The organism is Candidatus Pelagibacter sp. PS_23 (assembly GCF_059417905.1).
This window is the reverse complement of the sequence record NZ_CM182071.1, coordinates 972,808-1,029,791: the sequence shown is the minus strand read 5'-3', so window position 1 is coordinate 1,029,791 and position 56,984 is coordinate 972,808. Positions and strand designations below refer to the sequence as shown.

At 29.7% G+C, this 56,984-nt stretch carries 61 protein-coding genes, 1 tRNA gene and 1 pseudogene (2 of these 63 only partly in view); 23 read left to right on the top strand and 40 right to left on the bottom strand.

Annotated elements, in window-relative coordinates:
• From AC5SLY_RS05475 to AC5SLY_RS05410, 14 genes and pseudogenes are all read right to left on the bottom strand, one after another.
• Window positions 1-462 (bottom strand): annotated as a pseudogene (locus AC5SLY_RS05475) (homoserine kinase); it reaches 506 nt to the left of the window's first position.
• Complete coding sequence (ispH, locus tag AC5SLY_RS05470) at window positions 463-1,407, bottom strand: 4-hydroxy-3-methylbut-2-enyl diphosphate reductase (RefSeq protein ID WP_494598687.1); 945 nt, start codon at window positions 1,405-1,407, stop codon at window positions 463-465.
• The gene (locus AC5SLY_RS05465) at window positions 1,397-2,335 is read right to left on the bottom strand and encodes a Brp/Blh family beta-carotene 15,15'-dioxygenase (protein ID WP_494598686.1); all 939 of its coding nucleotides are present in this window, start codon (window positions 2,333-2,335) and stop codon (window positions 1,397-1,399) included. Before AC5SLY_RS05465 ends, ispH begins: the two co-directional genes overlap by 11 nt.
• Window positions 2,325-3,401: a lycopene cyclase family protein gene (locus AC5SLY_RS05460; RefSeq protein WP_494598685.1), complete on the bottom strand. Its 1,077-nt coding sequence runs from the start codon at window positions 3,399-3,401 to the stop codon at window positions 2,325-2,327. Before AC5SLY_RS05460 ends, AC5SLY_RS05465 begins: the two co-directional genes overlap by 11 nt.
• A complete protein-coding gene (locus AC5SLY_RS05455) occupies window positions 3,388-4,239 on the bottom strand; it encodes a phytoene/squalene synthase family protein (RefSeq protein WP_494598684.1) in 852 nt (283 codons plus the stop codon). The genes AC5SLY_RS05460 and AC5SLY_RS05455 overlap by 14 nt, the downstream gene beginning before the upstream one ends.
• On the bottom strand, window positions 4,239-5,696 hold the full coding sequence (gene crtI / locus AC5SLY_RS05450) for a phytoene desaturase family protein (protein ID WP_494598683.1): 1,458 nt from the start codon (window positions 5,694-5,696) through the stop codon (window positions 4,239-4,241). The genes AC5SLY_RS05455 and crtI overlap by 1 nt, the downstream gene beginning before the upstream one ends.
• A 39-nt stretch (window positions 5,697-5,735) precedes the next feature.
• Window positions 5,736-6,242 (bottom strand): F0F1 ATP synthase subunit B family protein, encoded by a 507-nt coding sequence (locus tag AC5SLY_RS05445; protein ID WP_006997789.1) that lies wholly within the window; start codon window positions 6,240-6,242, stop codon window positions 5,736-5,738.
• Window positions 6,223-6,762 (bottom strand): F0F1 ATP synthase subunit B family protein, encoded by a 540-nt coding sequence (locus tag AC5SLY_RS05440; protein ID WP_494598682.1) that lies wholly within the window; start codon window positions 6,760-6,762, stop codon window positions 6,223-6,225. The genes AC5SLY_RS05445 and AC5SLY_RS05440 overlap by 20 nt, the downstream gene beginning before the upstream one ends.
• A gap of 56 nt (window positions 6,763-6,818) precedes the next feature.
• Complete coding sequence (locus tag AC5SLY_RS05435) at window positions 6,819-7,046, bottom strand: F0F1 ATP synthase subunit C (RefSeq protein ID WP_006997791.1); 228 nt, start codon at window positions 7,044-7,046, stop codon at window positions 6,819-6,821.
• Between the two features lie 19 nt (window positions 7,047-7,065).
• Window positions 7,066-7,800 (bottom strand): F0F1 ATP synthase subunit A, encoded by a 735-nt coding sequence (locus AC5SLY_RS05430; protein ID WP_006997792.1) that lies wholly within the window; start codon window positions 7,798-7,800, stop codon window positions 7,066-7,068.
• Between the two features lie 12 nt (window positions 7,801-7,812).
• Complete coding sequence (locus AC5SLY_RS05425; RefSeq protein ID WP_006997793.1) at window positions 7,813-8,088, bottom strand: AtpZ/AtpI family protein; 276 nt, start codon at window positions 8,086-8,088, stop codon at window positions 7,813-7,815.
• Window positions 8,089-8,096: 8 nt separating this feature from the next.
• On the bottom strand, window positions 8,097-10,670 hold the full coding sequence (locus tag AC5SLY_RS05420; RefSeq protein ID WP_494598681.1) for a chromosome segregation SMC family protein: 2,574 nt from the start codon (window positions 10,668-10,670) through the stop codon (window positions 8,097-8,099).
• Between the two features lie 8 nt (window positions 10,671-10,678).
• A complete protein-coding gene (locus tag AC5SLY_RS05415) occupies window positions 10,679-11,269 on the bottom strand; it encodes a DsbA family protein (protein ID WP_494598680.1) in 591 nt (196 codons plus the stop codon).
• Complete coding sequence (locus tag AC5SLY_RS05410) at window positions 11,266-11,754, bottom strand: DciA family protein (RefSeq protein ID WP_018413539.1); 489 nt, start codon at window positions 11,752-11,754, stop codon at window positions 11,266-11,268. The genes AC5SLY_RS05415 and AC5SLY_RS05410 overlap by 4 nt, the downstream gene beginning before the upstream one ends.
• Between AC5SLY_RS05410 and AC5SLY_RS05405 the strand changes: the two genes are divergently transcribed.
• Together AC5SLY_RS05405 and AC5SLY_RS05400 are read left to right on the top strand one after the other, a co-directional pair.
• The gene (locus AC5SLY_RS05405) at window positions 11,755-12,735 is read left to right on the top strand and encodes an A/G-specific adenine glycosylase (RefSeq protein WP_494598679.1); all 981 of its coding nucleotides are present in this window, start codon (window positions 11,755-11,757) and stop codon (window positions 12,733-12,735) included.
• A complete protein-coding gene (locus AC5SLY_RS05400; protein WP_494598678.1) occupies window positions 12,735-13,886 on the top strand; it encodes an FAD-dependent monooxygenase in 1,152 nt (383 codons plus the stop codon). Before AC5SLY_RS05405 ends, AC5SLY_RS05400 begins: the two co-directional genes overlap by 1 nt.
• Here AC5SLY_RS05400 and AC5SLY_RS05395 read toward each other — a convergent pair.
• The 3 genes from AC5SLY_RS05395 to AC5SLY_RS05385 all read right to left on the bottom strand — a co-directional run bounded on the left by AC5SLY_RS05395 (window position 13,883) and on the right by AC5SLY_RS05385 (window position 16,366).
• Window positions 13,883-14,953, bottom strand: coding sequence for a site-specific DNA-methyltransferase (locus AC5SLY_RS05395; protein ID WP_006997799.1), 1,071 nt, complete (start codon window positions 14,951-14,953; stop codon window positions 13,883-13,885). The genes AC5SLY_RS05400 and AC5SLY_RS05395 overlap by 4 nt on opposite strands.
• Before the next feature lie 121 nt (window positions 14,954-15,074).
• Window positions 15,075-15,635, bottom strand: coding sequence for a ribonuclease HII (rnhB, locus tag AC5SLY_RS05390; protein WP_020169716.1), 561 nt, complete (start codon window positions 15,633-15,635; stop codon window positions 15,075-15,077).
• Window positions 15,635-16,366, bottom strand: coding sequence for a uracil-DNA glycosylase (locus tag AC5SLY_RS05385; protein WP_494598677.1), 732 nt, complete (start codon window positions 16,364-16,366; stop codon window positions 15,635-15,637). The genes rnhB and AC5SLY_RS05385 overlap by 1 nt, the downstream gene beginning before the upstream one ends.
• Before the next feature lie 11 nt (window positions 16,367-16,377).
• Here AC5SLY_RS05385 and AC5SLY_RS05380 point away from each other — a divergent pair, with 11 nt between their 5' ends.
• The 4 genes from AC5SLY_RS05380 (at window position 16,378) to AC5SLY_RS05365 (ending at window position 20,296) form a co-directional block, all read left to right on the top strand.
• The gene (locus AC5SLY_RS05380) at window positions 16,378-18,063 is read left to right on the top strand and encodes a tetratricopeptide repeat protein (RefSeq protein ID WP_494598676.1); all 1,686 of its coding nucleotides are present in this window, start codon (window positions 16,378-16,380) and stop codon (window positions 18,061-18,063) included.
• 3 nt (window positions 18,064-18,066) lie between these two features.
• Window positions 18,067-18,912, top strand: coding sequence for a 4-(cytidine 5'-diphospho)-2-C-methyl-D-erythritol kinase (locus AC5SLY_RS05375; RefSeq protein ID WP_494598675.1), 846 nt, complete (start codon window positions 18,067-18,069; stop codon window positions 18,910-18,912).
• A 32-nt stretch (window positions 18,913-18,944) separates the two neighbouring features.
• A tRNA-Gln gene (locus AC5SLY_RS05370) sits at window positions 18,945-19,018 on the top strand.
• A 3-nt stretch (window positions 19,019-19,021) separates the two neighbouring features.
• Window positions 19,022-20,296, top strand: coding sequence for a CCA tRNA nucleotidyltransferase (locus AC5SLY_RS05365; protein WP_494598674.1), 1,275 nt, complete (start codon window positions 19,022-19,024; stop codon window positions 20,294-20,296).
• On the opposite strand, the gene greA is transcribed toward AC5SLY_RS05365, so the two are convergent.
• Genes greA through AC5SLY_RS05350 form a run of 3 tightly spaced genes read right to left on the bottom strand, consistent with a single transcriptional unit; the run spans window position 20,293 to window position 22,059 of the window.
• The gene (gene greA / locus AC5SLY_RS05360; RefSeq protein WP_006997805.1) at window positions 20,293-20,769 is read right to left on the bottom strand and encodes a transcription elongation factor GreA; all 477 of its coding nucleotides are present in this window, start codon (window positions 20,767-20,769) and stop codon (window positions 20,293-20,295) included. The two genes, AC5SLY_RS05365 and greA, sit on opposite strands and share 4 nt — an antisense overlap.
• Window position 20,770: 1 nt before the next feature.
• Entirely contained in the window at window positions 20,771-21,598 is an 828-nt protein-coding gene (gene hemF / locus AC5SLY_RS05355; RefSeq protein ID WP_006997806.1) for an oxygen-dependent coproporphyrinogen oxidase, read from the bottom strand.
• Window positions 21,598-22,059 (bottom strand): tRNA (cytidine(34)-2'-O)-methyltransferase, encoded by a 462-nt coding sequence (locus tag AC5SLY_RS05350; protein WP_006997807.1) that lies wholly within the window; start codon window positions 22,057-22,059, stop codon window positions 21,598-21,600. The genes hemF and AC5SLY_RS05350 overlap by 1 nt, the downstream gene beginning before the upstream one ends.
• Before the next feature lie 86 nt (window positions 22,060-22,145).
• Between AC5SLY_RS05350 and petA the strand changes: the two genes are divergently transcribed.
• The 3 genes from petA to AC5SLY_RS05335 are packed head-to-tail and all read left to right on the top strand — an operon-like array spanning window position 22,146 to window position 24,708.
• Entirely contained in the window at window positions 22,146-22,655 is a 510-nt protein-coding gene (gene petA / locus AC5SLY_RS05345; protein ID WP_011281471.1) for a ubiquinol-cytochrome c reductase iron-sulfur subunit, read from the top strand.
• A gap of 9 nt (window positions 22,656-22,664) precedes the next feature.
• The gene (locus tag AC5SLY_RS05340; protein ID WP_006997809.1) at window positions 22,665-23,924 is read left to right on the top strand and encodes a cytochrome b; all 1,260 of its coding nucleotides are present in this window, start codon (window positions 22,665-22,667) and stop codon (window positions 23,922-23,924) included.
• A 4-nt stretch (window positions 23,925-23,928) separates the two neighbouring features.
• Window positions 23,929-24,708 carry a cytochrome c1 gene (locus AC5SLY_RS05335; protein ID WP_006997810.1) on the top strand — a complete coding sequence of 260 codons (780 nt, stop codon included), beginning with the start codon at window positions 23,929-23,931 and terminating at the stop codon, window positions 24,706-24,708.
• Here the strand turns inward: AC5SLY_RS05335 and ychF are convergent.
• The 7 genes from ychF to lgt are packed head-to-tail and all read right to left on the bottom strand — an operon-like array spanning window position 24,685 to window position 30,603.
• Complete coding sequence (gene ychF / locus AC5SLY_RS05330) at window positions 24,685-25,758, bottom strand: redox-regulated ATPase YchF (protein WP_006997811.1); 1,074 nt, start codon at window positions 25,756-25,758, stop codon at window positions 24,685-24,687. The genes AC5SLY_RS05335 and ychF overlap by 24 nt on opposite strands.
• Window positions 25,758-26,318 carry an aminoacyl-tRNA hydrolase gene (pth, locus tag AC5SLY_RS05325; protein WP_271486918.1) on the bottom strand — a complete coding sequence of 187 codons (561 nt, stop codon included), beginning with the start codon at window positions 26,316-26,318 and terminating at the stop codon, window positions 25,758-25,760. Before pth ends, ychF begins: the two co-directional genes overlap by 1 nt.
• A gap of 45 nt (window positions 26,319-26,363) precedes the next feature.
• Window positions 26,364-27,050, bottom strand: a complete 687-nt coding sequence (locus tag AC5SLY_RS05320) for a 50S ribosomal protein L25/general stress protein Ctc (protein WP_011281467.1) — start codon at window positions 27,048-27,050, stop codon at window positions 26,364-26,366.
• A gap of 44 nt (window positions 27,051-27,094) precedes the next feature.
• Window positions 27,095-28,027, bottom strand: coding sequence for a ribose-phosphate pyrophosphokinase (locus tag AC5SLY_RS05315; RefSeq protein ID WP_006997814.1), 933 nt, complete (start codon window positions 28,025-28,027; stop codon window positions 27,095-27,097).
• A gap of 6 nt (window positions 28,028-28,033) precedes the next feature.
• Window positions 28,034-28,795, bottom strand: coding sequence for a peptidoglycan editing factor PgeF (gene pgeF / locus AC5SLY_RS05310; RefSeq protein WP_267878655.1), 762 nt, complete (start codon window positions 28,793-28,795; stop codon window positions 28,034-28,036).
• A gap of 4 nt (window positions 28,796-28,799) precedes the next feature.
• The gene (locus tag AC5SLY_RS05305) at window positions 28,800-29,843 is read right to left on the bottom strand and encodes an SAM-dependent methyltransferase (protein WP_494573935.1); all 1,044 of its coding nucleotides are present in this window, start codon (window positions 29,841-29,843) and stop codon (window positions 28,800-28,802) included.
• Entirely contained in the window at window positions 29,833-30,603 is a 771-nt protein-coding gene (lgt, locus tag AC5SLY_RS05300) for a prolipoprotein diacylglyceryl transferase (protein WP_006997817.1), read from the bottom strand. Before lgt ends, AC5SLY_RS05305 begins: the two co-directional genes overlap by 11 nt.
• Before the next feature lie 46 nt (window positions 30,604-30,649).
• On the opposite strand from lgt, the gene AC5SLY_RS05295 reads away from it, so the two are divergent.
• Window positions 30,650-30,904 (top strand): hypothetical protein, encoded by a 255-nt coding sequence (locus AC5SLY_RS05295; protein WP_006997818.1) that lies wholly within the window; start codon window positions 30,650-30,652, stop codon window positions 30,902-30,904.
• Here AC5SLY_RS05295 and AC5SLY_RS05290 read toward each other — a convergent pair.
• The 3 genes from AC5SLY_RS05290 to AC5SLY_RS05280 are packed head-to-tail and all read right to left on the bottom strand — an operon-like array spanning window position 30,882 to window position 33,289.
• On the bottom strand, window positions 30,882-32,201 hold the full coding sequence (locus tag AC5SLY_RS05290; RefSeq protein ID WP_494574837.1) for an ATP-binding protein: 1,320 nt from the start codon (window positions 32,199-32,201) through the stop codon (window positions 30,882-30,884). The two genes, AC5SLY_RS05295 and AC5SLY_RS05290, sit on opposite strands and share 23 nt — an antisense overlap.
• The gene (locus AC5SLY_RS05285) at window positions 32,182-32,859 is read right to left on the bottom strand and encodes a response regulator (RefSeq protein ID WP_006997820.1); all 678 of its coding nucleotides are present in this window, start codon (window positions 32,857-32,859) and stop codon (window positions 32,182-32,184) included. The genes AC5SLY_RS05290 and AC5SLY_RS05285 overlap by 20 nt, the downstream gene beginning before the upstream one ends.
• Complete coding sequence (locus AC5SLY_RS05280; RefSeq protein ID WP_494598673.1) at window positions 32,852-33,289, bottom strand: MarR family winged helix-turn-helix transcriptional regulator; 438 nt, start codon at window positions 33,287-33,289, stop codon at window positions 32,852-32,854. Before AC5SLY_RS05280 ends, AC5SLY_RS05285 begins: the two co-directional genes overlap by 8 nt.
• Window positions 33,290-33,359: 70 nt before the next feature.
• Here AC5SLY_RS05280 and AC5SLY_RS05275 point away from each other — a divergent pair, with 70 nt between their 5' ends.
• The gene (locus AC5SLY_RS05275) at window positions 33,360-34,241 is read left to right on the top strand and encodes a branched-chain amino acid aminotransferase (RefSeq protein WP_006997822.1); all 882 of its coding nucleotides are present in this window, start codon (window positions 33,360-33,362) and stop codon (window positions 34,239-34,241) included.
• On the opposite strand, the gene pgsA is transcribed toward AC5SLY_RS05275, so the two are convergent.
• Genes pgsA through uvrB form a run of 5 tightly spaced genes read right to left on the bottom strand, consistent with a single transcriptional unit; the run spans window position 34,238 to window position 39,974 of the window.
• Window positions 34,238-34,822 carry a CDP-diacylglycerol--glycerol-3-phosphate 3-phosphatidyltransferase gene (pgsA, locus tag AC5SLY_RS05270; RefSeq protein ID WP_006997823.1) on the bottom strand — a complete coding sequence of 195 codons (585 nt, stop codon included), beginning with the start codon at window positions 34,820-34,822 and terminating at the stop codon, window positions 34,238-34,240. The genes AC5SLY_RS05275 and pgsA overlap by 4 nt on opposite strands.
• Before the next feature lie 2 nt (window positions 34,823-34,824).
• Window positions 34,825-36,660, bottom strand: a complete 1,836-nt coding sequence (gene uvrC, locus AC5SLY_RS05265; protein WP_006997824.1) for an excinuclease ABC subunit UvrC — start codon at window positions 36,658-36,660, stop codon at window positions 34,825-34,827.
• Window positions 36,647-37,072, bottom strand: a complete 426-nt coding sequence (locus AC5SLY_RS05260) for a dihydroneopterin aldolase (RefSeq protein WP_011281463.1) — start codon at window positions 37,070-37,072, stop codon at window positions 36,647-36,649. The genes uvrC and AC5SLY_RS05260 overlap by 14 nt, the downstream gene beginning before the upstream one ends.
• Window positions 37,069-37,821 (bottom strand): SDR family oxidoreductase, encoded by a 753-nt coding sequence (locus AC5SLY_RS05255; protein WP_011281462.1) that lies wholly within the window; start codon window positions 37,819-37,821, stop codon window positions 37,069-37,071. The genes AC5SLY_RS05260 and AC5SLY_RS05255 overlap by 4 nt, the downstream gene beginning before the upstream one ends.
• Complete coding sequence (uvrB, locus tag AC5SLY_RS05250) at window positions 37,803-39,974, bottom strand: excinuclease ABC subunit UvrB (RefSeq protein ID WP_006997827.1); 2,172 nt, start codon at window positions 39,972-39,974, stop codon at window positions 37,803-37,805. The genes AC5SLY_RS05255 and uvrB overlap by 19 nt, the downstream gene beginning before the upstream one ends.
• A 35-nt stretch (window positions 39,975-40,009) precedes the next feature.
• Between uvrB and AC5SLY_RS05245 the strand changes: the two genes are divergently transcribed.
• Together AC5SLY_RS05245 and AC5SLY_RS05240 are read left to right on the top strand one after the other, a co-directional pair.
• Window positions 40,010-41,209: a pyridoxal phosphate-dependent aminotransferase gene (locus AC5SLY_RS05245; protein WP_494598672.1), complete on the top strand. Its 1,200-nt coding sequence runs from the start codon at window positions 40,010-40,012 to the stop codon at window positions 41,207-41,209.
• Window positions 41,209-41,658 (top strand): YtoQ family protein, encoded by a 450-nt coding sequence (locus tag AC5SLY_RS05240; RefSeq protein ID WP_494573932.1) that lies wholly within the window; start codon window positions 41,209-41,211, stop codon window positions 41,656-41,658. The genes AC5SLY_RS05245 and AC5SLY_RS05240 overlap by 1 nt, the downstream gene beginning before the upstream one ends.
• Here the strand turns inward: AC5SLY_RS05240 and AC5SLY_RS05235 are convergent.
• Together AC5SLY_RS05235 and trxB are read right to left on the bottom strand one after the other, a co-directional pair.
• Window positions 41,650-42,669, bottom strand: a complete 1,020-nt coding sequence (locus tag AC5SLY_RS05235) for an NAD-dependent epimerase/dehydratase family protein (RefSeq protein ID WP_011281458.1) — start codon at window positions 42,667-42,669, stop codon at window positions 41,650-41,652. The two genes, AC5SLY_RS05240 and AC5SLY_RS05235, sit on opposite strands and share 9 nt — an antisense overlap.
• Window positions 42,670-42,710: 41 nt before the next feature.
• Window positions 42,711-43,655, bottom strand: coding sequence for a thioredoxin-disulfide reductase (trxB, locus tag AC5SLY_RS05230; protein ID WP_494573931.1), 945 nt, complete (start codon window positions 43,653-43,655; stop codon window positions 42,711-42,713).
• 21 nt (window positions 43,656-43,676) lie between these two features.
• On the opposite strand from trxB, the gene AC5SLY_RS05225 reads away from it, so the two are divergent.
• From AC5SLY_RS05225 to AC5SLY_RS05185, 9 genes are all read left to right on the top strand, one after another.
• Complete coding sequence (locus tag AC5SLY_RS05225) at window positions 43,677-44,621, top strand: mitochondrial fission ELM1 family protein (RefSeq protein ID WP_494598671.1); 945 nt, start codon at window positions 43,677-43,679, stop codon at window positions 44,619-44,621.
• Complete coding sequence (locus AC5SLY_RS05220; protein WP_006997832.1) at window positions 44,621-45,283, top strand: hypothetical protein; 663 nt, start codon at window positions 44,621-44,623, stop codon at window positions 45,281-45,283. The genes AC5SLY_RS05225 and AC5SLY_RS05220 overlap by 1 nt, the downstream gene beginning before the upstream one ends.
• Before the next feature lie 151 nt (window positions 45,284-45,434).
• On the top strand, window positions 45,435-46,448 hold the full coding sequence (locus AC5SLY_RS05215) for a type IV pilus twitching motility protein PilT (protein WP_006997834.1): 1,014 nt from the start codon (window positions 45,435-45,437) through the stop codon (window positions 46,446-46,448).
• Entirely contained in the window at window positions 46,423-47,148 is a 726-nt protein-coding gene (locus AC5SLY_RS05210; protein ID WP_018413520.1) for a prepilin-type N-terminal cleavage/methylation domain-containing protein, read from the top strand. The genes AC5SLY_RS05215 and AC5SLY_RS05210 overlap by 26 nt, the downstream gene beginning before the upstream one ends.
• A gap of 4 nt (window positions 47,149-47,152) precedes the next feature.
• Window positions 47,153-47,803 carry a prepilin-type N-terminal cleavage/methylation domain-containing protein gene (locus AC5SLY_RS05205; RefSeq protein ID WP_006997836.1) on the top strand — a complete coding sequence of 217 codons (651 nt, stop codon included), beginning with the start codon at window positions 47,153-47,155 and terminating at the stop codon, window positions 47,801-47,803.
• Window positions 47,800-48,732, top strand: a complete 933-nt coding sequence (locus AC5SLY_RS05200; protein WP_006997837.1) for a PilW family protein — start codon at window positions 47,800-47,802, stop codon at window positions 48,730-48,732. The genes AC5SLY_RS05205 and AC5SLY_RS05200 overlap by 4 nt, the downstream gene beginning before the upstream one ends.
• Window positions 48,732-49,505, top strand: coding sequence for a pilus assembly protein (locus tag AC5SLY_RS05195; RefSeq protein WP_018413518.1), 774 nt, complete (start codon window positions 48,732-48,734; stop codon window positions 49,503-49,505). The genes AC5SLY_RS05200 and AC5SLY_RS05195 overlap by 1 nt, the downstream gene beginning before the upstream one ends.
• A gap of 69 nt (window positions 49,506-49,574) precedes the next feature.
• Window positions 49,575-50,093 carry a pilus assembly protein gene (locus tag AC5SLY_RS05190; protein ID WP_494593096.1) on the top strand — a complete coding sequence of 173 codons (519 nt, stop codon included), beginning with the start codon at window positions 49,575-49,577 and terminating at the stop codon, window positions 50,091-50,093.
• 3 nt (window positions 50,094-50,096) lie between these two features.
• Window positions 50,097-54,770 (top strand): PilC/PilY family type IV pilus protein, encoded by a 4,674-nt coding sequence (locus AC5SLY_RS05185; protein ID WP_494598670.1) that lies wholly within the window; start codon window positions 50,097-50,099, stop codon window positions 54,768-54,770.
• A gap of 31 nt (window positions 54,771-54,801) precedes the next feature.
• Here AC5SLY_RS05185 and AC5SLY_RS05180 read toward each other — a convergent pair whose 3' ends face one another.
• From AC5SLY_RS05180 to AC5SLY_RS05170, 3 genes are all read right to left on the bottom strand, one after another.
• The gene (locus AC5SLY_RS05180) at window positions 54,802-55,011 is read right to left on the bottom strand and encodes a hypothetical protein (protein ID WP_018413515.1); all 210 of its coding nucleotides are present in this window, start codon (window positions 55,009-55,011) and stop codon (window positions 54,802-54,804) included.
• Window positions 55,012-55,725 (bottom strand): hypothetical protein, encoded by a 714-nt coding sequence (locus tag AC5SLY_RS05175; RefSeq protein WP_018413514.1) that lies wholly within the window; start codon window positions 55,723-55,725, stop codon window positions 55,012-55,014.
• Between the two features lie 66 nt (window positions 55,726-55,791).
• On the bottom strand, window positions 55,792-56,556 hold the full coding sequence (locus tag AC5SLY_RS05170) for an A24 family peptidase (protein ID WP_018413513.1): 765 nt from the start codon (window positions 56,554-56,556) through the stop codon (window positions 55,792-55,794).
• Between the two features lie 99 nt (window positions 56,557-56,655).
• Between AC5SLY_RS05170 and AC5SLY_RS05165 the strand changes: the two genes are divergently transcribed.
• Window positions 56,656-56,984, top strand: the start of a protein-coding gene (locus AC5SLY_RS05165) for a GAF domain-containing SpoIIE family protein phosphatase (protein WP_018413512.1). The gene runs 1,018 nt beyond the window's last position; only the first 329 of its 1,347 coding nucleotides appear in the window; the start codon lies at window positions 56,656-56,658; its stop codon lies beyond the right edge, outside the window.

Here is a 56,984-nt window from a genome sequence, read left to right as displayed (position 1 = left end):
AGTTTTCAACAAACCATTAAGTCTATGTATTGACATAGAATTTTGCCTATATAATTTTAATTTTGCAGTAACTTTATGAAATTTTGCAATATTTTTTCCCACATCAAAACAATTTTTATTGTTAAGGATTGTTTTATCTTTGCCTTCTAAAAAAGTTACAATACAGGCTGATTTTGTTTTAATATTGGTTATATGTGTTCCTTTTTTAGTTCTTAAAGGTTTAGGACAAATAATTTTTTTATGATTTAACTTCTCCATTAAATTCATAAAAAAAGGTAGATCCTTTTTTTTAACCCGTTTTTCAAAAATTGTTAGAATAAATTTATTCTGTTTTGTTATTAACAAATAATTTGTATTTTCAATTCCTTTTTTTATACCTTTGAATTTTTCTATTTTATTAATTTGATAATTGTTAATTAATGATGAAATATCTTTTTTAATTAACTTCGTGTATACAGCCATTTAATTTAATTTTCCTGGAACTTTAAATACAATGTTTTCTTTTATGATCTCAACTATTTCGATTTTTACTTTAAATTTACTTTTAATTTCGTTTATAAAGTTTTCAACTAAAATCTCTGGTGCAGAAGCTCCAGAGGAAATACCAATAACTTTACAATTTTCTAATTTTTCAAATGGAATTTCACTATCGGAGTGTATCAGTTCAGAATGAGGACACCCTGATTGTTCAGCTACCTCAACTAGGCGAACAGAATTTGAAGAATTTCTACTTCCTAAAACAAAAAACATGTCACATTTTTTTGCTATATTTTTTACAGCAGATTGACGATTAGTAGTTGCATAACAAATATCCTCTTTAAATGGTTCTTTAATTTTAGGAAACTTTTTTTTTAAGGTTTTAATTATATTTTTTGTGTCATCAACTGAGAGCGTTGTCTGGGTAACATAAGCAATTTTTTTATTGTCATCTAGTTCATAAGTCTCAACATCATGTTCATCCTGAATTAAATCAATTGAGCCTTCAGGCAATTGCCCCATAGTTCCTATAACTTCGGGATGATTAATATGCCCTATAAGGACTATATGGTATCCAGCTTTATAAAGATTTTCTGCTTCTCTATGTACTTTGGATACAAGTGGACAGGTAGCATCTATATATTCCATTTTATAGCCATTTGCTTGTTGTGGTACTGACTTTGGAACACCATGAGCGGAAAATATTACAGGCCTACTTTTATCTTTAATCTCATCAAGTTCTTCTACAAATATTGCACCAATTGCCTTAAGACTATCCACAACATGTTTGTTATGGACTATTTCATGACGCACATAAACTGGAGCTCCATATTTTGTAATACTTTTTTTGACAATTTCTATAGCTCGCTCAACACCAGCGCAAAAGCCACGTGGTGCTGATAATAATATTTTAATTTCTTTATTTTTCATTTTTTTCTAGAAAGTATTCAAGCAATATATGTGGAAAGGTTAAGGACGCCAAACCAATAAATATAACTTTATATATTGCCTCGTTTACTAGGTAGTGATTTGAAAGATAATATAAGCTTAACAAATAGAAAATAGCAGTCAAAATCGTCAAGGGCGCAGCTTTTTTGATAAAAATTAATAGCCCATTTTTAAAATTATATTTATCTAATTCAGTAATTAATGAGAGAGAGTGCCTAAAAGAATGCAAAAAGCAAAAATATAATGTGAAGGCGACCAAAGGTGTAAAGAAGTAATTTAAAATTAAAATTGAAGTGAAGTCAAAAAATATTAATAAGTTAACTAGTTTAAAATCTTTTAAAAAAAAATAAATATTTGTGAGTAAGGAGATTAAAAAAATAAAAGAAATTATATAATTATTTTCTATAAAATTTAAAAATAAATAAAAACTTTCATTTTGTATTAATAATAATTTAAAAATATTGATTGTTTCAACAAAATGAAACATTAAGGGTGCAATAATAATTAATATTCCTTTCAGAAAATAAAGAATTATATCTATGTTAGATTTTTTAGTTATTAGAAATTCTGTATCTTCTTTACCAAAATGATAGGCAGCAACAACTAAAAAAATAATCAGTGATAAAGTTGGCGCAAGCAGCCAAATAATAATTATAGTAGCAGCAATTATTAAATAAATTAAGTAAAAATAATAAATATTATTAATATTATATAATTTTATCAGCCTTTTACCTTTTTGATTATCCAATGCACCATGTGAGATTCCAATTGATAGGATTAGTAATAGACAAATAATTGGAGATATAGACAGACTTTTAAATTGATCAAAAATAAGAGTAAGTGAAGTAGAAAAAAATAAAAAAATAATAGAATGAAAGAAATTAATTTTTTTAATTTGATTATTTATCATTTTTAAAAAATATTTTGATAAAAAGCCATTTAGGCATTTTAAGTATTATAAATAAATCTTGTAATAAAGTACTTTTATTAGACAAAAATTTAATAATTGTCTCAGGCGAATTGTTAAACATATCAAAAAATATATTTGCCATTTTTTCAGGATGGTAATTAAGAACTTTTAAAAATATTTTGTCCAAAAATTTATATTTTTTATTAATTTCATATCTTTTACTCTCTTTGATAGTGTGAATATTTTTTCTTATGTATTTGCTGTGCTCTTGTATATTTAAAAAGGTATAACCAGTACTCAATCTAGTCATTCCCCCAGCAGTACCAATGTTCATTTTATTTCTTTCATTAGAAATTGTGGGATGAAATAATGGGATTGCACCTACTTCGCTATAGGTAACCTTATAATCTTTAATATTAAGATGATTTCTTATATAATTTTTTAATTGTTCATCATAATCTTTTAAAGAATCATTTTTTATCTTAGATAACCATGTAGTTTCAATTAAAGCTTTATTTTTTGTATAAGGCAATGTGTAAAAAAAATGAACACTATCACGTTGATCACAATCAAAATCCATCAAATTAAAAATTTCATCATCAAATACGTTTTTTTTAGTTTCGATCTCAATACCTTTAAAATGTTGCCAGAGCTTATCCTCTTTAGAATCCAGTTGAGGAACGCTATTAAAAATAAAAGCACTATTTAGGTCTATTTCATTAGTATTTTTGTAAAAGCTAATATTTTTATTTTTTTTTAATCGTTCATTTATTTTTTCATAAAATAAACCACTATCTATAGCTTCATAAGGTAATCCGTTGCACTCTAAAAATTTGGTTTTTCCAGGTATATTTATTGAAAAATTATTCCAACTTTTCTGAACACAATCTTGAAAGTTATGATCTATGGTCTTCCAATAAGACCATGTCTTATCTCTTTTGTATTCTAATCGTGGCTCTACAATTGCTAAAGTTGCATCTTTTAGTTTGTTATGAAGGTCTAGCTCATACGCAAGTGACAATCCTGCACATCCACCTCCAATTATGATATAATCAAATTCTTTCATTTAAATCTATTTCTTCATTGATTAAAAGATGCTCTTTATTTCTAAGGTGGTTTTTTTCATTTATAAATATGAGTTTTATCAAGTCTAATATAGATAGAAATGTTTGGTACAACTTGCCTAAATTAGATACATAGATTTTTCCACTTCTATTATAATTATATATATTTTCTTTATGTAAAATTTTAGCACCAATTTTTCTATAAATTCTTCTAGCAACAAGTATTGCAAACCTAAACCTAAAAGGAATTTCTTTTATAGAGGCAAAGGAGCTTTCGTAAAACAAATCAGCCACACTTAATGTATTCTTTATAGTCTCGAAGTCATGATTAATATAAAATCTATTATTATTCATATCCTCAATTACATCTCTTGAAATATTTGTTAATTGCATTGCAATACCAAGATCTATTGCTGATTTCATGGAGTTTTTATTTTGTACACCTAAAATTTTTGCCATCATTAAGCCTACAGTACCAGCAACCCTATAAGAGTATATTAACAATTCTTTTTTTTTGTTAAATTTAACTACTTCATTTAAATCAGATTCAATACCATCAAACAAATCTTCAACAATCTTGATTGAAATTTTATTTTCCTCCATAAGGATCCACATATTTTTTATTATCAAATTATCAAAATTTTTATTTATAAAATCATTCTTAAAAATTAGTAAATTTTTCTTTTTAATATTTAGTTCATTCTTATCATCAGCAATATTATCTATTGTTCGACAAAAATCATAAAGAGATGAGCATTTTTCATAAATATTTTTTGGTAAAAAAAAACCTGCCCAGTTAAAAGACTTGGCATAAATAGATAAATAATTGTTTTTTGACATTATAATATTTTATCTAAAACCTTTGCTGAAGAGAGTACACCTGGAACCCCTGCACCGGGGTGCGTTCCTGCTCCAACAAAGTATAATCCATCATAAATTTCTGATTTATTATGAAATCTAAAATATGCAGATTGAGTAAATTTTGGCTGAATCGAAAAACCTGATCCAAATTTGGTATTCAATTCATTTTCAAAATAATCTGGCGTTAAGTAGAAATCTTCAATAATGTTTTTTCTAAGATTCGGTAGTAATGCTTTTTCCATTTTATCTATTACTAAATTCTTCATTTTTTCACCTTCAATTTTCCAATCAATTTTGGATTGATTGTTTGGGACGGGTACAAGAACATAAAAGCAATCATTTCCTTCAGGCGCCATTGATTTGTCTGTAGCTGATGGTCTATGAAGGTAATAGCTTATGTCATCATTTAATTTTTTATTATCAAAAATATCACACAGGTGTTCTTTATATTTATCACCAAATTTGATTGTGTGATGCTCAACATCTGGGTATGTTTTTTTTGTTCCAAAATAGTAAACAAATAGACCCATAGAATACTGCATTCGATTTTGTTTCCATTTAAATAGAGGGCTTGTTTTATTTAGACTTAGAAGTTTTTCATATACAGCAGGAGGATCAGCATTACATATTACATTATTTGAAAGTATTTCTTTTTGATTGTCTAATTTTACTCCACTAATTTTCCCATTATCAGAAATTATCTCAGTAACCTCATGTCCCTTGATTAATTCAATTTCTTGTTCAATCATTAATTTTTCTAAGCCACTGATTATGTTCCCAGTTCCACCCATTGAGTAATGTATGCCCCATTTTTTTTCGAGATATAGAATTAATCCGTATATTGATGTTGTAGTAAAGGGGTTTCCGCCAACTAATAGAGGATGCATACTTAGCATACGTCTTAATTTTTCATTTTTTATATATGAAGAAACTAATGAATAAACTGATTTATAGCTTTTAAGTTTTAGTAAAGAAGGCAATTGTTTCATCATCACAAGAGGTTTATCAAATGGAACATCAGCTAGTTCTGTGAAGCCTTTATCAAATATTTTTTTTGTAAATTTTACAAGTTGTTCATATCCTTTGACATCATCTTTGTTTATTTCTTCAATTTGTTTTTTCATTTGATCTTCATCACCAGAGTAATCAAATACACCTCCATCTTCATAAATAAATCTATACCAAATTTTTAAGGGAGTGAGTTTTATGTAATCTTGAGACTTCTTATTAAATAAAGTGAAAAGCTCTTCAATTAGATATGGCGCAGTAATTACTGTTGGACCAGCGTCAAAAGTAAAACCATTTTTTTTAAACACTCTAGCTCTTCCACCCAAGTCAGGGTGTTTTTCTATTAAAGTTACTTTATGATTTTTGGCTCTTAATCTTAATGCTGCAGCTATACCACCAAATCCAGAACCAATGACAATAGATTTCATTGGGTTAATTTATAGTTTTTTTAAAAAATTGTAAGGTAATTATGAGCTTATTTTTTTTAAAGCTATTTTTGTTTCTTCAAGGTTTTTTTCAAAAAGACCATCAAGTTTTGATTTATCAACAGATGTGTTAATAATTTTTTTAACAGAATCAACAGCAATTTTAATTGAAACATCTTTTATTTCTTTAAGTGCAGCTTCTTTCATTTGTGAAATTTTATTTTCTGCTAAGCTTTTTTTAATTTCTGAAGATTTATGAAATTTATCATTCATTTCGATTATAAGATGATCGCTATCTTTTTTGGCTTGTTGTAAAATATCATTGCTCACAGTTTGTGCGGTATCAAGTTTATTTTGAGCATTATCTAATAAAACCTTTGCCTCTTGTCTTAGTTTTTCACTTTCATCTATTTCATTTTTAATATCAAGGATAAGCTTATTTAAAAGTTCATTAATCTTTTGAGGTATTTTTAAATAAACTAAAGCTCCAATAAATATTAAAAAGGATATAGCTACCCAAAAAGTTGCATCAATTACCATAATATTCATCCATTTTTTTTCTTGAAAGATCTTCTACTATTGCAGAAATACTACTACTGTTAACTTCAGCTCCTATTAGTTCCTGCAGTAAGTCCGAAGAGGTCTCTACAGCAATTTTTTTGATTTTTTCTGGTGCATTATCTCTAAAAGTTTTTATCTCAATCTCAGCTTTATTAACTTCTTCATCAAGCTCTTTTTCCAGTATTTCCTTCTTTACACCAATATCTTTCAGTACTTTTTCTCTAGCTTGTTTAAAATAGTTTTTTGCTTCATTCTTGCTAGATTGTACTATCTTTTCGTATTCTTCAATTTTTTGTTCACTTTTTTCTCTTTGTTTTTCCGCAGCCTCAATATTTTCTAAAATTTGAGATTTTCTAGTTTCTAGATTGGCACTTATTTTTGGAAGTATAAGTTTAGATAAAACAACATATAAAATTCCAAAAGTAATAATTAACCAAAAAATTTGAGAAACCCAAAACTCTGGATTTAATTGAGGCATTCCACCGCTTTCAGCTGCAAAAGCTTCCATAAAAAACAGGAAGCTTAAAAATATCGACTGAAAAAATATTTTTTTAATCATTAAATTTAAAATGCAAATAAAATAATTAACGCTACAACTAATCCAAATAGGCCAGTTGCTTCAGCTAAAGCAAAACCTAATAAAAGATTAGGAAATTGTTTTTGAGCTGCAGATGGGTTCCTCATCGCGCCAGAAAGGTAATTACCAAAGATAATTCCGATCCCAACACCGGCACCCGCTAGAGCTATTGCTGCTAGTCCTGCTCCGATCATTTTTGCTGCTTCTAATTCCATTATATCCTCCTTATGTTAGTTAATGGTGTAAATTTAATGCATCATTCAAGTAGATGCAGGTTAAGATTGCGAAAACATATGCTTGAAGAAAAGCAACTAGTATTTCCAAGCCAGTTAATGCAACCGAAAAACTCAGTGGAAGCCATCCACCAACTATTCCAAGGCTTATTACAAAGCCTCCGAAAACTTTCATCATTGTATGACCAGCCATCATGTTTGCAAATAAACGAACTGAAAGACTAACTGGTCTACTTAAGTAAGAAATTATTTCTATAACAACTATTAGTGGTAATAGTACAGCAGGTACTCCGCTAGGTACAAATAGTTTTAAATATCCTAATCCATGTTTCATAAATCCAATAATTGTTACACCCACAAAAATAAATGAAGCCAAGATAAAAGTAACAATGATATGGCTAGTTACTGTAAAGGCATAAGGGATCATCCCAAACATGTTACAGAATAGCACAAACATAAATATTGAGAAGATAAACGCAAAGTAAGGTTTTGCTTTTGATCCTGCGGTATCACTAATCATTTTGGAAACAAAAGTGTAACTTAATTCAGAAAGAAGTTGCATCTTGCTTGGTAGTAAAGAATTTTTTTTTGACCCTAAATTAAAAATTAGTAAGATTGCAAGAGAACTAATCACCATAAACAAGCTTGCATTTGTGAAAGAAATATCTATTGCGCCTAATTTAATTTCTGGTCCAATTCTATAAACTTCGAATTGGTTCATTGGGTTTGTAGCCATAATTTTTTAAGTCTATTTTTGCATATTTTTTGCAGATCTGAATACGTTTATAATTCCAGCAACAACACCTACAAAAAAAAATATTAATATTAACCAGGGCTTAGTACCAAAGGTCTTGTCTAAAATAAACCCTATAATTGTCCCAACTGCTACTGCGGACACTAATTCTGTACTTAATTTAAAGGCAGTTCCAATAGAAGAGGGTGCCTCTTCATTTTTATACAGATTTTTCTTAGAAAGCTTATTTTTTGCAATCTCCAAGCGAGTTTTAAGGCTATCTTTTGGCATTCAAATTATTAAGCAACCATGCTCTCTGCTTTTTGTAAATCAACAGCAACAAGTTGGCTAATACCTTTTTCAGGCATTGTAACTCCATAAAGTCTATTCATTTTTGACATAGTTAGAGCATGGTGAGTTACGATAATAAATTTAGTTTCAGTTATTTTAGTTAAATCATCAAGAAGTCCACAAAATCTTGTTACGTTAGCATCATCTAGTGGAGCATCAACCTCATCTAAAACACAGATTGGAGATGGGTTAGTAAGGAACACTGCAAAAATAAGAGACAAGGCTGTTAAAGCTTGTTCACCACCAGATAATAAAGTTATAGACTGAAGTCTTTTACCAGGAGGACTTACCAGCATTTCTAAACCAGCTTCAAGTGGGTCATCAGAATCTACTAACTCTAGTTTTGCATTTCCACCGTTAAATAGTTTTGTATAAACTTCATTAAATTTTCTATTAACTTTTTCAAAAGCTTCTAATAGTCTTTCTCTTCCTTTTTGATTTAATTCATTAATACTTTCTTTTAATTTTATAATAGCAGATACAAGATCTTCTCTATCTTGTTCCATCTTTTTAATTTCTATTTCATATTTACTGGTTTCTTCATCGGCTCTAAGGTTAACAGATCCTAATTTTTCTCTTTCTCTTTTTTTCTCATCAAGAGCATCTTCTTGTGCAACAGAGTCAGGTAGCTCTTCAACACCATTTAAATTAGAATTTTCTAGAATATCATTTTCTTCAAGATTAAGTTCAGAACTAACTCTTTCTAATAGATCTTCTTTTCTTTTTTTTAAACCTTCGATAGTTGCTCCTGAGCTTGCTTTTCTTTCTCTTATTTGAATAGATCTTTCTTGAACGTCATTTAACTCAAGTCTTAAAGAGTTTATCTTTTTATCTGTTTCTTCAATTATTTTTTCATTTTCAATTTTTTCATTTTGTGAAATTCTTAGACCCTCAGTAATTTGTCCTTTTCTTTCTGCTTGGGCTTTGGGTTGTTGATCACGCTCATTTAACTGTGATAGTAATTTATTTTTTCTTTCAGTTAGCTCAGAAACCATTTTTTCAGAATTAGAGAGTAAGTTTTTCCAACTTTCAACTTCTGATTCTATAGCTTTAATTCTTTCATTTCTTTTTACAGACTCTTTTTTTATTGATTGATTTTTACTAAAACTATCAGCATATTTTTCTTGCAATAATTTTATATTTTCATTTTTTTCATTAATATTAGAAAGCTTTTTCTTACTCTCTTCATCTTCAAGATTATCTAAAAAACCATCTATTTCAATTTGACATCTATCAAGTAAAGTAAGCGCTTGATTAATTTCATTGTTATTAATCAATTCTTTAGCTCTGGTGATTGTATTTTTAACATTTTTAATTGGCCCAATAGCAATATTTATATTTCCTTCAGCAAAAATATTAATAATTTCATCAACAGATTTTTGTTCATCTTTTAATAGGTTTTTTGCCTTCTCAAGATCTTCGTTTGATAATTTTTCTGTTTCAAAATATTTAGAATCTATTTCTATTAATTCAGCTTTCTCTTCTTTTAGGCGTCTTTCATTTGAGTTAGCATCAATTACAATCCCCTTTTCTCTGTCTATATCTTCCTCGATAGTTTTTAGGGATTTTTTAATATTTTCAATTTCATCTTGAGTTCTAACATTTTCTTCATCTAAATTTTGTAGCTCTAAATTTAATCTTTGAATTTTGGATAGATTTTCTATATTTTTTTCTCTTAAGGGAGAAACTTTATCTGTTTCAGTTTTAATTAAATTTTCAAATTGAGCAATCTGTTGATTGAAGTTACTTACCTCTCCTTCAGCTTCATTGTTAATTTCATTTTCTATTCTAATCTCATTATCAATGTCTAATAATTTTAAATAATATAGCCCTGCTTCAATTTTTTTTATTTCTTCAGATATAAGTTTATATTTCGTTGCCTCTTCAGCTTGTTTCTGAAGGTTTGCTAATTGTTTTTCTTGTTGTCTTCTTAATTCATCAGCTCTTTTTAAGTTTGTCTCTGCAGCATTTAATCTAAGTTCAGCCTCATGCCTTCTCACATGTAACCCTGAAATATTAGCTGCTTCCTCCAAGATTGCACGCCTGTCAGTAGGCTTAGCAGTTACTAAAGCTCCAATTCGTCCCTGACTAATCATTGATGGTGAATGAGCACCCGTAGATAAATCTGCAAAAAACATTTGAGCGTCTCTAGCTCTAACTTCTTTGTCATTTATATAAAATTTTGAACCCTTATCTTTTTCAATCTTTCTTCTAACTTCAATATGATCTAAATCTTTATATTGCATTGGACCATCATGACTTGCATTATCTACACTAATAGAAACCTCTGCTATATTTTTAGAAGATTTATTAGATGTGCCATTAAAGATAACATCTTCCATACCTGAACCACGCATACTCTTAGCTGAGGTTTCACCCATAACCCATCTTAAGGATTCCACAATATTAGATTTCCCACAACCGTTTGGACCAACGATGCCGGTTAAGCCATGCTCTATAAGAAAATTTGTTTTTTCAGCAAATGATTTAAATCCGTTTAATTGGATTTTTTTAAACTCCATGGACTAACTTATATCAGTTTTTCCAGATATTTTTTTAAATTCTTATAATTTAGGGCTTTATCAAACTTTTTATCATTAATTATTATCGTAGGAGTAGCATTAACTTCAAATTTTTTTACTCCCTCGATTCGATCATTTAAAATGTAATCTTCTATAGCTTTATTACTTAAGCATTTATCAAAATCTACGTTCACATTCTCACCTTCTAAGAATTTTTTCAAATAACCTGTTGCTTCCTCTGGTGTTTTTCCTCTGGCCCATTTTTTTTGGCCAGAGTACAAAGTATTCATAATGCTTGAACTGCCATCGTTATTACATTGTGCAATTTTTGAGGCATTAAATGCAGCCAAATCTAATGGAAAATGTCTAAATTCTATTTTTACCAATCCTTGATCAATGAAGTCTTTCTTAAGTTCTGGATACACATCTTTATGAAAATTTGCGCAGTAACCACAAGTCAATGACTCGTAAGCAATTATTGTTATTTTAGCGCTTTCTTCTCCTTCAGTAATTCTTTTGACTATTTCATTTTCTGCAGCAAGCGCTTTAGTGGAGAAGATTAAAAATATTATAAATAATGTTGAGGTGAATTTTTTCATCGTTGTTTAAATAGTTTTGTTAATTCAAGTAATGATTTTTTAATTTTATCATTCTTAATACTATTTATCCTATCTGCATATTTAATATTTGTCACATGATTTTCATTAGTGTCTAATTTTTTGAACTTTGTTTGGGCGTCATCAAAGCTTATGAATTTCAATTTCTCAACAACGGCATAGCCAAAAAAACTATTCATTTTATCCATTATTACTTTTTTAGAATATTCTAAATCAATCTCATGTCCTCTCTTTACCATTATTTGAAGAGTGCTTACTCCAAATTTATTCGAATTTTTAAAGGATTTGGGATAGCATATTTGAAAAAGATCATCTCCAACTATGTACTTCCAGTTATTAAGTGTTTCAGAAAATATATGACCCTTTTTTTTGATTATTTTTTTAATGTTTTTTGGCAAAGTGTCTTTAAAAGACCTTAAGCCTTGAATAGTTTTAAACCTCTGCTTAGTATTATTTTTAAATTGCATATGACCAAATCCATACTAACAAATAAAATTCTTTATTGGTACGATAATAATAAAAGATCACTCCCATGGAGAAAAAAGCTATCACAAGTTAAGCGAGAATATTACACATTAGTAAGTGAATTTATGTTGCAGCAAACACAGGTTGCAACTGTAATTCCGTATTTCAATAATTTTATAAAAGATATTCCTGATATTAAATCTCTATCAAAAATTAAGGAACATAAACTTTTAAAGTATTGGGAAGGCCTTGGTTATTATTCAAGAGTACGAAACTTAAAAAAGACTGCACAAATATTAGAAAAAAATTTTAATAGAAGGTTGCCAAGCACGATTGAAGAATTAAAATTATTACCTGGAATAGGTGACTACACTTCTAACGCAATAATGGCAATTGCCTTTAACAAGCCATTTATTCCCTTAGATGGAAATATTGAAAGAGTAATTAAAAGATTATTAAATTTAAAATTACCCAAAGAAATTACAAAAGATAATCTTGTTAAGAGTAAAAAAATATTAGGTAATTCAACTAGAGCAAGTGATTATGCGCAAGCGCTAATGGAGTTAGGTGCATTGATTTGTCGACCTAAAAATCCCCTATGTTACCAATGCCCTTTGATTAAAAATTGTAAGTCTTTTAAAAAAAAAGATTTTGAAACAATAAAAGAAAGAAAAAAAAAGATTGATAAATTTTATTTGTTAGAAGTTTATAGAAAGAATAATAAATTTTTACTAATAAAAAATACTAAATTTAATTTTTTAAAGAATTTACAAATATTTCCCATGAAGCAAATATCCAAACCTGATAATTTAGCAAAAGCTTTAAATTTCAAGATATCAAATATGAATATGAATGTAATAATCAAGTTTTCCAAGTTAAAGGGTGAAATTTCTAACTCTTCTTGGATTGATAGCTCTAAGCTTGAAGATTATACTTTGCCAACATTTACTAAAAAAATTTTTAATTATCTAAAAAATATTTAATGAAAAATATAGCAATAATAGGAGCCGGTATTTCAGGTCTGTATATTGCAAATCTTTTAAGTCAAAACTCTAATTATCAAGTGACAATTTATGAGAAAAATGCTTCTGTTAATTTGGAAAAAGGATATGGAATTCAACTTTCAGTTAATAGCATCAAACTGTTAAATCAAATAAATTTTCAAAAAATCAGGATAGAAGATAAATTTCACCCCAATAAACTAGATTTTTATTCTTTAAAAAATAATAAAAAAATATGTGATTTAGATATATCCATGTTTAACAGGACTGATACAAAATATACTACCTTACAGCGCTCTACTTTAATTAAATTCTTAAAAGATGGACTTCATGAAAATATTATTCATTATAATAAAAAAGTTATAAAAATTAATGAAGAAGCAGAAAGTAAAGAAGTTTCTTTTGAGGATGGTTTATCTGTTAAATGTGATTACTTAATTATCTCCGATGGAACTTTTTCAAAAACAAAATCATTAATTGCCAATAAAGAAACTAAGCCAAAGTATTTTAACTCTATTGCCTTAAGAGCAACAATTGACCAGGATGCCCTTAAGGGCATTAACCCAGAGAATATATCTTTGTTTTTAGGGTCTAATTTACACTCAGTTCTTTATCCAGTTAATAGCAAAGGACAGTTTAATTTTATTACCATTTTTAGAAAAAAACTTAGCACTAAAGAGTTATCTGATTATTCTTTATTTGAGAACAAAGATTTTGTTGCATCTATTATATCTGAAATATCAAAGCAAGTACCCACCGAAACAATGAACAATCTAAAAAGTATTAAATGTTTTCCAATATTTGTGAGTTCTGATGTCAATGAACCAAAAAATAAAGATACTTTTATCATTGGAGATGCCTTTTTTGCTTTACCCCCAACCTTTGCTCAAGGCGCCTCTCAATCAATAGAGGTTGCCAATGAACTTTATAAAAATTTAGAAAATGAAAACACTCAATTTAACTCTGAAAGAGTTAAAAGAGTAAGGATGATTGATATGAAATCAAAACTTAATTATTTTGCTTTTCATTTATCTAATCCATTAATAATTTGGATTAGAAACTTAGTAATAAAAAAATTAGTTAAAAATGAAAAATTTATTAACAGTTATCTTGGTAAAATTTATAAAGACTAATTTTTAGAAATTAATCTTTGTCTTAAATTATCAATTGGCACAGAAACGCCATTCACTGTACAATGCCAGTAAGTCCATCCATTACAGCTTTCAGAACCAAGTATTGTTGCTGCAACTTTATGAATTGATCCTTCAGCTTGATTATGCTTGATACTTCCATCTGCCATAATCTTAGCAACTATTTTTTTCTTTTGATCAAAAATACTTGTTCCAGGCTTTATTATTCCAAGCTCTACTAGTGATCCAAAAGGTATTCTAGGCTTAGATCGATTATTTTTTAAAGTGTCTAAGAAATTATCCTCTAAAGGTTTTGTATTTTTTAACCTTTCTTCTGCTGCTTTAAAATAAGTCTTCTCTTTCTCTATACCATAATATTTTCTACCTAATTTTTTTGCAACCGTTGCAGTTGTTCCAGATCCTAAGAATGGGTCTAGAATTAAATCGTCCTTGTTTGATGATGCCAATAAAACTCTATGTAATAAAGATTCTGGTTTTTGAGTAGAGTGAACTTTTTTACCATTTTTTTTAAGTCTTTCTGCACCATTACAAATAGGTAAATTCCAATTAGATCTCATTTGAAGATCGTCATTTAAACATTTCAAAGATTGATAGTTAAAAGTATATTTTGACTTCTCACTTTTAGAAGCCCAAATTAAAGTTTCATGAGCGTTTGTAAACCTTGTTCCTCTGAAATTAGGCATTGGGTTATTCTTATTCCAGATAACATCATTTAAAATCCAAAAACCTAAATTTTGTATTGCAGTGCCTACTCTAAAAATATTATGATAACTTCCTATGACCCAGATGGCCCCATCTTTTTTTAATATTCTTCTACATTCAGAAAGCCAAGCAACCGTAAAGTCATCATATTTTTTAAAGCTTTCAAACTGATCCCATTTGTCATTAACAGCACTGACTTTACTTCTGTCTGGTCTAGTAAGTGAATTTTTTAATTGTAAATTGTATGGCGGATCAGCGAAAACAAGATCAAAAGTTTCACTTGGAATTTTTTTTAATTCCTCAAGACTGTCACCATTAATAATCTTATTTTTAAAATTGTTTTCCATTTTGTATAAAACAATTAGACTCCAAACAGATTCTACGGTCAACCTGTGATTGAATTAAATAGATTCAATTTGTGTTTATTATTTCTTAAACAACCAGATCTTGTGTTGTTATCACTAGGATTTATAGAAGATCACTAATAGGTGAAAATGTTTTACGGTGATATTTGGTAATACCAAATTGCTTAATTGCGTTTAAATGTTCTTTGGTTCCATAACCAGAGTTTGTATCCCATCCATAATTATTAAACTCTTTTGAAAGTTTTGTAATAAATTTATCTCTACTAACCTTTGCAATAATTGATGCAGCAGAAATGCTTGGAATTTTTTGATCTCCTTTAATTACATATTTTAATTTATAGTTTTTAAGATCAGGCAGTTTGTTGCCATCAATTAAAACAAGTGAAGGTTTTGTTTTTAATTTAAGAATAGCTCTTTTCATTGCAAGTAAACTTGCCTGCAATATATTAATTTTTTCAATTTCTTTAGTCGATGCCTGGCCTATAGCCCATATAGAATTTTTTTTAATATATTTTTCAAGCTCTTCTCTTTTGTCCTTTGTTAGAGTTTTTGAATCTTTCAATAATTTTTTATCAATAGAATTATTTAATATGATAGCTGCTGCATAAACAGGCCCGATTAAACTTCCTCTGCCAACTTCATCAACACCTGCTAAAATTTTCATTAAATGGATAGTTTTAGATCTAAGATTTTTTGTTTAATCTTTTTTAAGTCATCCCATGAATGTTTTTTATTTTCAGGAGCTCTTAAAAGATAAGAGGGATTAAAAGTTATGATAACGTTGTAACTTGTATTTTTGATAATTACTTCCTTCCATTTTCCTCGCTCAATAGAAATTTTACTATTTAAACCTGTTAAAGATTCCATAGCAGTACTACCCATAAGAATTATTATTTTAGGATTTATTATTGAAATATGTTTTTGTAAAAATTGGGAATATCTTTTAATTTCTGTAGAATTTGGTTTTCGATCCTCAGGAGGTCTAAAGTTTACAGCATAAGTTGCGTAAATATTTTGTTTTTTAATGTTTATTGCAATCAGCATTTTTTTTAAAAGATCTCCTACTTCACCCATAAAAGTTAATCCGCCGTTATCTTCTTCAATGCCTGGGGCTTCACCAATTATCATTATTGAGCTATTAATATTCCCATCTCCTAAAATTATTTTTTTTGAATTATTCTTTAAGTTACAATCACTAATTGAGTTTATTTGTTCTTTAAGATTCTCAAGCTCTTTAACTTTATCTATTTTTTGAATACTCAGATCTTTTTTTAAATCATTACTAGTATTTTTTAGTCTATTGATTGGTTTTTCATCAAAAATAAAGTCAGATCCAGTAGAGTTTAAGAACTCAGAGTCAAAATTCGTTTTTTGATTTATTACTTTTTTAGACATAGAATGGCCAAATGTTGGTAAAGTTTTTTAAATTCTTTTTAATATTAATACTTTATCAGAGTCCATTATACTCAAAAAATACCAGTTTAAATGATTTTAATGCAAGGTATTTGTCTAATTATTTTTCAGGAATTGTAGCTTATGAAAATCTAGATAATACAGAAGCTTTAAAATTTTTTAATTCATCAAAAATATTAATAAAACAGCATGATGCCTATCTTGAGAGGTATGTATTTTCCTTAGTACTTGATGGCAAAGTTAAGAAAGCAATTAATCAAGTTAAACAGAACTCAACAAAAAACAACTCTGACTTTTTTCAGGCTAATCTGTTGCTGGCAGTTGATAGTTTAAAGAAAAAAAACTTTAAAAAAAGTAAAGTTTATATTGATAGATCATATGAATTTATTAACAATGATAGACTTTCATTAATCATTGCAGAAACCTTCAAGCAATATTTATCAGTTTTTGAAGAAAAAAAATTAGTGAAACAAACTAATACGTTTGGAAATTTTTCATTTATTAACGAAGTTTTTCAAAGATGTTATTTAAATGATAAAGATACAGAGAGATATTTTAATACATTAATTAATTCACAAAACGATGCTGATTATTCAAGGTATGTATTTTTTTTGATCAGTTATTTAATCAAGAAAGATAATTACGATAAGGCAAAAAAAGTTACTAATAATTTTGATTATTTAAATTCATCAGTATTAATTTCTCAAGGTAAAAAATGGATAGAAGATAAAAACTTAGATAATTTTCAAGAAATTTTTTCATGTACAAATTCGAATGACATTGTTAGTGAACTATTTTTTCTAATAGCAAATCTCTATTCCTCTCAGAATGATTATGAGAAATCAAATTTTTATTTAAATATAGCTAACTATTTAAATCCTAAATTTATTTTCAATTTGTCTTTATTAGCTGAAAATTATTATTTGAGTGATGATTATTCCAATACATTAAAAACTCTTGAAGCATTTGATAAAAAGCATGAATTTTATTATTGGTTTAAGTTAAAAAAAGAGTCTCAAATTATTTTAAAAAAAAATAATAAAGAAGCATCTCTAAAATTTATCAATGAAAAATTTAAAGAAATTAAAAACCCAAATAAAAAAATTATATTTGATATTGCAAATATGCATAAAAATGCAAAAAAATATATTGAAGCAATAAATTTTTATGATCAAATACTTTTAAAAATGAACGCTAATTCTGACTTATACGCTGAAATATTATATCGGCGTGGAGGAAGTTACGAGAGATCTGGAGATTATGTAAAAGCAGATAAAGATTTATTAAAGTCTCTAGAAGCCAACCCAGATGATGCTTATGTTTTAAATTATTTAGCTTACTCATGGTTGGAAAGAGAGCATAAAATTGATACTGCTCTTAAAATGCTTGAAAAAGCTTATGAAGCCAGAAGTAACGATCCATACATTATTGATTCAATCGGTTGGGCATATTACTTAGTTGACGAATATGAAAAGGCAGAAAATTTTCTTAAAAGAGCAGTTGAATTAATGCCTCAGGATCCAGTAGTTAATGATCATTACGGTGATATTCTTTGGCAGCTTGATAGAAAAATTCAAGCAAGATATTTTTGGCAAGCTGTTTTAAATTTAGATGAGACTGAAGATGCCATGAAAAAAATTATTAAAAATAAATTATTAGAGGGATTAAAAAATTCCTAAATTATGAATAGTTTTAAGATAAAGTCTTATGCAAAGATAAATTTAGCTCTAAACGTTACAGGAAAGAAATCAAAGCTTCATAATATCGAAAGTTTAATTTCTTTTATCGATTTACATGATTCAATTACAATAACAGAAAGCAATACAAAACAGCATAAAATCAATTTTATTGGAAGATTTTCTAAAAACATCACTAAAATTAATACTATTTCAAAATTGTTAAAAATTTTAGATAACAAAAAACTTTTGAATAATAAAAAATTTGAAATTAAAGTTATAAAAAATATACCTCAAAAGGCTGGAATGGGAGGTGGGTCTATGAATGCTGCCAGTCTATTAAATTTTTTTATTGAAAAAAAATTAATTAAAATAAAAAAAAATGACTCAAAAAAAATAAGTAATGAAATAGGATCAGATGTGATTTTAGGTATAAAGCGATCACTTGCTATTCTTTTATCTAATGGAGATATTAAAAAATTCAAAAATAAAATTAAATTTCATATATTAGTTACGAAACCTAACTTTGGATGTTCTACAAAATATATTTATTCTAAAGTTAATTCATTCTCTAAACCTCAATTTAACCCTCCTAAACAGAAACTATTTGAAGCAAAATATTTAAAAAATTTAGACAATGATCTTGAAAAGGTTGCCTTAAATAAATATCCAGAACTTAAAAGAATTAAATCCTACCTCAATGGTTTACCTAACACCCTATTTGTTAGAATGTCCGGATCAGGATCCTCAATAGTGGCTTATTTTCATTCCAAAAAGGCCTGCAAAAAAGCATGCAGCCAATATAAACGAAAATTTAATAACCACTGGTGTATTGAATCAAAAACTATATAATTTTTTTTTTTTGTGATATATGCAACTAATATTGGCCCATGGTGAAGTGGTATCACATCTGTTTTTGGTACAGAGATCCGAGGTTCGAATCCTTGTGGGCCAGCCATATATGAATAATTTATTAGATAAAATTTTTTTTAGATCTCAAAACCTTAATCACATAAATTTAGGCTTCAAAAATATTAAAAAGGAAACAGAAGTTTCAAAAATATTTGAAGCAATTCATTCATACTCTAGCAATAGTGAAATCCGGTATGTAGGTGGATGTGTAAGAAAGATTATTAATAAAGAAGCATATGACGACATAGATTTAGCAGTTAATTTAAATCCAAAAGAGGTGTGTGAGGCTCTTACTAAAAAGGACATAAAATATTACGAGAGTGGAATAGAACATGGAACAATTACAGCGTTAATTAATGATATAAAGTTTGAGATTACATCATTGAGAAAAGACATTGATACAGATGGACGACATGCAAAAGTAGAGTTCTCTGATAGCTGGAAAGAAGATGCTTCTAGAAGAGATTTTACTATCAATTCTATTTACGCGGATATTGAAGGAAGTTTATTTGACCCATTTGATGGAAAAAAAGATTTAGAAAGTGGAAAAATTAATTTTATTGGAAATGTAGAAACCAGAATTAAAGAAGATTATTTGAGGGTATTAAGATATGTCAGATTTTTTCTTAGTTATTCTAAGCATAGTCATGACCCACAAGTCATTAAAGCAATTAAAAAAAACATAAGCGGTGTTTCAAGTATTTCCTCAGAAAGATTAATAGATGAATTTCAAAAATTATTAAAATCAAATGGTTTTCTAAAGTTAACTAAGGATAAGGATTGTTTAGAGATTATAAATCTTATTTTTCCACAAATAAAAAATATTTCTCTATTCAATAAAATGAATAGTTTTGCAAAAAAAAACTTTCTTGAAATGGACTTTATTTTCTTATTATCTTTAATGATTATTGATGGAACTGATAATGTAGATTACTTTATTTATAAATTTAATTTATCCAAAAAAGATCAAAAAAGACTTATATTTTTAAATAAGTTTAATTTAGAAAAAAATACGAACCAAACCTTTTCAGAAAAAAATCTAAATAAAATTTTTTATTTTAATGGCAGGGAGGCATTATTAGATGTTCTTTATTTTAAAATTTTTAAATCCAAAAAAGTAGACAATAAGTTAATTAAAATGATTGAAATTTTTAAAAAAAAAGAAATGCCTGTTATGCCATTTAAAGCTAGTACTTTGATGGAAAAATATAAAATTCCTGAGGGAAAGGAGCTGGGACAGAAGTTAAAAGCAATAGAAGAAGTCTGGACTAGTAATGATTTTAAAATTTCAGATAAAGAACTTCAAAAAATAGTAAGTAATTAAACGTACTTTACATCTTTAATTTCAAAGTTTTTTACACCTGCGGGAGTTTTAATTTCAACTAAATCATTTTTGTTTTTTCCAATTAAACCTCTACCTATAGGTGATTGAAAAAATATCAGTTTTTTTTGAAGGTCAGCCTCGTCTTTTCCAACTATTTTATAGGTAATTTTTTCTCCAGTATCCAAATTTTCTAAATCTACAGTTGAGCCAAAGATGACTTTGCCATCATTACTCATTTTGGTTACATCAATAACATTTGCTCTTGCAATAATATCATTTATTTCTGTAATCCTTCCTTCGTTATGAGATTGTTCTTCTTTTGCAGCATGATATTCAGCATTCTCTTTCAGATCTCCATGAGATCTTGCTTCAGATATCGCAGCAACTATTTGAGGTCTTTTTTTTTCTTTTAAAAAAATTAACTCTTCCTTTAAACTTTCAAGACCATCTGCTGTTATTGGTTCTTTATCCATTTTAATTCCATTTTGCTATTGGAGGTAAAGACATTAATATTGCCTCAACATTACCACCTGTTTGTAGGCCAAATTTTGTTCCTCTATCATATAGTAAGTTAAACTCAGCATATCTACCTCTTTTAATATATTGTATCTCCTTTTGTTTTACAGTCCATTTCTTTTTGTGTTTCAATTGTATTATCGAGTTAAATAACATTTGAAAGGTAACTCCAAGATCTGTTACAAATTTAAAGTCTTTCTCCCAATCTTTTTTTTTGTAATCAAAAAAAATACCACCAATTCCCCTTGTTTCTTTTCTATGGGGTAAATAAAAATATTCATCACACCACTTTTTATATTTTTTATAAAATTTTTTATCATGTCGATCACACATTTTTTTTAATTCAGTATGAAGGAAGCTTTTTTCTTTAAGATCTTGGATGCAAGGGGTTACGTCCATACCACCACCAAACCATCCATGTGTTGTGTAGATAAATCTAGTGTTAAAATGAATTGCTGGAACATGAGGATTTTTCATATGCATTACAATAGAAATTCCTGATGCCCAAAAATTTGGATTTTTAGAGGCACCTGGGATTTTTTTACTCATTTTTTTTGAAAACTTTCCATGCACTTCTGAAAAATTTACACCAACTTTTTCAAAAATCTTACCATTTTTTAAAATTCTAAACTCTCCACCACCTTCATCCTTAATTTCACTTCTATTCCAAGTTTTAGATTTAAACTTAGATTTCTTACCTTCTAGTTTTTCAATGTCATTACAAATTGTGTTTTGCAGCAACTTAAACCAATTAGAAGCAAGTTTTTTTTTAATTTCTTTGTCCATTATTTATTAAAGTTAGTTTGCCTTAAATTTTCTGAAAGAATTATAGCAACTGAAGAGGCTATATTTAAAGATCTTTTATTGTCCATCATGGGTATTTTTAACCTATACTTAATTAAATTATGAACATGGTCTGGTACGCCAGCACTTTCTCTTCCAAATAAAAGTGTATCATTACTCTCAAATTTGAAGTCAGTATAAGAATCTGCTGATTTAGTTGTTAATAATATTACTCTCTCATTCTTTTTTGATTTAAAAAATTCATCTGAACTTTGATAAAATCTTATCATTTTTTCATCCATATAATCCATCACAACTCTTTTAAATCTTTTATCGCTGAATAAAAAACCACATGGTTCAATTATTTCTAAATCAGCCCCTAGACATGCACATGTTCTGATAATAGCAGCTGTATTTTGAGGAATATCAGGTTCATATAAGGCTATTTTAGGTCTCAAATTCATGTTTTATGTGTCATTGTTTCAGTGGAAAAAAAACTTTTTTCTTATATGAAATCATATATTAGATAACAATATACAAAAAATTAAAGATGTCTGAAAAAAAACCTGAAAGAAGAGAATTTTTATTTACAGCCTCATATGCGGTAGGTGCTGTTGGGGTAGGAGCTGTTGTTTGGCCACTTGTTGATCAAATGAACCCAGATGCATCTGTTAAAGCATTAGCTAGCACAGAAGTTGATGTAAGTTCAGTTCAACCTGGAAAAACAATCACTGTACTCTGGAGAGGAAAACCAGTTTTTATTAAAAGAAGAACACCCGAGGAAGTAGCTGAAGCAAGAGCTGTTAAAATGGAAGATTTAAAAGACCCTCAAAAAGATGAGGACAGAGCAAAAGATCCAGAATGGTTAGTTATGTTAGGTGTCTGTACGCATTTAGGATGCGTCCCTTTAAATGATAAAGGAGACTACAATGGTTGGTTTTGTCCTTGTCATGGTTCACATTATGATATCTCTGGAAGAATTAGAAAAGGTCCTGCCCCAACAAACATGGAAGTTCCAAAATATGAATTTGTTAACAGCAACACTATTAAAATTGGATAATAAATAATTATGAGTGATCACGAGTACGTTCCTAGTTCAAAATTTGGAAAATGGTTTAATGATAGGCTTCCACTTTTATCACTCGCTAGTCATTTAACTGATTATCCAACACCTAAGAATTTAAATTATTGGTGGACATTTGGTGGAATTTTAACTTTTTGTTTAATTACACAAATCGTTACCGGTTTAACTTTGGCTATGCACTACATTGCTCATGCTGACATGGCTTTTGAAAGTGTTGAACATATCATGCGGGACGTTAACTATGGTTGGTTAATAAGATATATTCATGCAAACGGTGCTTCAATGTTTTTCTTAGCAGTTTATATTCACATATTTAGATCTTTGTTTTATGGATCATATAAATCTCCAAGAGAAATTATTTGGATTATTGGAATAATAATTTACCTTTTAATGATGGCAGCAGCATTTATGGGATATGTTTTACCATGGGGTCAGATGAGTTTTTGGGGAGCAACAGTTATTACAAATCTTTTTAGCGCCATACCTTTAGTGGGTGAGGGAATAGTTAATTGGTTGTGGGGAGGTTATTCTGTAGATAACCCAACTTTAACAAGGTTTTTCACATTACATTACTTAATACCATTTTTAATCTTGGGCTTAGTCGTTCTTCATATTTGGGCGCTTCATGTTCCTGGAAACAATAACCCAGTGGGGATTGATGTTAAAAAACCTTCTAAGGATACAGTACCATTCCATCCATATATTGTGATCAAGGATGGCTTTGCATTATTAATGTTTATGATTGTATTTGCATTTTTTGTTTTTTATTCACCAAATATTTTAGGGCATGCAGATAATTATATAGAAGCAAACCCAATGGTAACACCAGCCCATATCGTTCCTGAGTGGTATCTATTACCATTTTATGCAATCCTAAGATCAGTTCCTGATAAATTAATGGGAGTAGTTGCAATGTTATCAGCAATTTTAATTTTAGCTGCACTGCCTTGGTTAGATACTTCAAAAATTAGATCAGCAGTATTTAGACCTCTTTACAAACAATTTTATTGGATACTAGTAGTGGATGTATTAGTTCTAGGTTACGTAGGTGCGATGCCAGCTGAGGGGCTTTACTTATTGATTGCCAGGGTTGCCACAGCTTACTACTTTATTCACTTTTTAATAATCTTACCGGTATTAGGATTTAAAGAAAAAACCATACCTTTACCCTTAAGTATTACAGAGCCAGTACTTGGAGGGATGCCAATGGCATCAGCTGTTAAAAAAAAAGAAAGTTTAGATTAATTAAGTGAAAAATATTTTAAAAATTAGTTATTCAATTATTTTTTTATTAGTAGGAACTCTTACAGTTAATGCTGCAGAAAAAGTAGATCTTTTAAAAACAGATTGGAGTTTTAAGGGATTATTTGGAAAATTTGACAGAGGTTCACTTCAAAGAGGATATCAAGTTTATACTGAGGTTTGTGCGTCGTGCCATTCAATGAAATATGTAAGTTATAGAAACTTATTTGAGCCAGGTGGACCAGAGTTTACTGAAGAGCAGGCTAAAGCAATAGCTGCAAGTTTTGAAATTACAGATGGACCCAATAATGATGGAGAAATGTTTGTAAGACCTGCTAAGTTATCTGATAAATTTGTCATGCCTTATGAAAATGTTAAAGCAGCTCAAGCAGCAAATGGAGGAGCTTATCCTCCTGATATGTCTGTGCTAGCAAAAGCTAGAACTGGTGGGGTTGATTATATTTACTCATTGCTACTTGGTTACGAAGATCCACCGAGTGGTGTAACGCTTGATGATGGTGTTTACTATAACAAGTTTATGTATGGAAATAATATTAAGATGGCAGAACCATTATCAGATGGTTTGGTAGAATATAGTGATGGAACTACAGCATCTAAAGAGCAAATGGCAAAAGATGTTACAACATTTTTAATGTGGGCAGCTGAACCTCATTTAGAAAGCAGACACAAGATGGGCTTTAAGGCTATCTTGTATTTAATTATTTTAACTATTCTAGTTTACTTTAGTATGAAGAAAATTTGGTCACGTATTGAATCTGAAGTTTAATATATCACCATCTTTGACAATATAATCTTTTCCTTCAAGTCTCATTTTTCCATTTGTCTTTGAATTGACCCAACCATCATTAGCTATGAAGTCTTCATAAGCAATTGTTTCAGCTCTTATAAAACCTTTTTCAAAATCAGTGTGTATTTCACCAGCTGCTTTTGGTGCAGTACAATTTTTTTGGATAGTCCAAGCTCTAGTTTCTTCAGGCCCAGATGTAAAATAAGTGTCTAGCTCTAAAATATTGTAACCTTTTTGAATTAACATATTTAAACCAGTTCTTTTTAATCCAATCATCTCCATATAATTCTCTTTTTCTTCATTTTCTAATTGATTTATTTGGTTCTCAATATCAGCTGAAACTATTAAGGTATTTTTTTCACCATATTTATCAATAAATGCTTGAGTGTATTTATTTCCATTTTGAACACTTGCCTCATCAACATTACATACAAAAATTTTAGGCTTTAAAGATAATAAACCACTTTGGCTTATTAATTTTTTATCAAATTGTTCATAAAGTATTTGAATATCTTTGGAATTATTTATGCAGTCAGAAGCAATTTCTAATATTTTTAATTGCTCCTCATCTACATTTTTCTTATTATTTTTTTCTAATCTTTTTTGTATTGACTCAAGGTCAGCCAACATCATTTCTGTTTCAATAATTTCCAAATCTCTAATTGGATCAACAGTTGGGTTCACATTTTGAATATCATCAGAGTCAAAACATCTGATCATATGAATGACTGCATCGACTTCTCTTATATGAGATAAGAATTTATTTCCTAAGCCTTCACCTTTAGAGGCGCCCGCTACTAGTCCGGCTATATCCACAAACTCAATAGTAGTATTAATTTTTTTTTTTGATTTTGATATTTCTACCAATTTGTCTAGTCTTTCATCTGGCACAGGAACCACACCAACATTTGGCTCTATCGTACAAAAAGGGAAGTTTGCTGCTTGTGCCTTACTAGAATTTGTAAGTGCATTAAATAGTGTAGATTTACCAACATTAGGTAAGCCAACAATTCCACACTTAAAACTCATTATTTATTATTTACAGTGCTTGAGAATAAATCTAATTTTTTATCAATTAATATAGCCATTGAATCAATAATATTTTTAGTAATTTTTTCTAGTTGTATCATTTCATCTTCATCAAAATCTTTTAATACATGATCTGCAACATCAGCCTTAGTTTTGGGTCTTCCAATTCCTATTCTAACTCTTGAATAATCTTTACCAATAAATTTATCTATAGATTCAATTCCATTATGTCCTGCACTTGATCCTGCAAATTTTGCTTTCACTTTTCCAAATTCAAGGTCAAGGTCATCATGGAAGACAATCACATCTTCAGCATCAATTTTGAAGTATTCAATTAATTCCCTTATACAAATTCCAGAATTATTCATAAAGGTTAATGGTTTTATTGCATAAACCTTTTTATCTTCAATATTACCTGTAGTTAATAATCCTTTAAATTTTGGTTTTTGTTTAGACAAACCAAACTTTTGATTAAGAGCATCAATTAATTTGAAACCAATATTGTGTCTGTTGTTTTCGCTATCGGGTGTTGGATTTCCTAAGCCTACAAATAAAAGCATATTTTTTTTAAATCGTATCTAGGAGTCTTCACTATGATAAGTTGATTATTTTTTTTCTTCAGTGGCTTTTTTTTCGCCGTCATCTTTTTTATCACCCTCAGCTGCTGGTGCTGCTTCTTTACCATCTTCTGCTGCTTCTGCTTCAGCTTCAGCTGGTTTTTCTGGCTCTTTCATCACTGTAGGTGCTGCTAAAGTTGCAATTACAAAATCTCTTCCAATAATAGTTGGTGTAACACCTTCTTCTAATTTTACTGAAGATATTTTGAAACTTTCCCCAATATCCACTCCATCTAAGTCAATAGTTATTGCAGATGGAATTTTCTCACTTGGACATTTTAATTCTATTTTTCTTCTCACAATGTTTAGTACTCCACCTCTTTTTAGGCCTGGTGAAGTTTCATGGTTAATAAATACTACAGGCACTTCTATTCTAATTTTTACACCTGGTACAACTCTTAGAAAATCAATATGAGTTGGCTCATCGGATATTACGTTATAAGTAATTTCCCTTGGTAAAACATTTTGAGGTTTGCCATCTAAATTAAGAGTTATTATGTTTGATAAGAAACTTCCTTTATCTATTAAAGATTTTAATGTTTTTTTTAATACAGTAACTTTTTGATTTTGATCTGGTCCCCCATAGATTATGCCAGGGATATTTCCAGCCGATCTAAGAGAACGGACATCTCCTTTTGACTTAGTATTTCTAGTATTTGCATCAAGTGAATTCATAAAAAGATGGCTTTTAGCCCAAGTTTCTTAATAACTCAAGATAATTATTTAAATAAATCGGATACAGATGTTGAGTTAGAGATCCTTTTAATTGCCTCACCCATAAGTGCTGAAATAGGCAAAACTTCTATATTTTTAACATTTTTAATTTTATCGTGATTATCAATTGTATCCGTTATTACTAATTTTCTAATAACTGATTTTTTAATTTTATCTACTGCTTCTCCACTTAAAACTCCGTGAGTAATATAAACATAAACCTCTTTAGCACCTCTATCCTTTAAAGCTTTCGCAGCGTTTACTATAGTTCCACCTGAATCAATTATATCATCAACTATAATACAGGTTTTCCCTTTAACATTTCCTATAACATTCATAACTTTGGATTGTCCTGGTTTAGGTCTTCTTTTATCCACAATAGCAAGTTCCACATTTAAAATTTTACCAAGTGCTCTCGCTCTTTCAGTTCCACCAACGTCTGGTGCAACACAAATAATATTTTTACTTTTAATATTTTTTTTAGCATGTCTTGCAAAAATTGGTGTAGCAAATAAATTATCTACAGGAATGTCAAAAAAGCCCTGAATTTGTCCTGCATGAAGGTCTACAGTAACAACTCTGTCAGCACCTGCTTTAGTAATTAAATTAGAAACCAGTTTTGCAGAAATAGAAGTTCTAGGCACTACTTTTCTGTCTTGTCGTGCATATCCAAAATAAGGAATGACGGCAGTAATATTTTTTGCTGAAGATCTTTTTAAAGCATCAATGCAAAGTAGTAATTCCATTAGGTTGTCGTTTGCAGGTGATGAAATAGACTGAATTATAAAGATACTATTACCTCTAATATTTTCATTAATTTCTATATAAATTTCTCCATCAGAAAACTTTTTTATACTTGAGTTTACAAGCTTAGTTTTTAAATATTTTGCAATATTTTTACTAAGAGGTTTATTGCTGTTTCCAGTTAATAATTTCATGAGATATTATGAATTAATCATAATTACAGAAATATTTCTACCATAATCATTCTCATTGCGGCTAATAGATCTTCGTGCACTAAAAAAATTATTTTTAGGATTAAATGTATTCTTATTAATTATATCAATTTTCTTTATATTTAAGGCTTTTAATTGAGAAAGGACGTATTTCTTTAAATCAAAGAAATCTTTATTTTGAATTTTTTTAAAAAATTTTTTATTTTTTCCATCCTTTTTAATGAGTTTTTTAATAAAATCTTTTTTTACCTCATAATTTTTTACTGAAATACATGGACCAATAACTGCAGTAACATTTTTAGGATCACATCCTTTTTTGATCATAAAATTTAAGGTTCTTTTAATTATCCCTTTGAAAGCACCCTTCCAGCCAGCATGGATTGCAGCAATCATCTTTTCTTTCTCATCATAAACAAGTATTGGAGCACAATCTGCAGTTAATATAGCTATAGGAAATTCCTTTTTATTTGTGACTAGCGCATCTCCTTCAAAATTATAATTTTTAAGTTTTAGATTTTTATCTATAAAATGAAATTTATTGCTGTGAATTTGCTTTAGTAAAATAATTTTTTTAAGCTTAGTTTTAATTTTCCTTTGAACGATTTGAAGATTTTTTAAAACATTTTTTTTATTGTCTGAGGACCCAGGGCCACAATTTAAGCTCTTAAAAATACCTAGAGATTTTCCACCCTTTCTATTAAAGAAAGCATGCTGTAAGTTTTTAAATTTACTGAGTTTCTTTGACTTAATCAGTTTAAAACCCCAATTTAAATTTATTTTTATTTGTTGTTATTAGCATTACTTTAAACAATTCACCCATTTGATTTTTATCTATAAGTCTTTTTATTCTAAAATAAATATCAGCTTTTTCACTAAATAACATTTTCTTGGACAATATTTCTGCTCTTTCAAGAATACCAAGTTTTGTTAAAAATTCACCTTGAGTAGTATTCATTGAGGTAAGTGAGCTTAATTCTTTAACTATTCTATTTAATAAACTAAAACTTAAATTGTAGGTAATATCAGAATTACCAAACCCTTTTAGTACATCACAATATTTATGTTTGGATACAGCTTGCAGGGTATTTTTCATTTTTTTATCAGTATACGCATAGTCTATTATTAAAATTCCACCATTATTACGTTTAATCTTATTGAAGATAATTTTTAGGTATTCGGTTGATTGTGGTGAATACTCGATAAAGTTCTGCTGATTTGTAATTTTAAATTTAATTTTATTTTCAAATTTTTCTATATCAAAAGGAACATCAAAATACTCAAATTTATTGTTAAAAAATCTGACATGTCTTTCAAACCATTTTCTTTCTTTCTTTATGAATTGCTTAATAGGTAAAGCGTCAAAAAATTCGTTTGCCAAAAAAATACATGGCGAATTATCTAATTCGCTTAAATCATTTAACCATTGAATATTTTTTTTATTGATATTAATTTTTTGTTTTTTTCGAAGCAATTTGCTTCTTTCTAAAATCTTAATGTGACAAGAATTTTTAAATATTTGAAATTTTTCAAAGGTATTGACTAAAACTTTCATCATTTCACCATTACCGGCCCCTAATTCGATTAAATTAAATTTTTTAGGGCAACCTAGATTTTGCCAAAACGACACTACCCAAATTGCAATCATTTCTGAAAATAATACAGATATGTTGGGTGAAGTTATGAAATCACCCTTTTTGCCAAAGGGATTTTTTTTCATGTAGTAGCCTGATGTTTCATTATAAAGAGACTCCTCTATAAACTTATCTAGGGTAAACGACTGATTATTCTTAATTTTCATTTTTTAAAGATAAAAGGTAAACCCCAGTCAGAAAAAAAAGAACACTTATCAATTGACCTAATGTTAGATTTAAAACTAAGTAACCGATTTGTGGATCTGGAGATCTGAAAAACTCTATAAAAAATCTAAATAGAGAATAAAAGATCAGGAATAAAGCAGAGATTTTTCCAGGTACTTTTAAATAATCTTTTTTAAAAAAATACCCAAGTACAAAGAAAAGAATTATTCCCTCAAAAAAAGCCTCATATAATTGTGAAGGGTGCCTTTTGATATTATCTATTAGAACAAATTGAACTGACCAAGGAAGGTCTGTAGCTCTTCCATAAAGCTCTGAGTTTATAAAATTGGCAATTCTACCAAAAAAGATTCCAATTGGAGCAGATAGGGCAACCAAGTCTAAAAATATAAACGAATTTGTATTGTGTTTTTTTGAAAACAATATTGATGCAATTATAATTCCAATTAAAGCACCATGAAATGACATTCCTCCATTCCAAACCATCAATATTTCTATAGGGTTATCTAAATAATATTTTAGATTATAAAATAAAGTATAACCAAGCCGACCTCCCAAAATCATACCTATAATGAGATAGGTTATAAAGTCATCAAATAGCTGAAGAATATGAGAGTCTTTTATTAATTTTTTTTTACAATACAGCCAACCAAGTGCAATACCCACAATATAAGCCAAAGAATACCATCTGATTTCTAATGAAAATATTTGAAACGCAACTGGGTCAAAATTATTAATAAACATTTTTAAAAAACTACGTATAAAGTATATTAATTTTATAAGCGAATATATGACAAAATCAAAATTTGTAATTGATAAATTAACAAAGCTATTTGAACAAGGGCTAATTTCTTATAAAGATTTAAGTTCTGAAATAATAAATGTTTTAAGATCTAAAAGAGAAGAGATCATTTTTAAAATGAAATTAACTAGCAAAGAAGAAATGGATATATTAATTAAAAGAGTTGAAAATTTAGAAAAAAAAATCAACAAATTTGAAAAAAAAAGTCCAAATAAAAAATCTACAAAGGTAAAAAAATCTTAACTCTAAGGCCGTTTAAAGGAGATTTATCTAATAAAATATTTCCTCCATGGGATTTGATTATGTCAGATGTAATTGACAATCCAAGACCAACACTAGATTTAGAATCCCCTCTACTTTTATCTACTTTATAAAATGGTTTGAAAACATTCTCGAACTCTTCTTTAGGAATACCGACTCCATCATCATCAATAGTAATTATTATGTTGCTGTCTTTTTTTGATAAATGAAAATTTATATTTTCAGCATATTTAATTGAATTATCAATTAAATTATTTAAAGATCTTTGTATTAAATTCTTTCTTCCATTCATGTAAACTCTTGGAATTATTTTTTTGGTTATTTTATCATTATTATAATTTTTTATTGTAGTTTCGATTAATTCTGAAATATCAAAGGTTTCATCTTTTTCTAAATATGATGAACTTGTAAACTGCAGATATTCATTAAGCATTTTTTCCATTTCATCTATATCTAAAGACATTTTTTTTGATAAATCTTTATCTTTCATAAAAGATAGCTGAAGTTTTAGTCTTGTTAAGGGTGTTCTTAAATCATGGCTTATGCCAGATAACATTTCAGATCTTTGATTGAGGTGTCTCATTATTCTTTTTCTCATTTTATCAAATTCCAAACCTGCTTGTCTGATCTCTAAGGCACCTGATGGCCTGTACTCATCAATGTTTTCTCCTTTACCAAATCTTTCTGCAGCTTTAGCCAGGTTTATAATTGGTCTAGTTTGATTTTTTAGAAATAGTATAGCTATGGTTATCATTAGTAGAGCTGGTATAGTGATCCATAACGCAAATATTCTAGCAGATGAGCTTGCAACCCTGTCTTTTGGAATAAAAAATTCAAAGTAACCCTCGTTATGTTTAATATTTATATGAATAAGCTCTTTATAACTTGTTGTATCGAACCAGAAATTTTGAGTGCCCATATTAGATTTCAGTTCTCTTCTAAGTGTTCTATCTATTGGACTAAACCATCTTTCTTTTTGAGCTTTTTCAAATAAATCATCTTTTTTAAACTGAACATTAAGATCTAAATAAATTGAGAATAAGCCTGAAAGGTCGTTATTATTATATTTTCCATTATCGTAAGCTGTTATGAATGTTTTCATCTCACCGATTAATGCTCTTGTCATACCTTTATTTGTTTTAATCCAAAGACTATCAAAAAAAACAATCGATATGACTACTTGAAGAACAATTATTGGAACTGCTACGATTAATAAAGCTCTATAAAATAATCTTTTTGGTAGTAAATTTTTTACAAAATTATTCAATCCATAAAACATAGCCAGCACCTCTTAAAGTTTGTAAGTATTTTGGATTTTTTGGGTCCATTTCAATTTTTTTTCTAAGTCTTGTAATTATCACATCTATTGACCTTTCTTTATCAAGATCAGTTAGTTTGCCAATATCCTCTCTTGAAAAGGTTTTGCCAGGATTGTTAATCATTTTTTCTAATATAATTTTTTCAGTACTATTTATTTTATATTCAATATCATTTTTTATGATTAAAAGTTTGTTAAGATCAATTTTAATATTATCAAAGGTTATAATTCTTTTTTCATCATTTCTTTTTGTTTTATTTAAAATATTTTTTATTCTTAAAATAAGTTCTTTTGGCTCAAAAGGTTTTGGTAAATAATCATCAGCACCTATCTCTAAACCTTCAACCCTATTTTCAGCTTCTCCTTTAGCCGTTAATAAAATTATAGGGGTATCAATTTTAGATTTATTTTGTTTGATAAAATCCAACCCACTTTTGCCTGTCATCATTATATCCAAAACGATTAAATCAAATTTAATTATTGAAATTTTTTCTTCTGCATTTTCTGCACTATTTGATGTAGTAACCAGAAAATTATTTTCATTTAAATATTGTTTAATTAGGGATCTAATTCCCTCATCATCATCTACAACTAAAATATGGGCTACAAAATCATTCATTAATTATTTTCCTTAAAACATTGTCAAAGTTTAAGACTTGATCTGAACTTGAATTTAAAAGAGCATTATAAATTCTTTTTTTTTGTATCGAAAATATTTCGTCAAAAATTTTTTCTCCTTTTTCATTTAAAAAAATGTGTTTTACTCTTGTGTCTTGTTGGTCTTTTTCAAAAAAAACCGCATCAAGTTTAATTAAATCTTTTAAAACTCTATTTAAACTCTGCTTGGTAACCTTTAACTTCTTTAATAGATCAGAAATTGTAATCCCTTTATACATTGATAAAAGATGTAAAACTTTGTGGTGAGCTATACCTATAGAGTATTTATCCAATGTTTTCTTGGCATCTGAAAAAGATTCACGGTAACTTGTAAATAACTTTTCAATCAGCTGCTTTAACTGAGTATCCTTTAAATATAAAAGTTCTTTCATTATGGGTAAGTTATATTGACATATTATAGATACAAAGATAATTTTAGATAAAATTTAAATTATTTCATTCATGATACCATACGATAAAAGATCAGGTAAAATTTGGTTTAATGGCGAGCTCGTTGATTGGGCTGATGCTAAAATTCATGTTTTAAATCATGGCCTTCACTATGCTAGTTGTGTTTTTGAAGGTGAAAGAGTCTATGATAATTCAATTTTCAAATTAGAGGAACACACATCTAGACTTTTTTATTCTGCAAAAAGAATGGGCATTAAAATTCCTTATACTGAAGAAGAAATAAATTTAGCATCAAAAAAAATAATTTCAGTTCAGGGTGTCAAAGATGGATATGTTAGACCAACAATATGGAGAGGTAGCGAGATGATGGCTATATCTGCTCAACAAACAAAAATTCATGTTGCCATAGCAACTTGGGAGTGGGGTTCATATTTTGATCCAAAACTAAAAATAGAAGGTATTAAATTGAATATATCAAATTGGAGAAGACCTGCGCCAAATACGATACCTTGGGATACGAAAGCTTCTGGATTATATATGATTTGTACTTTATCAAAACATGAAGCTGAACAACAAGGCTATACAGATTCTCTAATGCTTGATCATGAAGGAAATGTTGCGGAAGCAACAGGTGCTAACATTTTTTTTAAAGATAAAAATGGAGAAATTCACACACCCATTCCAGATTCTTTTTTAGACGGCATTACAAGAAGAACGGTAATTGAAATTGCAAAATCTAAAGGAATAAAAGTCAATGAACGAAAAATTGCACCAGCTGAATTATCAAATTTTGTAGGCTGTTTTTTAACAGGTACAGCAGCAGAAGTTACGCCAGTTTCATGTATTGCTGAAAATAAATTTAAAGTTTGCGAAACTATAATTGACTTAAATGAAAGTTACCAAGCATTAGTTAGAAAAAGAAAAGCAGCTTAGTTTTTGTTATCTTCAGATATTGCATGGTCAATGCCTTTTCTTAAATATTCATAACCAGTATACAAAGTTAAAAATGCAGAAAGCCAAAGCAGGATTATGCCAATAGTTTGAGCATTATAATCTTGAAAATTTAAAATTTTATTACCAGTTTCACCAGTTAGTAAAAGAGCTATAGCAACCATTTGTAAAAAAGTTTTTAATTTTGCTAAGTTAGTTACTGGTAATTTAATTTGTCCTCTAGCTAAAAACTCTCTTAAGCCTGAAATTAGTATTTCTCGTGTAAGTATTATAATTGCTGCAATAACCTCGTAATGTTTAATTGTTCCACTCATAACAAGCAATATAAGTGCAGTAGCAACAATAATTTTATCTGCTATAGGATCAAGTAATTCACCCAACTTAGACTCTTCACCCATCATTCTCGCCAACATTCCATCTAAAAAATCAGTAAATGAAGCAATTACAAACAATACGCATGCAGTTAAATCACCATAAAAACCAGGTAAATAAAATGCTAGAACAAAAAAAGGTACAATTATTATCCTACCTATTGTTAAAATATTTGGAATTTTTTTAAGCATAATTATTCGTGAAAAAAGTTATATATCTTTTTTGCAACTTTTTCCTCAACACCTTCAACTGATTTAATTTCATCAAAACTTGCAGATTCTACTGCTCTAGCAGAGCCAAAATGGTTCAATAGTGCTCTTTTTCTAATTGAACCAATACCATCAATTTGATCCAGCAAGGATTTTGTAATTCCTTTTGCTCTTTTTGCTCTATGAGAGGTGATGGCAAATCTATGTGCTTCATCACGTAGTCTCTGCATAAAAAATAGAGTGGGGTCATTCTTATCAAATTTAAATGATTTTCCTTTGTAAAAAAAAGTTTCATCTCCACTATTTCTTAGTTTTCCTTTGGCAATGGCTATCATAGGAAGATCATGTAAACCAAATTCATCTAACACTTCTTTGGCAGATGAATATTGACCTTTACCACCATCAATTAAAATTAAATCAGGAAGAGTTAAATAATTTCCTTTTTCTAACATTGCTCTTTTAAATCTTCTCGTAAGAACTTCTTTTAACATTGCAAAATCGTCTTGTTCATTACCTTTTGTCTTAATATCAAATTTTCTATATCTTTTTTTAACAAATCCTTCATTTCCAAAAGTAATCATAGCACCCACACTATTTGTTCCTGAGATGTGACTATTATCATAAACCTCAACTAAGTTTAGGCCATTTTTAAGATCAAATTTTTTAGCAACACCCTCAAATAAATTTTTATTATTATTTGTTTCATAAATTTTTCTATTAAGTGACTCTTTGGCATTTTTTTCTGCCATAGCAATTACTTTAGCTTTAGTGCCTTTTTTTGCTACATTAATAGAAATCGCACTATTTTCTTTTTTGCTTAAAGTTTCTTCAATTAATTTTTTGTCTTCTATTTCTGTATTAATGATTATTAATTTTGGAACATTTTTATTTTCATAAAACTGCATCAAGAACGAAGACATTATTTCAGATAAGCTTTGATCAGGATCATGTTTTGGAAAATAAGCTTGGTTGCCCCAATTTTGTTTAGACCTATAAAAAAATACTTGAATACACGTTTTACCAGATTCTTTGTATGCAGCAATTACATCTGCATCAATTAAATTTGCTTCATTAATTCTTTGTGAAGATTGAATTATATTTAAAGATTTAATTCTATCTCTAAAAATAGAAGCTCTTTCAAAATCTAGCTTTTCACTAGCTTCCTCCATTTGTTTAGATAGATTTTTTTGTATATCTCTTGATTTACCCGATACAAACTGAATTGCTTGATCTACTGATTTTTTATAATCTTCTTTATCAATATAATCGACACAAGGACCAGAACATCTTTTTATCTGATAAAGAATGCAGGGTCTTTTTCTATTCTTGAACGTGCTATCATCACAAACTCGAATTTGAAATATTTTTTGAAGCATCTTAATAGTCCAATTTGCAGTTCCTGCTGAAGCAAACGGTCCAAAGTAAAATCCTTCTTTATCCTTTTTGCCTCTATGTTTTGTAACTTGTGCCCATTGGTCTTTATTGCTGATGAAAACAAAGGGAAATGACTTGTCATCTTTGAGTAATATATTGAATTTAGGTTTATGTTTTTTTATTAAATTAGCCTCTAAAAGTAGAGCTTCACTTTCATTGGCAGTAGTTGTTATCTCTAGCTTAAAAGTTTGAGAGAGCATTCTTGCTGTTCTAATAATGTGGTTTTTTTCAGCTACATAGCTTTTTAATCTATTGGGTAGGTTTTTTGCTTTACCTACATACAAAATCACATCTTTATGATCAAGCATTCGATAAACTCCAGGGCTTTTAGGAATTAATGGGAGCTCTTTTCTAATTACGTCTTTACCTAATTCAGAGCTCTTCATGACTTCTTTTTTTGGTAATTTGGATACCAACAGAGGCACACTCTTTTATAATTTCTAATTTTTCAATCTGAAGCATAATTTTTCCAATTCGTTTGTCTTTAAATAATACATCAAAAACATCTTCAGCAAGTGTTTCTAAAAAATTATAATGTTTATTTTTTGCAAGTTTTGTAATTAATTTCACAACCTGACCATAATTAACAATTGATTTAATATCTTTGTCATTTGTTGGTTTTCTATCTTCATAATCAATCTCTAAGCTAAATTTTACTTTTTGAGTTTTTTCTTTTTCAAAATCATAATAACCAAGCTTTAAATCTAGAGTTAACTCTTTAATAAGAATTTTTTTTTCGTAATTAAATAAACTTTTATTTTTATCTATTTTAATAATATTTAAATTAGTTTTTTTCATTCTTTTCCGATTACATCTGGTGTTTGCCAGTTTAAACTTTGTCCACTATCTATTGCTATTACTTGACCTGTAATTGAACTGTTTTTGATAAAAAAGTCAACAGCAGAACATATATCCTGTACATTTACCTGCTGTTTTAAAGGAGTTGCCAAGTACTGCTTTTTAAAATGCATGTCAGTTTGTCTTTTATTTTTAATAGTAGGACCAGGAGCTATTCCATTAACTCTTATATTTGGAGCTAATTCCATGGCGCTAGTTTTTGTTAGAGTATAAAGCCCTGTTTTACTTAAAGTATAAGAAAAGAAAAAGGGAGTTAACTTAAAAACTCTTTGATCAATTATATTTATAATATTGTTATTTTTACCCTTAACGTTTTTTGAAAATTCTTTTGTAAGATATGCGGGTGCTTTTAAATTTACATCAATATGTTGGTTCCAGCTTTTAGAAGAAAAATTTTTAAGACTATCATTTTCAAATAATGAAGCATTATTAATTAAACAATCAAAATATTTTAATTTTAACTTTGAGAATTTTATAATTTTTTTTAAATCTTGTTCTTTTGCAAGATTACCTTTTACCAAGTAAACTTTTGTTTTATTTTTTGATAATTCTTTTTGTAATTTTTCAGCTTCAGATTTAGAGCTATTGTAATGAATAACCATTTCAACTCCTGGACCTGAGAGTTTCTTTGCAATAGCAGCGCCCATTCTTGTTGCGGCTCCTGTGATAATTATTTTGTTTGCTTCCATTTTTTCTTACCTTTTTGTGCTCTTGTACCAGGTAAGCCCATCTTTGATCTACCTTTTGGATACACTCTATTTTCTTGATTATAGTGTTTTACTTTTGGATTTAATACAATTTCTAACTCTGACGCTTCAAGGTTTCTTATTTCATCTCTAATTTTTGCAGCTTCTTCAAATTCAAGGTTTGTTGCAGCATCTTTCATTCTTTTATTTAATTGTTTTAAATGTTTCTTTAAATTGCCACCAATATTGTCACCTGTTCCAACTTTTAGGTAGTCTTTTTCATAAACACTTTCTAAAACATCGCTAATTTCTTTTTTAATTGAGGTTGCATCAATGTTATGTTTTTTGTTATAGGCTACCTGAATTGTTCTTCTTCTATCAGTTTCTTGAATTGCTTTTTTTATACTTTTAGTTTCTTTGTCAGCATAAAGAATGACTCTACCATCTAAATTTCTTGCTGCTCTTCCTATGGTTTGGATTAGTGATGTTTCAGATCTTAGAAATCCCTCTTTATCAGCGTCTAGAATTGCAACTAATGCACACTCAGGTATATCAAGCCCCTCTCTTAAAAGATTTATACCAACCAAGACGTCGAAAACTCCTAGTCTTAGATCTCTCATAATTTCTATTCTCTCAAGTGTATCAATGTCAGAATGCAAATATCTAACTCTAATACCATTTTCGTGAAAATATTCAGTTAAGTCTTCAGCCATTTTTTTAGTTAAAGTTGTAATCAATACTCTAAAATTTTTATCGATTGTTTTCTTACACTCATGCATTACGTCATCGACTTGGTTTTTAGCTGGTTTGATTTCAACTGGTGGATCAATTAAGCCAGTAGGCCTTATTATTTGTTCAACGAACTTACCTTTAGTCTGTTCTAACTCCCATGGACCAGGTGTTGCTGATACAAAAACTGTCTGCGTTCTCATTGCGTCCCACTCTTCAAATTTAAGTGGCCTGTTATCCATACAAGAGGGTAGTCTAAAACCATATTCTGCAAGATTACTTTTCCTTGATCTGTCCCCTTTGTACATTCCATTTAATTGTGGAACAGTAACGTGACATTCATCTACAAATATAAGTGTGTTGTCTGGAAAATATTCAAATAGAGTAGGAGGTGGCTCTCCAGGTTTTCGTCCTGATAAAAATCTAGAATAGTTTTCAATACCAGCACAAGAACCAGTAGCCTCAATCATCTCTAAATCAAATTTTGTTCTCTCTTCTAATCGTTGAGCCTCAAGAAGTTTATTTTGTTCTTTAAATTTCTTAAGAGTAACCTCAAGCTCTCTTTTAATTTTTATTACTGCTTGTTCGATAGTAGGTTTTGGAGTGATGTAGTGACTATTCGCATAAACTTTTATAACATCTAAATCTTTTAATAGATCTCCTGTTAAAGGATCAAATTCTTCGATTTTTTCTAGTTTATCTCCAAATAAACTTAACCTCCATGCTCTATCTTCAAGGTGTGATGGAAATATTTCGATATATTCACCCCGTGCTCTAAAAGTGCCTCTATAAAAACTTTGATCATTTCTTTTGTATTGTAGGTGTACTAAAGTTTTTATTAATTGTTCTCTATTGTAGTCGTAATCTTTCTTTAAACTTAAAGTCATTTTACTGTAAGCTTCAACTGAGCCTAGTCCATAAATACAAGAAACACTGGATACAATAATTACGTCATCTCTCTCCAGTAGCGACCTCGTTGCTGAGTGACGCATTCGATCTATTTGTTCATTAATAGAGGCCTCTTTTTCTATATAAGTGTCTGATCTTGGAACGTATGCTTCTGGTGTGTAGTAATCATAGTAAGAGACAAAATATTCAACAGCATTTTCTGGAAAAAATGATTTCATCTCTCCATAAAGTTGAGCTGCTAATGTTTTATTGGGAGCAAGTATAAGGGCAGGTCTATTAGTTCGTTCAATAACTTGAGCCATTGTAAAAGTTTTTCCAGAACCAGTTACACCAAGTAAAACCTGACTTAACTCTTCTTTATTTGCACCTTTAACTAATTTTTTAATTGCCTCAGGTTGATCACCTGCCGGTTTAAAATCTGTTACAAGTTTAAACTTTTGCCCACCTTCCAGTTTTTGGTGAATTTCTGGGTTTTTACTTTGGATTTCAGTAATTAAATCTTGATAAGTATTTTGCATTATCTATAAAACTATTAGAATAAAATTATATTTCAATGAGCATTATATCAGACAGTCTAAAAAAAATTAATCCATCACCAACTATTGCTGTAACTCAAAAGGCAAGGGAGTTAAAGGCTGCTGGAAAAGACGTTATAGGTCTTGGAGCAGGAGAGCCTGACTTTGATACACCAGATAATATCAAACAAGCGGCTATAAAAGCCATTAATGATGGTGATACTAAATATACAGCAGTTGATGGAACTGCTGCTTTAAAAGATGCCATTGTTAAAAAATTTAAAAGAGAAAACAATCTAGATTATACAACTGATCAAATTACAGTTGGTGCTGGCGGAAAACATGTAATTTATAATGCCATGATGGCAACTCTAAATGAAGGAGACGAAGTTATAGTTCCTGCGCCTTATTGGGTTTCGTATCCTGACATGGTTTTATTAGCCGGTGGAACTCCAATTATTTTAGAGTGTAATGAAAAACAAGGATTTAAAATTAATCCAGCTAAATTAGAAAAATCTATAACACCAAAAACAAAGTGGATAATATTAAATTCACCATCAAACCCAACGGGTGCTTGTTATACTGAAAGTGACATTAAAGAAATTGCATATGTTTTAGCAAATCATCCTCATGTTCATATTTTAAGTGATGATATTTATGAACACGTAACATACGAAGGATTTAAATTTTTTACTATTGCACAAATTGATGGCTTGAAAGAGAGAGTTCTTACAATGAATGGGGTTAGTAAAGCTTACTCAATGACAGGCTGGAGAATAGGGTATGCGGCTGGTCCTAAAGATATTATTAAAGCAATTGCTAAAATACAATCGCAATCAACAACAAATCCATCTTCAATTAGTCAAGCTGCAGCTGTTGAAGCATTAAATGGAACTCAAGATTTTATTAAAGAGAGAGCAACTTCATTTCAAGAGAGAAGAAATTTTGTTGTTAAAGCATTAAATGGAATTGATGGGATTGAATGTTTAAATCCAGATGGAGCATTTTATGTTTTTCCAAGCTGCAAAGGATTGATGGGAAAAAAAGATACAAGTGGTAAAGAGCTTAAGACAGATACTGATTTTGTTCAGTCTTTATTAGAAAATAGTGGTGTAGCAGTTGTTCAGGGCTCTGCATTTGGGTTAGAAGGTTTTTTTAGAATTTCATATGCAACTTCAATGGACAATCTTAAAAAAGCTTTAGAAAAAATATCTACTTTTTGTAAAAGCTTAAACTAATGTTAAACGTATATTTAGCAGGTGAAATTCACAGTAATTGGAGAGAAGAAATTATTCAACTTTGTGAAAAAGAGAAATTAGATGTTAAATTTACCTCTCCTGTCACTGACCATGAAGCCTCTGACAATTGTGGTGTAGAAATTCTAGGAGCTGAAGAAAAAAATTTTTGGAAAGATAGAAAAGGCGCTAATATTAATTCAATTAGAACCAAAAAATCTATTCAAGATTGTGATGTAATTATTGTTAAGTTTGGTGAAAAATTTAAACAATGGAATGCAGCTTTTGATGCAGGTTATGCTACTGCACTTAATAAATCTATGATTGTTATTCATAACGATGATCACCAACATGCCCTTAAAGAAGTGGATAGCTCTGCTGCTGCTGTTGCGTCAGATCAAAAACAAGCCTTTCGTATATTGAAATATATATTGGAAGGGTCTTTAGACTAACCCAAGTCTAATTACTGAGTTCCCAGCATCTACAATACTTTCTTTTGCAGGTTTAAATTTCATACCCAATAAATCTTCAGAATATGAAGTGTCTGTCTGCATTAAAATTCCAAGATCAGGCAACATAATCTTTACAGAAGAATCTAAGTAACTGATCAATTTAACCACGAAATTTGGCATTTCTTTTTTTGGAAGTTTTTTTGCATACTTTGGAAATGCTTCAGCCATAATTTTAGAAACTTCGAGCATTTTTTTTACTTCTGAACCAATAATCAATCGTCTTCCATTAACCTTGGGATTTTTTATAGATAAAACATGAGCTCTTGCTACATCTTTTACATCAGAAATTAATATTCCAAAATTTGGCGCCATAGGATATTTTCCTTTAAGGAAAAGTTCAACATAGCTAGTTGAAGTGTTTGTTTTTTTATCTAAAGCATCACCAAAAACTCCTCCTGGATTAATTACAGTTAATTTATCTTTTAATCCTTTGCTTTCCATTAATTCCCATGCAGCTTGTTCAGCTTTTGCCTTTGATATAGTGTAGTCATTCGACCCACTCCAATCAGTATCTGTCCAATCACTTTCCCCAAAAGTATATGGGTTTGTTCTGTTAGGTTTTTTAAACATTGCTACTATTGACGAAGTAAGAATTATTTTTTCAACATTAGCTTCTATACCAGCATTTAAAACTCTTAACGCCCCACCTTTAGCAGCTGGAACTAAAGCTTCTCTATTTCTTGAACTTTTCATAGGGTAGGGAGAAGCAGTATGTATAATATATTTACAATCTTTAGCAGCCTCAACCCAACCATCATCTTTTAATAGGTCCAATTCAACAAATGATAATTTATCTGTTGAAATATATTCACTTAGAGTTTTCTTTGTTTCATCTAATGAATTTTGACTTCTAACAGTTCCTAAAACTTCATATCCAGAATTTAATAATTCAATTGCTATATGTTTTGCTATCCAGCCACTTATTCCAGTTAGTAGTACTTTGTCAGTCATTTTGTTTCCCTTTAGTTTGTATTAAGTTTTAATGGTTCTTATCAGTGAGATAAAAATTTTTCAGCTTCAAGCGCAGCCATACAGCCCATCCCCGCAGCTGTTACAGCTTGTCTAAAAGTTTTGTCTTTAACATCGCCTGCAGCATAAACTCCAGGAATATTGGTTTCTGTAGAATCTGGTTTAGTTAATAAATAACCTTCTTTATCCATATCTAATTGTTCTTTAAATAATGCTGTTGCTGGGTCATGACCAATTGCAATAAATAGACCATCTATTTTTAATTCATCAATTTTATTAGTCTTTAGATTTTTAACTTTGATACCTGTAACATTTTTAGGTTCACCGTCTCCAATTACTTCATCGACAGCACTATCCCAAATAATTTCAATTTTTTTATTTTCCATTAATTTCTTTTGAAGCATCTTTTCAGCTCTTAATTCATCTCTTCTATGAATTAGTTTTACCTTTGATGCAAATTTTGTAAGAAACATTGCTTCTTCAACTGCAGCATTACCACCACCAACAACTGCTACAACTTTTTCTTTAAAGAAAAAACCATCACAAGTAGCACAAGCAGATACACCAAAGCCTCTAAATTTTTGCTCAGATTCTAAATTTAACCATCTTGCTTGAGCACCAGTTGAAATAATTATGCTATCTGCAGTATATTTTTGACCACTATCACCTATAGCTTCAAAGGGTGTAGATTTTAAATTTACTGATGAGATATGATCCTCAATCATTTCTGTTCCAACAGCTTTAGCCTGATCTCTCATTTGATCCATTAACCATGGACCCTGAATTACATCTGAAAATCCTGGATAATTTTCAACATCTGTTGTTGTAGTTAATTGTCCACCAGGTGCAGAACCATAAACTAAAACAGGACTTAACATTGCTCTGGCAGCATATACAGCAGCCGTATAGCCAGCTGGCCCCGACCCTATTATTAACACTTTTGTGTGTTTAATTGGATTTTCACTCATGCAGAAGTTATATAAGGATAAATGACAAAATTAAAAGGGATATTATTAACTCAAGGAATGCATGGCATGATCAGCCAAGTAGAAGGTTTAGCAAAGGCCCTAGATTTAGATTTTATACACGAGAAGATTGAACTTAATAATTTTTGGAAATTATTTCCCCCAAAGCTAACACCAGTTTCAAGTAATGTTTATAAAAAAGTAGAATCTTCTGATTTTGATGTAATCATTTCATGTGGAAGAAAAAGTGTAATTCCATCTATTCATTTAAAAAAGAATTCTAATAAAAGAGTTATTAATATTCATATTCAAAATCCAAAAGTTAATTTTAAAAATTTTGATTTCATTGTGGCACCAGAACATGATGGAATTGAAGGCCAAAATGTTATCAGTACAAAAGGTGCAATTCATTACCTTACTGAAAGTGAAATAAATGAAAATAAAGATTATTTAAATTCATTTATTAAAAAAGATGAAAGAAAAATTTGGACTTTAATAATGGGTGGTCCTACAAAGTATTATGAATATTCAAGAGAAAATATTAAAGCTATTTTTGAAAATTTAAACAACTTAAATAAACAGAACAACTTTCAATTAGTTGTGATCCCTTCAATGAGAACACCAAAAAATATAATTCAATATGCAAAAGATTATTTTGGTGAAAATCATATAGTTATTGAAACTATTGATAAGAAAGCTTATCTATCAGCTTTAGCAATTTCAGAAAAAATTGTAGTAACATGTGACTCTAGCTCCATGATATCAGAAGCTGCTTTAACTGGAAAACCAATCTACGTAGCTAATATTTCACCTAAAAAAAATGACAAAAGATTTCAAAGATTTAGAAATTTATTTAGAGAACTAAATATCATTAGAAATTTAGGTGAAGAAGTAGAGAATTGGAACTATCAAAAATTGGATGAAACGAATAGAGTAGCAAATATTATTAAACAAAAAATTAATTCTTAATGTCATTCTTAAATTCAATTCAAAATCAGGCAAAAAAACATGAATTTCCTTTTGATCACTGGGAATATAATAATGCACTATCTGACGGGGCCATTGAGGAAATTATTAAAGCTGATATTCCAGATGTCAGTAAGCACAATCTTAATTATGATGGCACCAGAGCAATTGATGGTGGTGCTGCAGAGTTTAGAGAGGGAATAGCTTCGGGCGGTGAGGCAATTAAATTTAGATGTTTTGTAACAAAAGAAAATGAAAAAAAATTTCCAAACTTAGTAAAATTTATTAAAGAACTTCAATCCAAGGAAGTTCATGGAACTATTTCAAAAATGATCGATAGAGATTTATCGAACTCATATGTTAGAGTTGAAGTTATTTGTGATAGGGAGGGTTTTTGGTTAAAGCCCCACTGCGATATCAAAGAAAAACTGATGTCTGGATTAATTTTTATAAATAATGCTAACGAGTCTGAAGATCTTGGAACAGATTTTTATAATGAAAAATTAGAAAAAGTTAAAACAGTTCCTTACAAAAATAACTATGGCTACATGTTTACTAGTGGGCCCAACACTTGGCATGGTATGGAAAAGAAAAAAATAGTTAAGGAAAGACGATGCATTCAGGTTAACTATGTTACTTTTGAAACAGATTGGAAAGTTCTGTAATTAAATTAAAACTCTTTCATTATTAACAATAACATCTATTAGTCCCCATTCTGATTGCTTCATTACCTCCAAATAAAAGAAAAAACTTATTTTGAACACAGATGACTAAGTAAACATTGTTTTTGTTAATATTTGTATGTAAAAATTCATCATGTTTGAAAAATTAGAAGAATTAGCAAAAAATAATAAAAAAATTTCAGATTTTCATATTAGAACTGGTTGGCCATTAGCGTTTAGGCAAACTGGAGAAATACACAAAATTCAAGAAATTGTTGTTAAAGAACAAGATCTTCAAGATCTAATATCTACTAATTGTAACGAAACTGAAATGAAAAAGTTTAGTGAAACTCATGAGTTAGATTCATCAGTTACATTAAGTGGATTAAGATTTAGAGCTAATTTTTATAAAACTATTCAAGGACCAGCTGCTGTATTAAGAAGAGTAGAGAGCGTTATTCCTGAAATGGATCAATTTGATTTACCCCAAGTTCTTTATGATATTGTCGATATGCATAAAGGATTAGTTTTAGTAACTGGACCAACAGGGTCTGGTAAGTCCACAACACTTGCAGCAATTGTAAATGAGATTAATAAAACTAGAACTTCAAATATTATTACAGTTGAAGATCCAGTTGAATTTATTCATAAAGATTTAAAAAGTATTGTGTCTCATCGAGAAGTAGGAAAACAAACCAAAACATTTTCTAGTGCATTAAAAGCTGCACTTAGAGAAGACCCAGATGTAATTCTAGTTGGGGAGATGAGAGATTTAGAAACAGTTTCACTTGCATTAACTGCTGCTGAAACAGGACACCTAGTTTTTGGAACCCTTCACACTAGTGGTGCTCCTAATACCATCAATAGAATTATTGACGTTTTTCCACCTGAGCAACAAGCTCAAATAAGAGCACAGATATCTTCTTCTTTAAAGATGGTGGTTACTCAAAGACTTCTTAAAACAAAAGATGGTCAAGGCCGTTGTGCAGCGTTTGAAGTGATGAAGTGTACGCCTCCAATTCAAAACTTAATTAGAGAAGCTAAAATTCATCAAATACCTAGCATCATGCAAACTTCTGTGAGAGATGGTATGATTACTATGACTAAATCATTAGAAGAATTAGTTAAGGCAGGTAAGATAGATGCGAGTGCAGGACGAGAAGATTAAAGGATTTAACGTCCTTGAATTAATTGTTGTCGTTGTACTTATTGGCGTCATCTCAGCCATAGGTTATCCCAATTTTTCTGAATGGCGAAAAGATAGAGAGACTAGAAGCGCAGTACTTAGCATAAAATCTTTAATCGAAGGAATAAATTCACAAGTTCAAAGAGGTCAATATGCATTTGTTCAAGTACATATATTAGAAGAAGTGAATGGCGCAGAAAGAAATTTAATTGTTACATCAAAAGGAATGAAACCAGAAAAACTAGCAAGTTTGTTAAATGATGGAACTAGTGACTGGTGGGCAAAAATTGGTGATCGATGTAATATAACAGACGATGCATATTGGGATGATGATCCAGATCAAGGTGCTGATAATGTTGAAGTAAGACAAATTACTTATGATAATATGGCAACTTCTTGGGAAGGGGATGACGGAGCTATTTGTTTTAGTAAAAATGAGAAATGGTACAGTGGCGCAGGTAAATTACAATCATCCTTGCCTGAAGAGGGGGATGTAGCAAGATCTGTAGATAATACTTTATTTATTTGCAGAAGAACAAATGATCGATCAAGTTGCGATGTTGATAGCGATGGAACACCTGCTTCAGAGCATGATCATTTATATGTTATTGAATGGTCAAGATTTGGCAATGTGATACTTGAAAAATGGGATACAAGAAATTCTGATTGGGTTAAACAATAACAAGATGAAAAAACAAAAACATAATATTTCTGGACTTTCTTTAATAGAAGCACTTGTCTCAGTTGTGATTATTGGAATTGGATTTGTTTCAATTTTACAAATGACAAATTTTTCCGTTCAATCAATAGATAATTCAGGAGATAGAACTAAGGCAAATTTTTTAACTGAGATGATAGTAGAAGACGTCATTGGAAGTAAAAATTCTTTCTATGGAGTAAATTCTGATAATGAAAATATAATCTATAGTACTGATGGGACCGCATCACTAGATGGAGACACATTAAATACATTTTCAAAGCATCTAAGTGACAATAGTTGGAGTGCAGATCTGAGCTGTGGTGGAAGTAGTTCTGATACCACTACACCAGTTGAGAATAAACAAAACATCTATGAAACTCAACAAGTGGATGCTCCTCGAAATAAACAAGCTAAGTGGAATACTATATTTGAAGAAAATAGATTTTTAAAATGTAAAAGCACAACTGAAGAAAAAAAATTGCAAGTATTTGAAATATGTAAGTGGGATGCTTGTGATTATAAATTAGATTCTATAACAGATGAGCCTTTGTACATTGGTAGAGTGGAGATGAAATTAAATGAAGGTAAAAAAAGAAAATTTATATATTTTCAGTCAGACTATAAACTTAAACAATGAATAAAAAAAATTTAAAATCTATTGCTGGTCTTACATTAATTGAGATTTTAATTAGTGTGGTGGTGTCATCGATAATGATGGCTGCAATTTATACAACTTATTCAATTGTAAATTCAACTTATACTCAAGTGTTAGAAAAAGCTAAAGTAAGCAGATCTTCTAGAGATTTAATCGAGTTATTAATTCGTGATACACGAATGGCAGGATTTAAATATTATTTAGGTGATAATGATTTGGGTTTTCCAGTAGAAAGTTATTTAGAGTTCGTTGGTGGTGCTACTACGGTGAAAGATAGCCATGATCCAATTGTGATAATTCCAAATGAACTTGGACATTCACTAAGTGATGCTATTGCTACTCCAACTCCAAAACATAACTTAGATGATACTTGCTGTGATAAAATTCATATTGTTTATGATGATTTTAATCAAAATGATGCTACTCAACCTTACAAAAGATATAAGCTAACTTATTTTGCAAATCCATTATCAGATGGTTCTAATGCTGATGGCCCTATAAATCCAAGATACGGCATATACAAATCCAAAATTAGTTGGCAACAAAATATTGGTCAAGAAACTGGAAGTTGGGTTTCAGATTGTTCCGAGTGTTATCACAATGAATTAGTAAGAGATTATGTTGAAGATATGGAATTTATTGCATTAGATCAAAATGGAAAAGTTTTAAGTCCTTACCCAAATACAAATTCTGAAGCTTCGAGGGGAAATTTATATAAAATTAGAGCAGTAGATATTAGGATCGCATTTATTTCTGAAAAGCCTTTCTTTAGATTTGAAAGTAGGACAGGAAATGAAAGACAATTAAGTGGATTTTCTAGAGCGATAAGATCTTTTTCAGATAGAAACTTAAGGGATAATGTAGTGGTGACCGTATACACAAGAAATATTGTTGGACAGGATATATTTTAATGAAAAAAAATAATCAAAATGGATTTACACTAATTTTATCACTTGTGATGTTATTAGTAATGTCGTTGATGGGAGGCGCTTTAATTGTAATTTCTTCAGGGGATCATCAAAGCAATAATACTAGTGATCAATATCAACAAACTTTTTATGTTGCTGAACATGCCTTAATTGAAGCAGAGAAAAGAATAATTAATAGAATGATTGGACCTTGGACAGAAGTGAGTACGATTACCACACCACCAGTTGGATCTACACCTACAGAGATCACTGCTCACAATAATTATATTGAGCAACTTACAGCCACAGCAATTGATGGCTTTGCAAGAAACACAGATGGAAGAGATACTCCTAGAAATACTCTTACTCCTGTAGAAACTCCTTGTTTTAAAAGTTTTAGAAATTTAATCAGAAATGATAGTGGGGGAAATTTATCTTTAGTTACAGATCATTTTACTAATCAAAATTTTGGAAGTTTAATTGAGCCAATTTTAAATACCCCAAGTGATGTAGGATTAGAGGCAGATGATGCGGAAAAAGAAAAAGAATATTTAAAAAGGTATAGATATGAGTTTTTTTCAATTAATGTTGGTTCCTCTACCTTTAAAGGAGCAGGGGCTAGTCTTAAAAAAACCTCTACTAACGCTCAAAGACAAGGAACAGCTTATAGAATATATGGTTGTGGATATTTAATGCCTAAGGGCGCAGAATTAGGTGAATTTGAGGATCCTGAAATATTAATTCCTTTAGAAACTTTAATTATTTTATCTAGTTAAACACAAAATGAGCACCATAATCATTACTTTAATTACAATCTTTTAAAATATTGGCTATTATTAATGATAATGAAAAATATCTTTATTGGATTGTTATCACTTTTTTTATATTTCAGTTCATTAACCATGAGTGGGGCGTGTGAATTTTTAAAAGAACAAATTGGTACCCCAGTTTCAAGCATCATTGAAAAATATGATAATTTAGATGAGCCCTCAGATGATGGCGTTAATATTTTTACATTTTATAAAATGTACGAAAGCAATGCCTTATGTGAAAATTCTCAATTAGAAAATACTTTTATAACAGTTTTTATTAGAGAAGGTAAAATTATTGGAATAGAAATTTCAGGTATGCCGGGTAAAGCTAAAGATGATAGAATTTTAAATTTTGCAAAAACAAATTTAGGTTATACCACTGATCAAGTTATTAATGATGAATGGATTGGAGCTATCAGCATGTCATCTATGACCAACATGGTGCTTTATGGACGAGTACAAGAATCTGATGAAGTTTTTGAACAGCTAATTATTACTAAAACAGATTATTTTGAGTCACTATCAGATCCAGATATAGTAGAAATGTTTTAATTTATGAAAAGATTATTTCAAATTTTTATTCTTTTAATCCTAGTTTTAAATTTTAATCAATTAACTTATGCAAAACCATTACCGCCAGGATCTGGTGAAGGTGATGTTCCTGCTAATATTTTAATTCTATTAGATAATTCAAAGAGTATGAAAAATAGAATAGGATTTGCAATACCTAAACAACATTCATTTACTATTGATGGAAATGGAAATAGAGTTTTAGCATCTGCTGACAGTAATAAAGGCGGACTAATACTTTTTGATAGCGGAGGTCAAAAACTTAATATCACAGGCACAAATCAATCGGATGGAAGTTATACAGTCGATAGATGGTGGGCTAGCAATACAACTGATCAACGTTGTGATTATCGTATTAGAGATGGCTCACAAACTAGGCAACACCCTATTAGCAGTACAATGCAATACACCGATGTAAGATATCATGCAGGTGTTAGTGTTGCAGGGACGAATATTTCTAATGAAAATTTAATATTTGTTGCTCAATATAATAAAAGTGGGGCAGCAGCTATAATTGCTCTTGACGATCAATATAGATGTAGACTTGCTATAACTCCTACTAGCTCTAATCAAATATTAGGCTTAGACACAGGTACAAATTCAGATGGAGATCTTATTTTGGCAGCTTTTGGTAAAGGAGGGATGAAAAAAGGTGCCTACCAATTAACTTGTAATATTACTGATGGTGATTGTGCACAAGTTCAGGGGAAAGGTAAAAAGTCATCCGATGCATATGGAAAATTATACAATGGATATAGGATTAGATTAAGTAGTGATACAACTAAAATTTATGTATCTGCTAATGGACACTTATGGGGTTATAATACTAAAATAAGTAATGGACAAAGAGTAATAGATAGTAGCAATACTTCAAATAGTCGTAGTTATAGATATTGTAAAGGTAACGGAAGTAGTATTGGTTATTTTGCTACTTGGGATTTTTCAAGCAGCTCTGATAATGTGTTTTATACGGGAGGTTATTTGAACTCTAGAAAAGTTCATAGAGTAGAATGGACTTCAAATACTAGTTGCAGAGTTACTGCATCAGCTGGTACGAGTAGTGCATTATCAAATACAGCAACTGCAGGTAATTTAGATGCTGATGATATTAGGGTTACAGATAATATAAGTGGCTTACAAGTTTCAAGTGGAAGACTGATTTTTAGTCATAATGGCTATGTTGATGAGCTAACTGAAAGTAGTTTTACTGCTGTAGGAAAAGATAGTGCATGGCAAATCCAATATGGAGGCCCACAAAAAACAAGGTTACAAGGTGCACAAGAAGCAATTACTGCAATTTTTACCGACACCACTTTGACAAGCGGTGCAAATTTTGGTTTTGGTTATTGGAATGGATATAGTGGTGGTGGTCAATATTATGGTGGATGGCAAGGTAATCATCCAGCTGGTAGAAGCAGAATTTGTGATAAAGATGCTTGTTTACAGGTTGGAATTGGCCCTGAAGGTGCAGCAAATGCCATCCAATATCTTGGGAACTTAAATGTTGATGGAAGAACAGACGCTAATGCTTGGTCCCAATTGGCTCACGATTATTTTTATGATGATAATGTTTCTCCACATGATCCAGATTCTGATTGTCAATTAAATTATGTAATTATAATTGGGGATGGAATGTTTACAGGTGGTTCGGGAGTACTTGGACAAAGAGGAGAAGCTGCCAATAGAATCACAAGATTAAGAAATGATTTAGGTATTAAAAGTTTGATGGTTGCTTATGGAGATGGAATTTATTCACAGGGTATGGCATATTTTGATGCATTAGCTTTGAAGGGCTCTTGCGACACTGCTGGTAGTGAAGATTGTGAACCAACTATTGTTGCTAAAACTCCTCAAGCACTTAAGACAGAACTTCAACAGAAGATTAGACAAATTTTAGCTGAGCGTTTAGCATTTACTGCGCCTTCAATTACAGCAACTATTCAGCAAGGAGGTTCATTATATCAAGCACAATTCGCTTATGAGCAATTTGGTGAATGGAAAGGGACTATTTTAAGAAAAACATTAAATGCTGACGGAACAGTTGAGCATGATTCAAATGCGCCAGGAAATTGGGATGCGGCAGTTCAAGTAAGATCTCAATCTTCAGGAGGACCACTTGATCCAAGTACAAATGATAGCAGAAATATTTGGACACCACTTTCAGATCCATCTTATGATTATATCGGTAATTGGGACAATGTTAGTGATACTACCGCATCTTTATTAGAAGGGGAGATGACAAGATTAGGATTTGAACTTTCGAATTACCATTCTTCGTCCTCTAATTGTGGAGGAGATGATACTACAGATGATGAACGTGATGGACTTCTGCGTTTTTTAGCTGGTCAAGATTTTTTTGATTATGATGGAGATTGTAACATTACAGAGTTAAGAGAACATGTGTTAGGAGATATATACCATTCTCAATTAATTGAAATTGGAGCACCAGATGGAAATACTCAATTTACAGATAATAATCAGGAAGCATACTTTAGAACCATTAATAATTACCAAGCCTTTAAATCTGAACAAAAAAATAGAAGAGATGTTTTGTATGCGGGCTCTAACAGTGGATTGCTTCATGCATTTAGTGCAGAAACCGGTAATGAAGAATGGGCTTTCCTTCCGCCATTCTTAGTTGGAAAATTATCCACATTAATAAATGCGAATCTTGATGGCAAAGTTGATGGGTTTCAAGGAGGTAGTAATGCGATATTCGGAGTAGATGGTTCGCCAATTGTTCACGACGTGTTTATGAAGGGCCTAACCCCTGAAGGCGATGTTGAAGCATCACCAAGTTGGCATACAATATTGTTTCAACCCTTTGGTCGTGGTGGATCAGGTTTCTCAGTATTAGATGTAACCACTCCACTAGTAAGAGATGGTGCAGGACCATTACACATGTTCACTGTATACAATGATTATATAAATAATGTTGTATATATTATGGATTATGAAGGAGAGGTTAGATCAGAAGAATATTACTCAAGTTCAGCCTCCTTAAGCCTTTCAGAAGAAGCAGAAAAGGCACAAAGTAATTTAAATTCTGCTGTTGATACTGATGGTGGACTTGACTCTGGAGTAACTACTCAACAAGATGCAATAGCTGCTTGTCAGTCAAATGCTGATGCAACTAATAATTTTAGGACTGATGGAACTGCATCTTGTTATATAGGAAAAACATTTACTTTTAATGATATTTTCTTTGATACGCCAAATAATCAATCAATAGATCCAAATAGATTAAATGTTACAGAATTGGTTGACGGTGAATTTGCACCTGTCGCGTTTACTGATGCAAAAATGGTTAATGGTCAATTTGTAATTACTTTCCCAGAAGATAAAATTCAAAATGCAGGAGGTATCAGTGATAATGAAACAAGATTAACAAATAATATTTTTATTCAAACTTCTTGTACATCATCTTCTGGAATTGATCCTTTCTTTGACTATAGTAAATTAGGTGAGACTTGGTCAACACCAAGAATTGTAAGATTACCATCTGACATTGAAGGAGAGAGAGAAGACCCAGCAAATGATAAATATGTTGCAATTATGGGTGCAGGAATGGCTAATAATAATTTATGTGCGGGCTCTGCTTTGTTTATGGTTGAATTAGACAACATGGATGAGCCAGGAAAACTTTACGGTGGAGATCAAAACGGTGGACCAATCACAATTGTTGATACTTCACCAGAAGGTGTAGTTATTGGAAATGATGTGATTGCAACACCTAACGGTAGTGATATTAATAATGCGGTTCCAACTTCTCCACTTGTGATCACTCCTGATACTGCATTTGGAATTCCTTGGCGTGGAGCAATGGTTTATATTAATGATAGAGAAGGAAAAATTACTAAAATAAATTTAACAGACTCTACAAAAAATGATGCTAAATTATTTGATCAAACAACATTATTTAGATTAAAAGCAAGTACTTCAAATAAACGATACACTTTTTTCTCAATGGATGCAGGCATAGGAGTTACTACAAAAGATTTTTGGTTGTTTGGTGGTACTGGAGACTTTAATAAACTTGGAGATATAGATAGAGATATGGATAACATTTTATATGGAATTAGAGATTCTGATTATCCTTATTTTAAACATTTAAATGGAGTGACTATTCCTTCATTTAATGATCAAGCTTTCACATCCACAGCTCATCAAGGAGCGGATAACGCTAAATCGATTGATGATGCAACTGTTTGCTCAGATGTTACAGGAGATACTGATGCTAGTCTTTGCCCAGATTCTGCAGAAAGTGCCTGGGTAATCCATTTAGATACACAAGGTGATAATAATTCACACAGAAAAGCATCTGCCCCACCAACTTTATTTAAAGGACAAGTATATTTTCCAGTTTATGAACCGCCTCCAGGTTCAAATCGATGTAATATTGGAAATGCATATATTTGTGTAGCAGATGATGAATGTGGAACTAATAATTCACATAAACTTGTTAAAGGTGCGGAAGCAAACGGAAGCAACTGTACATTCATTAGAAAAGGGGTTTTATCTGAATTAGTAATATTTGGTGATAAACTATACGCAAACGTTGCAGGGCCTAGTGAAGACAGTGATACTTTATATTCTGTTATAGCTGTTCCTGGTGAGGTTTTATCAAATACAGGTGGTTGGAGAGATACGGGATATTAATTCAAGTTATAACACACTCTCACAAGTGGCTTTAAGAAGCTGAAAACAACCTAAAATAGGAATATAGAACCCAAACAAACATATCAAGCATAGTTATAAATATAATTGCTAAACCAACAATTGAGTCCTGTTTTATTTTTCTTCTCCATTTGATTGGAAAAAAATTTAAAGAATACGCATAAATTAAAATGAATATATTTAATGATGCAATAATAATGTTGATAAATAAAAAAGTATTCATTTAGTTAATCAAACCTTTCAGTTTGTTCTTTAATTTGTCTTTTACTTTATCCTCTATTTGCTTGATATCTAAATTTTTAACAGTGTCTAATAAATTATTACTCATTATTTTTTCTCGCACATCAACCACCATGTCTTTAAATACTTTTTTTAAAATATCTTTGTAGTTTTTACTATCCTTAGTATTACCAATATCTTTAAAATTCATATCATTAATTGAAAAGGTTTTTTCAAAATCAAAATCAGAAGATAATACGGCTAAATTAATATTTTTAGCATCTAGGTTTTTAATATTAAAGTATTTGCTTGATTGAGATTCGGTATTTTTAAATTCAAGATCTTGTTGAAGATTTCTTAGATTGTCTGAAGTAATTCTGTCAGAAAATTTAAAATAATAATTTAAATTTATATTGTTTAATTGAACATCGTTAATCAATATATCATTAGAAAAAATTGAGAATGTATCTAAATTTACTTTTACAAAATCTACTTCTGCTAAATTACCATCAAACTTTTTGTTAAGTATCTTAATGTTATTTGCACGAGCTTCACCACTTAAATAATCAATACTTAATTTTTTAATTGATACTTCTCTATTTAATGAACTTGAAATATTATCTTCTAATATATTTTTAATTAATCTGTCTCCTATAAATTCAACCAATATATAAAAAGATAAAGTGAATATGGTTATTATGGAAAGAAATTTTTTCATACACACTGATCTATATTAATTTAAAAAATAATTCTAATGGTTAATCGACCACTCTGGGTTATATTTTTAATTCAAAAATAATCTTATCTGTTCATTAAAAATAAGAAAAACTAAGTTTCCTATAATTAAATAAGGACCAAAAGGTATTTGAGACGAAAGATCTTTTTTATTTTTAATTATATCTGGAACAACACTTAAAAGTGCAATGACAGATGAAAAAAATATTACAAAAGGAATTGAAGCCCATCCAAACCAAAAACCAATTACAGAAAGTAATTTAGCATCACCCAAACCCATTCCTTCTTTGTTTCTTAATTTTTTATAAGTAAAAATTATTAACCAAATGATTATGTAACCAAACAAACCACCTATTAAAGAGTTAACTAAATTTGGAAACAGAGTGGTATTTAAATTTGGATCAAATGATTTTAATAAACCAATTATCATAAGAGGGTACGTTAACTCATTTGGAATTATGAAATGTTTTAAATCAATAAAAAAAATAATCACAAAACAGATGCTTAAAATAAAAAAAAGAAGAGTAGTTAATGAAACTCCAAAGAAATGAAAAATTACTATAAAATTTATTGATGATATTAATTCTACTAAAAAATATTTAATATTAATTTTAGCCGAACAACCTCTACATTTTGCTCTTAAAAACAAATATGAAAATAATGGAATGTTATCGTACCATTTAATTAGGGTTTTACAGGATGGACAGTGGGATCTTCCTGTTACAACGCTTATATCGTCAGGAATTCTATGGATACAAACGTTACTAAAGCTGCCCCATATACTTCCAAAGATAAATGCTATAAGATATAACACAACTTATAATTTAATTTTGGAGGACAGTTCTATGAAACCATCAATGCAATATTGTACAAGCATCATTGCGTCTGTAAGGTGTAAGTAGAAGTTAGGACTATGAATAATGAGTTCCATCAGTCTCAAAACTATCAAAAATTTAATGAATATCAATTTATAAATAACATGTTCTTTGGTGCTAAAAAAACAGAAACAATAAAAGTCGACAATACAAGCGTTAAAGACTTAGAATTGGTTACAAAAATGGGCCAGGAGTTTGCTAAAACTCTTGATTTAAAAGAAACACTACAAACTTCATTAGAGCTAATTATTAAAAGAATTAATGCTCAAGCTGCTAACATTTTTTTAATAGATAATGATAAGCAAAACTTTCAATGTATTGCATCAAAACACCAAGCATATCTAGAAGATTTTGAAATTCCAATTAC

Coding starts and splice junctions, on each gene's coding strand:
- AC5SLY_RS05295 (WP_006997818.1), top strand. CDS start 30,650: ATGACAAAATCAAAATTTGTAATTGATAAATTAACAAAGCTATTTGAA.
- AC5SLY_RS05180 (WP_018413515.1), bottom strand. CDS start 55,011: ATGAATACTTTTTTATTTATCAACATTATTATTGCATCATTAAATATA.
- hemF (WP_006997806.1), bottom strand. CDS start 21,598: ATGGACAAAGAAATTAAAAAAAAACTTGCTTCTAATTGGTTTAAGTTG.
- AC5SLY_RS05440 (WP_494598682.1), bottom strand. CDS start 6,762: ATGGAAGCTTTTGCAGCTGAAAGCGGTGGAATGCCTCAATTAAATCCA.
- AC5SLY_RS05285 (WP_006997820.1), bottom strand. CDS start 32,859: ATGAATGATTTTGTAGCCCATATTTTAGTTGTAGATGATGATGAGGGA.
- AC5SLY_RS05380 (WP_494598676.1), top strand. CDS start 16,378: ATGTTGGTAAAGTTTTTTAAATTCTTTTTAATATTAATACTTTATCAG.
- AC5SLY_RS05305 (WP_494573935.1), bottom strand. CDS start 29,843: ATGAAAATTAAGAATAATCAGTCGTTTACCCTAGATAAGTTTATAGAG.
- AC5SLY_RS05220 (WP_006997832.1), top strand. CDS start 44,621: ATGTCATTCTTAAATTCAATTCAAAATCAGGCAAAAAAACATGAATTT.
- AC5SLY_RS05405 (WP_494598679.1), top strand. CDS start 11,755: ATGACCAAATCCATACTAACAAATAAAATTCTTTATTGGTACGATAAT.
- pth (WP_271486918.1), bottom strand. CDS start 26,318: ATGCTTTTATTTGTAGGCTTAGGAAATCCAACACCCGATAGCGAAAAC.
- AC5SLY_RS05430 (WP_006997792.1), bottom strand. CDS start 7,800: ATGGCTACAAACCCAATGAACCAATTCGAAGTTTATAGAATTGGACCA.
- AC5SLY_RS05425 (WP_006997793.1), bottom strand. CDS start 8,088: ATGCCAAAAGATAGCCTTAAAACTCGCTTGGAGATTGCAAAAAATAAG.
- ychF (WP_006997811.1), bottom strand. CDS start 25,758: ATGAGTTTTAAGTGTGGAATTGTTGGCTTACCTAATGTTGGTAAATCT.
- uvrC (WP_006997824.1), bottom strand. CDS start 36,660: ATGAAGAGCTCTGAATTAGGTAAAGACGTAATTAGAAAAGAGCTCCCA.
- AC5SLY_RS05315 (WP_006997814.1), bottom strand. CDS start 28,027: ATGAAATTATTAACTGGAAACAGCAATAAACCTCTTAGTAAAAATATT.
- lgt (WP_006997817.1), bottom strand. CDS start 30,603: ATGTTTATTAATAATTTTGACCCAGTTGCGTTTCAAATATTTTCATTA.
- AC5SLY_RS05350 (WP_006997807.1), bottom strand. CDS start 22,059: ATGAATTTGAGACCTAAAATAGCCTTATATGAACCTGATATTCCTCAA.
- AC5SLY_RS05465 (WP_494598686.1), bottom strand. CDS start 2,335: ATGATAAATAATCAAATTAAAAAAATTAATTTCTTTCATTCTATTATT.
- AC5SLY_RS05190 (WP_494593096.1), top strand. CDS start 49,575: ATGAAAAATATCTTTATTGGATTGTTATCACTTTTTTTATATTTCAGT.
- AC5SLY_RS05275 (WP_006997822.1), top strand. CDS start 33,360: ATGATACCATACGATAAAAGATCAGGTAAAATTTGGTTTAATGGCGAG.
- AC5SLY_RS05255 (WP_011281462.1), bottom strand. CDS start 37,821: ATGGAAGCAAACAAAATAATTATCACAGGAGCCGCAACAAGAATGGGC.
- uvrB (WP_006997827.1), bottom strand. CDS start 39,974: ATGCAAAATACTTATCAAGATTTAATTACTGAAATCCAAAGTAAAAAC.
- AC5SLY_RS05400 (WP_494598678.1), top strand. CDS start 12,735: ATGAAAAATATAGCAATAATAGGAGCCGGTATTTCAGGTCTGTATATT.
- AC5SLY_RS05445 (WP_006997789.1), bottom strand. CDS start 6,242: ATGAATATTATGGTAATTGATGCAACTTTTTGGGTAGCTATATCCTTT.
- AC5SLY_RS05280 (WP_494598673.1), bottom strand. CDS start 33,289: ATGAAAGAACTTTTATATTTAAAGGATACTCAGTTAAAGCAGCTGATT.
- AC5SLY_RS05195 (WP_018413518.1), top strand. CDS start 48,732: ATGAAAAAAAATAATCAAAATGGATTTACACTAATTTTATCACTTGTG.
- rnhB (WP_020169716.1), bottom strand. CDS start 15,635: ATGAAAATTTTAGCAGGTGTTGATGAAGTTGGCAGAGGAAGTTTAATC.
- AC5SLY_RS05245 (WP_494598672.1), top strand. CDS start 40,010: ATGAGCATTATATCAGACAGTCTAAAAAAAATTAATCCATCACCAACT.
- AC5SLY_RS05225 (WP_494598671.1), top strand. CDS start 43,677: ATGACAAAATTAAAAGGGATATTATTAACTCAAGGAATGCATGGCATG.
- AC5SLY_RS05205 (WP_006997836.1), top strand. CDS start 47,153: ATGAAAAAACAAAAACATAATATTTCTGGACTTTCTTTAATAGAAGCA.
- AC5SLY_RS05215 (WP_006997834.1), top strand. CDS start 45,435: ATGTTTGAAAAATTAGAAGAATTAGCAAAAAATAATAAAAAAATTTCA.
- crtI (WP_494598683.1), bottom strand. CDS start 5,696: ATGAAATCTATTGTCATTGGTTCTGGATTTGGTGGTATAGCTGCAGCA.
- AC5SLY_RS05185 (WP_494598670.1), top strand. CDS start 50,097: ATGAAAAGATTATTTCAAATTTTTATTCTTTTAATCCTAGTTTTAAAT.
- trxB (WP_494573931.1), bottom strand. CDS start 43,655: ATGAGTGAAAATCCAATTAAACACACAAAAGTGTTAATAATAGGGTCG.
- AC5SLY_RS05200 (WP_006997837.1), top strand. CDS start 47,800: ATGAATAAAAAAAATTTAAAATCTATTGCTGGTCTTACATTAATTGAG.
- ispH (WP_494598687.1), bottom strand. CDS start 1,407: ATGAAAAATAAAGAAATTAAAATATTATTATCAGCACCACGTGGCTTT.
- greA (WP_006997805.1), bottom strand. CDS start 20,769: ATGGATAAAGAACCAATAACAGCAGATGGTCTTGAAAGTTTAAAGGAA.
- AC5SLY_RS05235 (WP_011281458.1), bottom strand. CDS start 42,669: ATGACTGACAAAGTACTACTAACTGGAATAAGTGGCTGGATAGCAAAA.
- AC5SLY_RS05240 (WP_494573932.1), top strand. CDS start 41,209: ATGTTAAACGTATATTTAGCAGGTGAAATTCACAGTAATTGGAGAGAA.
- AC5SLY_RS05415 (WP_494598680.1), bottom strand. CDS start 11,269: ATGAAAAAATTCACCTCAACATTATTTATAATATTTTTAATCTTCTCC.
- AC5SLY_RS05410 (WP_018413539.1), bottom strand. CDS start 11,754: ATGCAATTTAAAAATAATACTAAGCAGAGGTTTAAAACTATTCAAGGC.
- AC5SLY_RS05290 (WP_494574837.1), bottom strand. CDS start 32,201: ATGTTTTATGGATTGAATAATTTTGTAAAAAATTTACTACCAAAAAGA.
- AC5SLY_RS05395 (WP_006997799.1), bottom strand. CDS start 14,953: ATGGAAAACAATTTTAAAAATAAGATTATTAATGGTGACAGTCTTGAG.
- AC5SLY_RS05210 (WP_018413520.1), top strand. CDS start 46,423: ATGCGAGTGCAGGACGAGAAGATTAAAGGATTTAACGTCCTTGAATTA.
- AC5SLY_RS05365 (WP_494598674.1), top strand. CDS start 19,022: ATGAATAATTTATTAGATAAAATTTTTTTTAGATCTCAAAACCTTAAT.
- AC5SLY_RS05385 (WP_494598677.1), bottom strand. CDS start 16,366: ATGTCTAAAAAAGTAATAAATCAAAAAACGAATTTTGACTCTGAGTTC.
- AC5SLY_RS05375 (WP_494598675.1), top strand. CDS start 18,067: ATGAATAGTTTTAAGATAAAGTCTTATGCAAAGATAAATTTAGCTCTA.
- pgsA (WP_006997823.1), bottom strand. CDS start 34,822: ATGCTTAAAAAAATTCCAAATATTTTAACAATAGGTAGGATAATAATT.
- AC5SLY_RS05435 (WP_006997791.1), bottom strand. CDS start 7,046: ATGGAATTAGAAGCAGCAAAAATGATCGGAGCAGGACTAGCAGCAATA.
- AC5SLY_RS05460 (WP_494598685.1), bottom strand. CDS start 3,401: ATGAAAGAATTTGATTATATCATAATTGGAGGTGGATGTGCAGGATTG.
- AC5SLY_RS05175 (WP_018413514.1), bottom strand. CDS start 55,725: ATGAAAAAATTTCTTTCCATAATAACCATATTCACTTTATCTTTTTAT.
- AC5SLY_RS05320 (WP_011281467.1), bottom strand. CDS start 27,050: ATGAATTCACTTGATGCAAATACTAGAAATACTAAGTCAAAAGGAGAT.
- AC5SLY_RS05340 (WP_006997809.1), top strand. CDS start 22,665: ATGAGTGATCACGAGTACGTTCCTAGTTCAAAATTTGGAAAATGGTTT.
- AC5SLY_RS05260 (WP_011281463.1), bottom strand. CDS start 37,072: ATGAAAAAAACTAATTTAAATATTATTAAAATAGATAAAAATAAAAGT.
- AC5SLY_RS05455 (WP_494598684.1), bottom strand. CDS start 4,239: ATGTCAAAAAACAATTATTTATCTATTTATGCCAAGTCTTTTAACTGG.
- petA (WP_011281471.1), top strand. CDS start 22,146: ATGTCTGAAAAAAAACCTGAAAGAAGAGAATTTTTATTTACAGCCTCA.
- AC5SLY_RS05420 (WP_494598681.1), bottom strand. CDS start 10,670: ATGGAGTTTAAAAAAATCCAATTAAACGGATTTAAATCATTTGCTGAA.